This is a genomic window from Rhodococcus sp. JVH1, from assembly GCF_000280725.2.
GTDB lineage: Bacteria > Actinomycetota > Actinomycetes > Mycobacteriales > Mycobacteriaceae > Rhodococcus_F > Rhodococcus_F jostii_A.
Genome location: NZ_CP166290.1, coordinates 346,029 through 403,699, shown reverse-complemented (window position 1 = coordinate 403,699; position 57,671 = coordinate 346,029). Strand labels below are relative to the sequence as shown.

At 62.5% G+C, this 57,671-nt stretch carries 49 protein-coding genes and 2 pseudogenes (2 of these 51 cut by a window edge); 21 read left to right on the top strand and 30 right to left on the bottom strand.

The window, feature by feature from the left end; all coding sequences use genetic code 11:
• On the top strand, window positions 1-801 hold the 3' end of the coding sequence (locus tag JVH1_RS39435; RefSeq protein ID WP_043781422.1) for a LuxR C-terminal-related transcriptional regulator. Its footprint begins 1,518 nt before the window's first position; the window shows 801 of its 2,319 coding nt (coding positions 1,519-2,319); its start codon lies beyond the left edge, outside the window; its stop codon occupies window positions 799-801.
• A gap of 272 nt (window positions 802-1,073) precedes the next feature.
• Here JVH1_RS39435 and JVH1_RS39430 read toward each other — a convergent pair whose 3' ends face one another.
• The 5 genes from JVH1_RS39430 to JVH1_RS39410 all read right to left on the bottom strand — a co-directional run bounded on the left by JVH1_RS39430 (window position 1,074) and on the right by JVH1_RS39410 (window position 5,962).
• Window positions 1,074-1,886: a carbon-nitrogen hydrolase family protein gene (locus tag JVH1_RS39430; protein WP_009478585.1), complete on the bottom strand. Its 813-nt coding sequence runs from the start codon at window positions 1,884-1,886 to the stop codon at window positions 1,074-1,076.
• Window positions 1,883-3,046, bottom strand: a complete 1,164-nt coding sequence (locus JVH1_RS39425; protein WP_009478586.1) for a HisA/HisF-related TIM barrel protein — start codon at window positions 3,044-3,046, stop codon at window positions 1,883-1,885. Before JVH1_RS39425 ends, JVH1_RS39430 begins: the two co-directional genes overlap by 4 nt.
• A 55-nt stretch (window positions 3,047-3,101) precedes the next feature.
• Entirely contained in the window at window positions 3,102-3,794 is a 693-nt protein-coding gene (locus tag JVH1_RS39420) for a DUF2848 domain-containing protein (protein WP_009478587.1), read from the bottom strand.
• A gap of 143 nt (window positions 3,795-3,937) precedes the next feature.
• The gene (locus tag JVH1_RS39415; protein WP_009478588.1) at window positions 3,938-4,795 is read right to left on the bottom strand and encodes an IclR family transcriptional regulator; all 858 of its coding nucleotides are present in this window, start codon (window positions 4,793-4,795) and stop codon (window positions 3,938-3,940) included.
• A 351-nt stretch (window positions 4,796-5,146) separates the two neighbouring features.
• The gene (locus JVH1_RS39410; protein WP_009478589.1) at window positions 5,147-5,962 is read right to left on the bottom strand and encodes a 2-keto-4-pentenoate hydratase; all 816 of its coding nucleotides are present in this window, start codon (window positions 5,960-5,962) and stop codon (window positions 5,147-5,149) included.
• A gap of 218 nt (window positions 5,963-6,180) precedes the next feature.
• Between JVH1_RS39410 and JVH1_RS39405 the strand changes: the two genes are divergently transcribed.
• From JVH1_RS39405 to JVH1_RS39355, 11 genes are all read left to right on the top strand, one after another.
• Window positions 6,181-6,942 carry an alpha/beta fold hydrolase gene (locus JVH1_RS39405; RefSeq protein WP_009478590.1) on the top strand — a complete coding sequence of 254 codons (762 nt, stop codon included), beginning with the start codon at window positions 6,181-6,183 and terminating at the stop codon, window positions 6,940-6,942.
• Complete coding sequence (locus JVH1_RS39400) at window positions 6,939-7,589, top strand: peptidase C15 (protein ID WP_083849849.1); 651 nt, start codon at window positions 6,939-6,941, stop codon at window positions 7,587-7,589. The genes JVH1_RS39405 and JVH1_RS39400 overlap by 4 nt, the downstream gene beginning before the upstream one ends.
• A gap of 29 nt (window positions 7,590-7,618) precedes the next feature.
• Window positions 7,619-8,464 (top strand): alpha/beta fold hydrolase, encoded by an 846-nt coding sequence (locus JVH1_RS39395; protein WP_237735270.1) that lies wholly within the window; start codon window positions 7,619-7,621, stop codon window positions 8,462-8,464.
• 141 nt (window positions 8,465-8,605) lie between these two features.
• Window positions 8,606-9,472, top strand: coding sequence for a VOC family protein (locus JVH1_RS39390; protein ID WP_043781426.1), 867 nt, complete (start codon window positions 8,606-8,608; stop codon window positions 9,470-9,472).
• 88 nt (window positions 9,473-9,560) lie between these two features.
• Window positions 9,561-10,808 carry an NAD(P)/FAD-dependent oxidoreductase gene (locus tag JVH1_RS39385; protein WP_009478594.1) on the top strand — a complete coding sequence of 416 codons (1,248 nt, stop codon included), beginning with the start codon at window positions 9,561-9,563 and terminating at the stop codon, window positions 10,806-10,808.
• Between the two features lie 15 nt (window positions 10,809-10,823).
• Complete coding sequence (locus tag JVH1_RS39380; RefSeq protein WP_009478595.1) at window positions 10,824-11,156, top strand: non-heme iron oxygenase ferredoxin subunit; 333 nt, start codon at window positions 10,824-10,826, stop codon at window positions 11,154-11,156.
• Window positions 11,157-11,298: 142 nt separating this feature from the next.
• The gene (locus JVH1_RS39375; RefSeq protein ID WP_009478596.1) at window positions 11,299-12,630 is read left to right on the top strand and encodes an aromatic ring-hydroxylating dioxygenase subunit alpha; all 1,332 of its coding nucleotides are present in this window, start codon (window positions 11,299-11,301) and stop codon (window positions 12,628-12,630) included.
• The gene (locus JVH1_RS39370) at window positions 12,627-13,193 is read left to right on the top strand and encodes a 3-phenylpropionate/cinnamic acid dioxygenase subunit beta (protein ID WP_009478597.1); all 567 of its coding nucleotides are present in this window, start codon (window positions 12,627-12,629) and stop codon (window positions 13,191-13,193) included. The genes JVH1_RS39375 and JVH1_RS39370 overlap by 4 nt, the downstream gene beginning before the upstream one ends.
• A gap of 61 nt (window positions 13,194-13,254) precedes the next feature.
• A complete protein-coding gene (locus tag JVH1_RS39365) occupies window positions 13,255-14,430 on the top strand; it encodes an acyl-CoA dehydrogenase family protein (protein WP_009478598.1) in 1,176 nt (391 codons plus the stop codon).
• Window positions 14,431-14,500: 70 nt separating this feature from the next.
• The gene (locus JVH1_RS39360; protein WP_009478599.1) at window positions 14,501-15,391 is read left to right on the top strand and encodes a VOC family protein; all 891 of its coding nucleotides are present in this window, start codon (window positions 14,501-14,503) and stop codon (window positions 15,389-15,391) included.
• 7 nt (window positions 15,392-15,398) lie between these two features.
• The gene (locus JVH1_RS39355; RefSeq protein ID WP_063720707.1) at window positions 15,399-16,001 is read left to right on the top strand and encodes an NAD(P)H-dependent oxidoreductase; all 603 of its coding nucleotides are present in this window, start codon (window positions 15,399-15,401) and stop codon (window positions 15,999-16,001) included.
• Window positions 16,002-16,085: 84 nt separating this feature from the next.
• On the opposite strand, the gene JVH1_RS39350 is transcribed toward JVH1_RS39355, so the two are convergent.
• The gene (locus JVH1_RS39350) at window positions 16,086-16,856 is read right to left on the bottom strand and encodes an SDR family NAD(P)-dependent oxidoreductase (RefSeq protein WP_371113128.1); all 771 of its coding nucleotides are present in this window, start codon (window positions 16,854-16,856) and stop codon (window positions 16,086-16,088) included.
• A gap of 219 nt (window positions 16,857-17,075) precedes the next feature.
• Here JVH1_RS39350 and JVH1_RS39345 point away from each other — a divergent pair, with 219 nt between their 5' ends.
• From JVH1_RS39345 to JVH1_RS39330, 4 genes are all read left to right on the top strand, one after another.
• Window positions 17,076-18,278: an aromatic ring-hydroxylating dioxygenase subunit alpha gene (locus tag JVH1_RS39345; RefSeq protein WP_009478601.1), complete on the top strand. Its 1,203-nt coding sequence runs from the start codon at window positions 17,076-17,078 to the stop codon at window positions 18,276-18,278.
• Entirely contained in the window at window positions 18,268-18,750 is a 483-nt protein-coding gene (locus JVH1_RS39340; protein WP_009478602.1) for an aromatic-ring-hydroxylating dioxygenase subunit beta, read from the top strand. Before JVH1_RS39345 ends, JVH1_RS39340 begins: the two co-directional genes overlap by 11 nt.
• 500 nt (window positions 18,751-19,250) lie before the next feature.
• Entirely contained in the window at window positions 19,251-20,642 is a 1,392-nt protein-coding gene (locus JVH1_RS39335; protein ID WP_009478603.1) for an MFS transporter, read from the top strand.
• 1,403 nt (window positions 20,643-22,045) lie between these two features.
• Window positions 22,046-25,396, top strand: a complete 3,351-nt coding sequence (locus tag JVH1_RS39330; RefSeq protein ID WP_009478605.1) for a protein kinase — start codon at window positions 22,046-22,048, stop codon at window positions 25,394-25,396.
• A 191-nt stretch (window positions 25,397-25,587) separates the two neighbouring features.
• Here JVH1_RS39330 and JVH1_RS39325 read toward each other — a convergent pair whose 3' ends face one another.
• Together JVH1_RS39325 and JVH1_RS39320 are read right to left on the bottom strand one after the other, a co-directional pair.
• Entirely contained in the window at window positions 25,588-26,601 is a 1,014-nt protein-coding gene (locus JVH1_RS39325; RefSeq protein ID WP_202803501.1) for a sugar ABC transporter substrate-binding protein, read from the bottom strand.
• Between the two features lie 448 nt (window positions 26,602-27,049).
• Window positions 27,050-27,661: pseudogene (locus JVH1_RS39320) on the bottom strand (RNB domain-containing ribonuclease); the annotation flags it as partial.
• A 972-nt stretch (window positions 27,662-28,633) separates the two neighbouring features.
• On the opposite strand from JVH1_RS39320, the gene JVH1_RS39315 reads away from it, so the two are divergent.
• The gene (locus JVH1_RS39315) at window positions 28,634-28,834 is read left to right on the top strand and encodes a DDE-type integrase/transposase/recombinase (RefSeq protein WP_371113127.1); all 201 of its coding nucleotides are present in this window, start codon (window positions 28,634-28,636) and stop codon (window positions 28,832-28,834) included.
• A gap of 220 nt (window positions 28,835-29,054) precedes the next feature.
• Window positions 29,055-29,201 carry a hypothetical protein gene (locus tag JVH1_RS39310; protein ID WP_009478610.1) on the top strand — a complete coding sequence of 49 codons (147 nt, stop codon included), beginning with the start codon at window positions 29,055-29,057 and terminating at the stop codon, window positions 29,199-29,201.
• A gap of 103 nt (window positions 29,202-29,304) precedes the next feature.
• Here the strand turns inward: JVH1_RS39310 and JVH1_RS39305 are convergent, their stop codons facing one another.
• Window positions 29,305-29,541, bottom strand: a complete 237-nt coding sequence (locus tag JVH1_RS39305) for a hypothetical protein (RefSeq protein ID WP_009478611.1) — start codon at window positions 29,539-29,541, stop codon at window positions 29,305-29,307.
• On the opposite strand from JVH1_RS39305, the pseudogene JVH1_RS39300 reads away from it, so the two are divergent.
• Window positions 29,449-29,762: pseudogene (locus JVH1_RS39300) on the top strand (transposase); the annotation flags it as partial. The gene JVH1_RS39305 and the pseudogene JVH1_RS39300 sit on opposite strands and share 93 nt — an antisense overlap.
• A gap of 108 nt (window positions 29,763-29,870) precedes the next feature.
• On the opposite strand, the gene JVH1_RS39295 reads toward JVH1_RS39300, so the two are convergent.
• The 11 genes from JVH1_RS39295 to JVH1_RS39245 all read right to left on the bottom strand — a co-directional run bounded on the left by JVH1_RS39295 (window position 29,871) and on the right by JVH1_RS39245 (window position 43,067).
• On the bottom strand, window positions 29,871-30,665 hold the full coding sequence (locus JVH1_RS39295) for an SDR family NAD(P)-dependent oxidoreductase (protein ID WP_009478613.1): 795 nt from the start codon (window positions 30,663-30,665) through the stop codon (window positions 29,871-29,873).
• 848 nt (window positions 30,666-31,513) lie between these two features.
• Window positions 31,514-33,367: an NAD(P)/FAD-dependent oxidoreductase gene (locus JVH1_RS39290; protein ID WP_009478615.1), complete on the bottom strand. Its 1,854-nt coding sequence runs from the start codon at window positions 33,365-33,367 to the stop codon at window positions 31,514-31,516.
• A gap of 463 nt (window positions 33,368-33,830) precedes the next feature.
• On the bottom strand, window positions 33,831-34,985 hold the full coding sequence (locus JVH1_RS39285; protein WP_009478616.1) for an acetyl-CoA C-acyltransferase: 1,155 nt from the start codon (window positions 34,983-34,985) through the stop codon (window positions 33,831-33,833).
• Window positions 34,986-35,062: 77 nt separating this feature from the next.
• Window positions 35,063-36,862 (bottom strand): acyl-CoA dehydrogenase, encoded by a 1,800-nt coding sequence (locus JVH1_RS39280; RefSeq protein ID WP_009478617.1) that lies wholly within the window; start codon window positions 36,860-36,862, stop codon window positions 35,063-35,065.
• Between the two features lie 15 nt (window positions 36,863-36,877).
• On the bottom strand, window positions 36,878-37,609 hold the full coding sequence (locus JVH1_RS39275) for an SDR family oxidoreductase (protein ID WP_009478618.1): 732 nt from the start codon (window positions 37,607-37,609) through the stop codon (window positions 36,878-36,880).
• 55 nt (window positions 37,610-37,664) lie between these two features.
• On the bottom strand, window positions 37,665-38,585 hold the full coding sequence (locus tag JVH1_RS39270; protein WP_009478619.1) for a CoA ester lyase: 921 nt from the start codon (window positions 38,583-38,585) through the stop codon (window positions 37,665-37,667).
• Window positions 38,586-38,630: 45 nt separating this feature from the next.
• A complete protein-coding gene (locus JVH1_RS39265; protein WP_009478620.1) occupies window positions 38,631-39,134 on the bottom strand; it encodes a MaoC family dehydratase in 504 nt (167 codons plus the stop codon).
• A 64-nt stretch (window positions 39,135-39,198) separates the two neighbouring features.
• Window positions 39,199-39,699, bottom strand: a complete 501-nt coding sequence (locus JVH1_RS39260) for a MaoC family dehydratase (RefSeq protein ID WP_009478621.1) — start codon at window positions 39,697-39,699, stop codon at window positions 39,199-39,201.
• Between the two features lie 59 nt (window positions 39,700-39,758).
• Window positions 39,759-41,102, bottom strand: a complete 1,344-nt coding sequence (locus JVH1_RS39255; protein ID WP_009478622.1) for an MFS transporter — start codon at window positions 41,100-41,102, stop codon at window positions 39,759-39,761.
• Between the two features lie 865 nt (window positions 41,103-41,967).
• Window positions 41,968-42,420 (bottom strand): MaoC family dehydratase, encoded by a 453-nt coding sequence (locus tag JVH1_RS39250; protein ID WP_009478625.1) that lies wholly within the window; start codon window positions 42,418-42,420, stop codon window positions 41,968-41,970.
• 221 nt (window positions 42,421-42,641) lie between these two features.
• Complete coding sequence (locus JVH1_RS39245) at window positions 42,642-43,067, bottom strand: response regulator (RefSeq protein ID WP_083849852.1); 426 nt, start codon at window positions 43,065-43,067, stop codon at window positions 42,642-42,644.
• A gap of 235 nt (window positions 43,068-43,302) precedes the next feature.
• On the opposite strand from JVH1_RS39245, the gene JVH1_RS39240 reads away from it, so the two are divergent.
• Together JVH1_RS39240 and JVH1_RS39235 are read left to right on the top strand one after the other, a co-directional pair.
• The gene (locus JVH1_RS39240; protein WP_063720708.1) at window positions 43,303-44,247 is read left to right on the top strand and encodes a CoA ester lyase; all 945 of its coding nucleotides are present in this window, start codon (window positions 43,303-43,305) and stop codon (window positions 44,245-44,247) included.
• A gap of 32 nt (window positions 44,248-44,279) precedes the next feature.
• The gene (locus tag JVH1_RS39235) at window positions 44,280-45,617 is read left to right on the top strand and encodes an MmgE/PrpD family protein (RefSeq protein ID WP_157174066.1); all 1,338 of its coding nucleotides are present in this window, start codon (window positions 44,280-44,282) and stop codon (window positions 45,615-45,617) included.
• 315 nt (window positions 45,618-45,932) lie between these two features.
• Here JVH1_RS39235 and JVH1_RS39230 read toward each other — a convergent pair whose 3' ends face one another.
• From JVH1_RS39230 to JVH1_RS39185, 10 genes are all read right to left on the bottom strand, one after another.
• Window positions 45,933-47,132, bottom strand: coding sequence for an acyl-CoA dehydrogenase family protein (locus JVH1_RS39230; protein ID WP_009478629.1), 1,200 nt, complete (start codon window positions 47,130-47,132; stop codon window positions 45,933-45,935).
• Window positions 47,133-47,189: 57 nt separating this feature from the next.
• Window positions 47,190-48,158 (bottom strand): alpha/beta hydrolase, encoded by a 969-nt coding sequence (locus JVH1_RS39225; RefSeq protein ID WP_009478630.1) that lies wholly within the window; start codon window positions 48,156-48,158, stop codon window positions 47,190-47,192.
• The gene (locus JVH1_RS39220) at window positions 48,155-49,348 is read right to left on the bottom strand and encodes a CaiB/BaiF CoA-transferase family protein (protein WP_009478631.1); all 1,194 of its coding nucleotides are present in this window, start codon (window positions 49,346-49,348) and stop codon (window positions 48,155-48,157) included. The genes JVH1_RS39225 and JVH1_RS39220 overlap by 4 nt, the downstream gene beginning before the upstream one ends.
• Before the next feature lie 427 nt (window positions 49,349-49,775).
• Window positions 49,776-50,411, bottom strand: coding sequence for a TetR/AcrR family transcriptional regulator (locus JVH1_RS39215; RefSeq protein WP_009478632.1), 636 nt, complete (start codon window positions 50,409-50,411; stop codon window positions 49,776-49,778).
• Between the two features lie 198 nt (window positions 50,412-50,609).
• Window positions 50,610-51,254: a response regulator transcription factor gene (locus JVH1_RS39210; protein ID WP_009478633.1), complete on the bottom strand. Its 645-nt coding sequence runs from the start codon at window positions 51,252-51,254 to the stop codon at window positions 50,610-50,612.
• Window positions 51,247-52,797: a GAF domain-containing protein gene (locus tag JVH1_RS39205; RefSeq protein WP_009478634.1), complete on the bottom strand. Its 1,551-nt coding sequence runs from the start codon at window positions 52,795-52,797 to the stop codon at window positions 51,247-51,249. Before JVH1_RS39205 ends, JVH1_RS39210 begins: the two co-directional genes overlap by 8 nt.
• A complete protein-coding gene (locus JVH1_RS39200) occupies window positions 52,787-53,434 on the bottom strand; it encodes a TetR/AcrR family transcriptional regulator (RefSeq protein WP_009478635.1) in 648 nt (215 codons plus the stop codon). Before JVH1_RS39200 ends, JVH1_RS39205 begins: the two co-directional genes overlap by 11 nt.
• Window positions 53,435-53,521: 87 nt before the next feature.
• Complete coding sequence (locus JVH1_RS39195; RefSeq protein WP_043781430.1) at window positions 53,522-54,787, bottom strand: NAD(P)/FAD-dependent oxidoreductase; 1,266 nt, start codon at window positions 54,785-54,787, stop codon at window positions 53,522-53,524.
• Between the two features lie 3 nt (window positions 54,788-54,790).
• On the bottom strand, window positions 54,791-56,092 hold the full coding sequence (locus tag JVH1_RS39190; RefSeq protein ID WP_043781432.1) for a cytochrome P450: 1,302 nt from the start codon (window positions 56,090-56,092) through the stop codon (window positions 54,791-54,793).
• 98 nt (window positions 56,093-56,190) lie between these two features.
• Window positions 56,191-57,671 carry the 3' portion of a GMC family oxidoreductase gene (locus tag JVH1_RS39185; RefSeq protein ID WP_009478638.1) on the bottom strand. It continues 124 nt past the right edge of the window, so the window shows 1,481 of its 1,605 coding nt (coding positions 125-1,605); its start codon lies beyond the right edge, outside the window; its stop codon occupies window positions 56,191-56,193.

Sequence of the window (57,671 nt, the reverse complement as noted above, 5' to 3'; positions counted from 1 at the left end):
ACGACACTCGGGATGGCATTGATCGAAGAGGGGTCGGCAATGGAGGAGTTGGGCGGTCCCAGCATGCTCCAAGTCCTCGCCCTCGAACATGTCGGTTGGGCGTTCTGCCTTCGGCAACAACCAGAACGGGCGCTTGAGGTGCTCGAACGGTGTCGCCGCATATGCACCGAGCACGGCGAACGCTGGTTGCTATCGTGGATCCTCACATTCCTTGGTTTGGCGCTGTGGATGCGTAGCGACCTCGAACGGGCCGGCGAGCATTTGAGGGAGGCACTGGCCGTCAAGCGTCCCTTCCACGATGCGCTCGGTATCGCGGTGGTGATGGAGATCCTGTCCTGGGTCGCGGCTGCGGAGGGCGACGCGGAATGGTCGGCACGATTGATGGGCGCGGTCCGACGGGTGTGGGAGCCGCTGGGGGACTACCCCGGTGGATTCGAACTAAGGGGCTGGAGCGAGACGACCTCCCGTGAGATTCGAACACGACTGGGCGGGAACGCATTCGATTCCGCCTTTGCTGAGGGCCGCCTGCTTGGTACCGAGCAGGCGATCGCGTATGCGCTGGGAGAGGCGCCGCCGGCCAAGGACGAATCCTCGCCCGACGACGCGCTCATCAGCAGCCTCACCCCCCGCGAGGCGCAGGTCGCAGACATGCTGGCGGAGGGTATGACTAACAAACAGATCGCGCAGGCATTGGTCGTCGCGCCACGTACGGTTGAGACTCACATTGAGCACATCTTCACCAAACTGGGAGTGAACTCGCGGACCCAGGTCGCGGTTTTGATTGCAGCGCAGCGGAGCTGATCGATCACTGCTGCAAGGGCCCCGCGGGAACCGGAGATCACCGCGAGCCGCTCGACGCAATTCGCACGGCGGTGTCGACGATCGAGTCCGCTTCGACTATAAAACGCGCAACGCTTCGCAGCCGCGACGAGTGTGCTATGGAACCGTGTAGCAACCTTCATCCGAACCTTTGTCGATTCGAGCTAGGGAGAGTGTCGGTAGGGGTAGTCTTTTCAACTCACAATTTCAGTGGTCTTTCAAGCCTTGCTCCGACACCTTCGATGTCCCAGATCTCAAAGTGGCGCGGGCGCTCGGTTGGCCAGCACTCCCGTCCGTGCGCGCGAGCGGATCGCTGTGGCTGCGTCGACGTCGGCGATGAGCAGGTCCGGCCCGGTTCCCAATCGGTGGGTGACGGCGCCGAGTGGATCGGCAACCAAGGACCGGCCAATACCGGTCGGCGCGTCCGGATTTACCTGTGTACCTGTGACCTTCGGATCAGCCTGGTCGCATCCGAGTACCCACGACCCGGAATCCAGTGCGCGTGCGCGCACGAGCACCTCCCACTGCTCTGCCTTGCCTTCGCCGGCACCCCACGAAGTTGTGAGCAGCACCGCACTCGCTCCGGCGTCGGCGAGTCGCTGGAATAGCGCCGGGAACCGCACGTCGTAGCAGGTTGCGACACCGAGTACGAGATTGTCGACCGTCACGGTGACGCAGTCCGTTCCTGGCGCGACGGTGTCGGATTCGCGATACCCGAATGCGTCATAGAGGTGGATCTTGTGATAGCCGAGATGATGGCCCAGCCCGGTGAGTAACACGGTGTTGCGCACTCGGTCCCCATCTGGGGTGAACATACCTGCAGCGATCAGGACACCATGGTCGGCGGCGATCTGTTCGACCGCAGACGCCCATGCGCCGTCGATCGATTCGGCGACCGCGGCGAGCGGGACGCCGAAATGGGCCATGGTGGCTTCCGGGAAGACCACGACCCGTGCTCCGGCGTCGGCGGCGCGCTCCACCCAGCTGCGTATGAGCGACAGGTTGTGTCCGGGGTCGGAGGTGGAGGTCATCTGGCAGAGCCCGATTCGTACGCTTGTGCCCGTCATGGCTTAGCGTCCTGTCCCTCGCGCGGAATCCATCCAGGTCGGCTCAATAGATAGCGCACCATCCGTGGCGGGATGGTCAGGGTGGTCTCGATATCGGCTGCGTTCTCTGGTAGCTGGGTCCGGACCTGGGTGTGCGCACCGGTCATGAGTTTGTCGATCCACTCGGGGTCGATGAGGGCCGCACGGCCGACCGCCACCAGGTCCGCGCCCGCGCCCAGGGCATCGTGGGCATCGTCGAGTGTGCGGATGCCGCCACTTGCGACGACCGCGCTGCGCCCGGCGACCGCGGCGGCGATAGCCTCGATCGGATTGCGCGACTCCACGCGTTCCCGGATCTTGGTCCAGTCTCGGTCCTCCGGTTGAGGGGAGTTTCGGCGGAAGTTGTCCATCGAGATGTGTACGTAGTCGACTCCCTCGCTCGCCAGGCGATCGGCCAGGCGAGCGGAATCGTCGAGGGTGTAACCGCCGGCCTCGGACTCGAACGGTGTGATCCGAAAGCCGACGGAGATCTCCGGCCCCACCGCGTCGCGCACGGCCTGCGCGACCGCGAGCGGAAAGCGCATCCGTTCGGTGACGCTACCGCCCCACCGGTCGGTGCGCTGGTTGGCGCGTGGAGAGAAGAACTGATGGATCAGGTAATGGTTTGCGCCGTGGATCTCGATACCGTCGAAGCCTGCCTGCACACCGAGGGAAGCCGCCCGTCCGAATGAGGCGACGAGATCATGGATCTCTCGGTCGGTGAGTTCACGCGGGGTTTGCGCGTTGGGACGGGCCGACGGGATGGGAGAGGGGCCGCGGATACCGCCTGGCCCGACTAGATCTGGCAGTGCGATGCGGCCGCCGTCGTAGATCTGCAGCACGCCGAGACCACCGTCGCCACGCACGGCTTTGGCGACCGTCTGCAGGCTGCGCAAGTGGGCCTCATCGGTCGCACCGATTCCCTGCCAGGACCGGCCGTCTGGGTGCACGTAGGCGCAGGAGGTGATGGCTGCGCCGAACTCGGCTGAGCCTCGGCGAGCGAGGTAACTCAGTTCGGCTGCGGTGGCTGAACCGTCGGGATGTGAGGAGTCGGTCGTCATGGGTGCGAGAACGAACCGATTTCTCAGCGTTGCACCGGACTTGAGTCGAAGCGGAGACCAAGGGTCGGAAGGATCGTGCATAGCAGCTCCTGCGGGGAATGGAATCGTCGGCAAATCAGGCGAGGAGATTGGGGTATCAGTCAACAGGCGGCGGAGTCTGGCGCACCGTGTAGGACAGCGAGATCGACTGGCTTGTACGGGGGTCGCTCAGTTCGACGTTCCATCCGGTGCTGAATTGGTCAACTTCGGTGCGCATGGGGATGGTTCCGGACATGAGTATGGTGCCCGGGTTCAGCAGTTTGCGGGCACTCAGTTCCTCTGCCCAGTACATGGGGGTCAGCAGTTCGGCGAGTGTGCCGTGCTGGATTACTTGAGGTCCGGCCTCGGTCTGTACGCTTCCAGTAAGGGTGATTTCGTCGATGTGGTCTGCGACATCGGTCAGCCGCCAGGCCTGGCGCGCGAGCACGTCCGGTGCGGCCTGCTTACTCCATGCGACACCGTGCTGTTCGAGTCGTCGGTCGGTGTGGTCGCAGGCGGCGGTTAGCAGCAGCTCACTCGGATCGGTTCCGGCGACTACCAATGCCCACTCGGCCTCGCCGGAGGTGCGTTCGTGTTGGACGGGCACCTCGTCGATCTGCATGGCCAGGTATGGAGCGATCGGATAGATGCACGGGATCCTGGTCGGTGCCGGCACTCCGAGCTCGGCGAGCTCGGCGATGTGTGCGGCGACGTCGGCTTGGCTGCGACCGGCATATCCGGCGTTGAGCAGGGTATGAACCGTCACTGCTACTTGCTCGTGATCGGGTAGCTCGAAGGTCAGACGGGTCATGGTTGTCCTCACTACTGGCGTGGCAGTGCCACGGTTGAATGGTGCGCGTGGCTGCGCTAGTGGGCTGTTCGGCGGTTGTTGGGGATGGGGAGCAACAGCGTTGTCAGGGTGTGGCTGCTCCGCTGGGCTCGGGAAGTGAGCGATTAGCCGGAGGTGTGTCGCTGCCAGCTCGCCTCCTGAGCGAGTTTGGCGACGCCGGCGGCGACCGTGCGGATGGCGGGCACCGCATTTGCCGGACGGAAGCGATGAACCGGACCTGAGATCGAGACCGCGGCGATCACCGCCCCCGACCAGCTCCGCACGGGTGCCGCGATGCAGGTCAGGCCCGGCTTGGTTTCCTGCCGGTCGTAGGCGATGCCCGAGCGCTGGATGACGGCGACTTCGCGAGCGAGCTGGCGGGGGGTGGCGATACTCGACGACGTGGCTGGCCGTAGGTTTTCGGAGACTCGCGCGAGGACGTCGTTGCCGCTGAACGCGAGTAATGCCTTGCCGGCCGCGGTGTTGGCCGCTGGCAGCCGGGCGCCGACGCAAGCCGGCGAGTTGACGCTGTTGTGGCCGTGAATCTTGTCCACGTACAGGGCGTCCTCCCCAGCGAGGATGCAGAGGTTCACGGTTTCGTGGGTCATTTCGTATAGATCCAAGAGATGGGGCAGCGCGACCCTGCGCAACTCTTGGGCATCGGGTTGTGCAGTGAGCGCGGCCAACTCGTTCAGCCGGGCGCCCGGCGAGTATTCAGTGCCGCGCTTGGTGACCATTTCCCAGTCGACGAGGACGGCGAGCAGTCGGTGCGCCGTCGACTTTGGCATATGCGTCCGGCGAGCGATTTCGGAAACGCCCATCGTCGGATGGTGTGGGGTGAAGGCGCTGAGCAATGCCAGCGCCTTGGCCACGGAGGTGAGTGAATCGCGGTCGGGATCTCGGCCGGTGATCAACTGGATGCTCGTGCCGCCAAGGGTGGTGCTGGCGGGTTGGCTGGACGCGGCGGTGCCGGAAACGGTCATGGTTGCCTCTCGATCGCCAGGCCGACCGCGGGGTCGGTGGGCAGGGCTGTTACGGATGCGACGCGTCGGTCGCACTCAGGTCCAGGTCGCCGAGCGCGTCGAGACGTTCGTCGGAGTACCGTCCACCGTGCGCGTGTCGGCCGTGCACTCACCAGGGGCTTAACCGGGCTGACAGTCTCGGTGAGGTGGTGTGGTCACCTGGTCGACGCGCGCAGTGTGTTCGGTGTTCGACCTGCTCCTTGACGTTATCCGGACCGTGGGCGCCGTCACATCGGGAAAACTCCCGAGGGACTACCCATTCATGGTGTGGGTGGGTGGTGGCAGGCAGCCCTTCCGTAACCTCGCGGGCGCTCAGCTAGTCACGGCGATCGAGCCGAGATGAGTGAACTGGGCGCTGATGGTCGTTCCGCGGGGTGCAGCGATTGCGTCGGTCAGACCACCGGTCATCACGATCCATCCAGCCTCGATCGCGTGACCGCGCTCAGCCAGCGAGTTCGCGGCCATGGCCAACGCCTCGCCGGGGTGTCCCTGCACGTCTGCTCCGACTCCGGTAGCAGTGAGGCGTCCATCGACCTCGAGGAGACAAGCCTCAAGAGGAAGGTTGAGAACGGCTGGATCCGCGCCGACCGGTCCGGTCAGGTAGTAGGCGGAGGACGCATTATCTGCGATCACGTCTGGCAGCGTGAACCGAAAATCGAGGTAGCGGCTGTCGATGACTTCGAGGCTTGCGTACACCCGATCGACCGCAGCCAGCGCCGTTGCGGCTGTGACACCTGGCCCGGCTAGTCGCCGGCCCATGACGAAGGTGATCTCGGGCTCGACGCGGGGATGAATCAACTTTTCCTGGGGGAGTGGGGTGCGGGTGGGCAGCGTCATCGCGTCGGTGAGCCAGGCGGTCAGTGGTGCGGACACTCCCATTTGCAGTTGTTTGGCCGGCGAGGTCAGTCCGAGTTTGATGCCCACGATGTTCTCGCCGCGTTCGATTCGTTGACTCAGCGCCTCGTCCTGGATGCGATAGGCCAAGTCGATGTCCAAGTTTGGGTATGTGTCGGTGAGCGGTGCGCGCGCCGTGTGCTCTGCCTCCGCCCGCAACAGTTCGCTCGCCAACGACTCAACCGATCGCAGCGGCTCTACTGTCTGGACCATATCGCCGGATTCTTTCTCCATGCCTTGCTCCTCGCGTCGTGGTGTCTGGTGAAGGCTCACACTGACGCGCCCGACCAGAGGTGAGAATCTCCGCGGTCCGTCCCCCGGAACATGGCTCGGGAACTTGCGTGTCGGCGCCCGAGCTTGCCGTCCTGTGGAACGCGACGGTTGCCGGGCGTTGCAGCGGCCTCGATCCTGACTTCTCGACAATCCGAGTCGGAGCGAAAGGGAGTGCACTGATGGCCACATTGGCGGTTGACGGTGTCGAGGTCTACTACGAGGATCACGGGCGGGGGGAGCCGCTGTTGTTGGTGCACGGCGCAGCGGCGTCCGGGCAGTGGTTCGGTGATCTTGTTCCCCAGCTTGCCCGCGAGTACCGGGTGATTGTGCCGGACCTTCGGGGGCTCGGGCGAAGTCAGCGGGTGGCCCCGCTGACGCGCCCGCAGGTGTGGGTGGAGGACCTCTGGCGGCTGTTGGATGAGCTCGAACTCGACCGGGTCCACGTGGCGGGGGTGTCGCTCGGCTCGCGGATCGCGGGCCGGCTTGTGCTCGACAACGCTTCTCGGGTCCGCACTCTGACGGTCGACGCGCCGATCGTCGGCTTGACCAGCACAGGAAACGCGTCGCTCAATACGGTGTTCTCTGCAGTGGATTCCGGTAGCGCGCAGGCCCAGGAATGGCAGACCCTGCACGGCGACGACTGGCGGGACGCGATTGACTTCTACGCCAAGACTCGTAGTACCAACGAGTTTCAGGACTACTTCACACTGAGGCCCCATCTCGCTGATGTTGGCGTGCCTACCCTGGTGTGCCGCGGCGACCTCGACGATTCGATCCACCCGGTCGACGATGCGTTCATCTGGCACAAGCAGGCGCCGAACACGCAACTGTTCATCGCGCCGGGTCTGACCCAGTCATCGGTGATGCTCGAGCGGACTGAGCAGTTCGTCGCGGAGTTTGCTGCGTTCCAGGCGCGGTGCTCGCTGGCTGCTGTGTCATGAGTCGGGTCCTAGTCACGGGATTCGGGCCGTACGCCGAGGAAACCGATAACCCCAGTGGGGCGATCGCGCGTCGGGTCGACGGGCAACGGATCGAGGGGTGTGAGGTTGTCGGCTGGGTGTTGCCGGTGGACACCGAGACGGTGCGCGGTGTTCTGGCCGAGGCCATCGCACACTCGCGCCCGGATGTCATCGTCGTGACCGGGGTAGCGCCCGGACGCACGGCACCAGCACTGGAACGTGTCGCGATCAATGTTCGTGATTTCCCGATTCCAGATGTCGACGGGCACAGCCCAATCGATCAAACGGTTGAGCCGGAGGCGCCCGCCGCCTATCTGAGCACGCTGCCCGTCAAGGCGATAATGGATGGTTGGCGCCGCGCAGGTATTCCCGGCTACATCTCGAACACCGCCGGTACCTACTTGTGCAACCAGACATTCTATCTTGCAAGGCATCTCTCTCATGGGGTGTCACCGCGCGTCGGTATGGTGCACCTTCCGGTGGTCCCCTCGCGAGCAGTCGAGATTGGGGCTCCGCCTCCGCCATCGATGTCGCTAGAAGCGCTCGAGCATGCCGTGTCGCTTGCGGTTTCGATTGCGGTCCGGCACGAGGGGCCGGATCTGGGCATCAGTGGCGGAGCGCTCAGCTAATTCATCACTGTGTACGGAGGAGTGTTCGATTGATTGAGCTGTCGGAGCAATCTAGTAGTCGGACCTTGGAGGTCGACGGGAGTACGGTTCATTACCACGATGTCGGCTCGGGCGAGCCACTGATCATTCAACAGGCATTTGGGCCATTACCCGGAACAACGGCGTGGCTGACCTACCACCGGATCCTCGCGGACCTCGCTGCGGACCATCGTTGTATCATGGTGGACTACCCCAATTTCGGGCGCAGCAGTCCCCGCGAGTTTCATGAGCCCGTGCATGACCTGTATGTGCGGAACACCCTGGCCGTGCTAGATGAACTCGATCTCGACACCGTGACGGTGCTCGGGGTGTCGACCGGTGGCACGGTGGCGCTCGACATGGCGATGACCGCGCCCGAACGAGTCAGAAGACTCATCGTAGGCGGATGCAGCGCGTCGACCGGCGGTGACCCGTATCTGCTCACCCCCGCGCCAACTGAGGTAGGCCGGCTGTTCGACGAATGTCAATCGAGCCAGCCCGATCGCGAACGAATCGCGCGGCTGCTCCGCGGCATCGTGTACGACGCCGCGCTGATCGACGACGATCTTGTCGAGCAGATGTACTCGTGGCGGTTGCGTGAGCCCGAGCACTCCGAGGCGTGGTCGCATTCGACGATCGTCCCGCGGAGCAACCTGCAGGCGTTGTCGACGATCACTGTGCCGACATTGGTCGTGCACGGCCGGTTCGACCGCATGGTTCCCCTGGAGGGGGCATTGATGCTGTTGGGCTACCTACCGACTGCTGACCTCATGGTGCTGAATAACTGTGGGCATTGGCCACCCTTCGAGCGTCCACGCGACTTTGTCGCCGCGGTTCGTACGTTCCTCGCTGCCTGACGACCCGCAAGGGCGTCCTACCTGCGTTCCAGCAGGTGGATCGGGGTCGTTGCCGCGAACCGGATCCCTCACCCAAGCTCAATACCCAAGTGGAAACCACCATCGGATTCAACCGATCATTCAGGAAGGCAACACGCGATCATGACTGAAGTTGTCGGGCTCGGGTATGTGGGCCTGTATGCGACGGACCTTGAGGCCTGGCGCACGTATGGGACCGAAGTGCTAGGTCTGCAGGATGTTTCAGAAGCTGGGGACTCCGGACACCAGACCGTGCTGCTTCGAGCCGACGAACGTGGTTGGCGGTTCGCGATCCATCGTGGCGATGCTGGCGGTGCCGCCTACATCGGGTGGGAGGTCGCCAATCAGGGAGCTCTCGATGCGCTCGGGCGGCGACTCGCCGCGGCTGGTGTCGAAGTCGAGGAGGACCCCGAATGTGCTGCCGTGCGTGGGGTCGAGGGCTTGCTGTGGTGCACCGACGCCGACGGACACCGGCTCGAGTTCTTCTACGGCGCTCTCGTGCCGAAGCGGCCGTTCATATCGCCGCGCGGGGTCCGCTTCGTCACCGGTGAGCTCGGTCTAGGCCACGTCTTCTTCTTTGTCACCGATCTGGCGGCGGCCAAGGCGTTCTACCTCGATGTCGTCGGGTTCCGACTCAGCGACACCATCGAGTTCCACCAGCGCAAGGTGCACTTCTTGCACGTCAACCCGCGTCACCACAGCCTGGCGTTCGTGCAGAACGACAAGTTGGCGCCGGCACTGGGCCATTTCATGCTGGAGGTGAACGAAATCGACGACGTGGGCCGCACTCTCGACGAGGTGAATGCTCGAGGCGTCGAGCTCACCGAGACACTGGGCCGGCACACGAACGATCTGGCGATCTCGTTCTTCATGAAGAACCCGTCGGGTTCCGAGGTCGAGTACGGATACGACGGGCGACTCGTCGACGACGCCACCTGGCGGGTATCGAATTACGACGCAACCAGTCTGTGGGGTCACCATCGCGACTGAGCAGCCGGGTGCGCACGATCGTGCGGTGCCCTCGAATGAGACAGACCTCCGGTAGAGACAGAGACATCGAGATGACAGAGACACAGAGATGACTGAAACCTACGTCGTGGTCGGCGCGAGCCTTGCCGGCGCGCGTGCGGTCGAGACGCTTCGCACCGAGGGGTTCGACGGCCGCGTCGTCCTGGTCGGAGCCGAGAACCACTTGCCGTACGACCGTCCGCCGCTGTCGAAGGAGGTGATTCTCGGGCACAAACAGCCTGGCGAGACGTTGATACATCCCGCGGAGTTTTATTCCGACAACGACATCGAACTTCTACTGGGGGCCTGGGCGACACGCATCGATACCCATGGCGGCCGGGTCGAACTCGACCGCGGGCGGTCGATCGCGGCGGACAAGGTCCTGTTGTGCACCGGTACTACCCCACGGCGCCCGGACGTCCCTGGACTCGATCTCGACGGCGTGCACTTCTTGCGCACCATCGACGATTCGGCGGCCATCCGCGACAAACTACTCGCGGGCGGATCCGTCGTCATCATCGGCGGCGGGTTGATCGGAATCGAGCTCGCCGCCTCGGCGTTGGCGTTGGGGAACGACGTCACGGTGCTCGAACGTGATGCTGGACTGCTACGCCGCGTCCTGGGAGCACGGATTGGAGATCGCCTGTCGCGGCTACATTCCGAGAATGGAATACGCATCCGAACCAACGCCGAAGTGGCCAGGATAGAGGGCGATCACCACGTTCGGCGGGTGCACACAATGGACGGGTTCGTCGTCGAGGCCGACGTAGTGGTGGTGGGAATCGGCGTCCTACCGGCGATCGAGCTCGCCCGTGACTCCGGTATCGATCTCGACAATGGAATCGTCGTCGACGAGTTTTGTGAAACATCGGTCCCGAATATCTATGCCGCGGGCGATATCGCCAATCATCCCAACGAGGTCGCTGGAGAACGAATCAGGCTCGAACATTGGCAGAACGCGCAGAATCAGGGCATTGCGGCCGCACGCTCAATGGTGGGCCACCGAGAACCCTACCGAGACGTGCCGTGGTTCTGGTCTGACCAGGGCGAGACGAATATTCAGGTCGCCGGGCGCCCGCGTGCCACCGATGACCTGGTATGGCGGGGCGACCCGGAATCGATGGAGTTCAGCGTGTTCCATCTGCGTCATGGCGTGCTCGTCGGTGTCGTTGGGGTCAACCGAAGACGTGATGTTCGGATGGCGATGAGTTTGATCGACAAGCATGTTCGCCCGGAACAAGCGCTACTGGCCGACCCAGCAGTGGATTTACGCAAGATCGGCGACTCGCAGTCGGTGGTCCGCGGTCTGCCGCAGTAAGAGAAGGAGGAAGCAATGACAACTACGGAGAAGTCGGAGAATCTGATCCGGGTGTGCTCGGTCGACGAACTCACACCGGGAAACGTGACCAGGGTGAATACTCAGCCACCCATCGCGGTCTACAACATAGATGGCGAGTTCTATGCGACCGCAGACTGGTGCTCGCACGATAAATCGTCACTGGCGGACGAGGGATTCATCGAAGACGGCCAGATTGAATGCGGATGGCACTTCGCAAAATTCTGCATCAAGACCGGCGCAGTGACCGCACCTCCCGCGTCGGAGCCGCTGGCGAAGTACGCGGTTCAGGTGGACGACGGAGCCGTATACGTTGTGGTCGCAGGCTGAAGCTCCGTTCCGAAGCTCAGAACGGATGCATCGACTCCGTGACCGGGTGTTGGTTAGCTGTAAGGCAGAGACCAAATGATAACGCCGGAAGACGAATAATCTTTCCGCGCCGAGACCATGTGAAAAGTGAAGGGGGATAATCGTGGCCGTTGACGCCGATTATCTGCATTCGTTGGTGAAATGGGACCAGGGCATTATCGGGCCCGAGATTTTCGTGAGCGACGAAATCTATAAGTTGGAACAAGAACGCATCTTCGGTCGTTCCTGGTTGTTCCTGGCGCACGACAGCATGATCCCGAATCCGCACGACTTCTTCGCCACGTACATGGGGGGAGACCCCGTACTCGTGGTGCGTCAGCCCGACGGCAGCGTCAAGGCGTTCCTCAATGTCTGTCGGCACCGAGGTATGCGAGTCTGCCGTGCCGAGGAGGGCAACACCCGCTCGTTCATGTGCAGCTATCACGGCTGGACGTACGACACCGCGGGAAAGCTGGTCGGGGTCCCCAACCTCGACGACGCATACGACAACAAGCTGTCGCTCGAGGACAATGGCCTGGTCCAGGTCGCGCAGATCGATAGCTACCAGGGACTGATCTTCGGCAACTTCGACTCCACGGCGCCGCCGCTGCACGAGTACCTGGGAGAGCTGAAATACTATATCGACGGCTGGGTTGATCACGCCGAAGGTGGCATCGAGGTCTTGCCGGGTGTCATCAAGTGGACCATCAACGCCAACTGGAAACTGGCTGCCGAGCAGTTCGCCGGCGACACCTACCACGCCACCACCAGCCACCTTTCCTCATTGCTGTCGTTCGGCCCTGGATTCGATGCAAAAGACGGCGCGCACGTTTCGCTCCGCGAGGGACACGGCGAGAGCTTCCTCTTCGAACGGCATACCCGATTCGAGGACGACCCCCTCGGCCAGTACAACGAGAAAAAGCGGCAGATCGCACGTGAGCGTGTAGGCGAGCGCGCCGACATGGTGGCCAACTTCAACGCCTTTCCGAACTTCTCTGGACTGCCGGGATCAGCCAACTTCCGAGTCTGGCATCCCAAGGGGCCCAACAAGTTCGAGATCTGGTCATTCACTGTCGTGGAGAAGGACGCACCCGAGGAAGCCAAGCGTGCGCAACAGATCTCGGCGTCGTTCACCGAGGGCGCTGCAGGCGTCGTGGAGACCGACGACGGCGAGAACTGGGGCATGATCGGCGGCATCCTCGAGCAGGGCCACCAGGCGCGGAAGATGGCGTGGAACTACGAAATGGGTCTCGGAACCGAAGAGAAACACCCGGAGTTTCCAGGCGAGTACCACGATTCATTCTTTGGCGAGGCCGGCCAGAGGGGCTTCTACCGGCGGTGGCTCGAGTTCATGACCAGTGACACGTGGCCGGTGATCCCAGCGGAGGAGTGCGAGCCCACCGCCGACGCTAAGCACGGCGTCACGGTGGGAACCAACGCGGGAGCTTCGCGATGACCGTCCAACAGACTGACGCGCCGGCGAACGCGAATGTGTTGGAGCAGATGTTGCTCCAACACCGGGTAGAGAAGTTCCTTTACAGCGAGGCCCAGCTGCTTGACCACTGGCGGTGGAGTCAGTGGCTGGAGTTGTTCGCCGAGGATGTCCTCTACTGGATGCCAGTGCGTAAAAACAGGCTTCGTCGCCAAAGAGACCAGGATGAGGTTCCCCAGGGGATCGAGATGGCGCACTTCTATGACGACATCAAGTCGCTGCAGCTGCGGGTGAACCAGATGCACTCGGGGACGCACTGGGCCGAGGATCCTCCGTCCCGTTGCCGGCATCTGGTAACGAATGTGCGGGTCACGCCGCGTGAGGTCGAGACCTCGGCGTCCCCGGAATACGACGTGTGGTCGAACTTCCTGGTCTACCGCAACCGTCTCGAATCGGAGACGGACATCTGGGCCGGTGAACGACGGGACGTGCTTCGTGCGGTGGGGGAAAGTTTCGAAATCGCCAAGCGGACGATCCTGCTGGATCAGAACGTAGTGCAATCGAAGAACCTGAGCGTTCTGTTCTAGGTCGGCGCCCAGATCCGACCGACACTCGGCCGTCCCTGGCCGGAAATGGAGATGGATAACCATGGTAGTCACCGATATGGATAGTGCTGCCGACACAGCGACCCTGCATGCGGCGCTCGTCGAGCGGGCACGTGCTCTCACCCCACGGATACGGGAACGGGCCGCCCACACCGAGGCACTGCGTGCGGTTCCGCACGAGTCGATCGACGAGATTGTCGCTGCCGGGCTGGGAGGGCGAATCCTTGCCCCGCGTCGGTTTGGCGGAGACGAACTGTCGCTTGACACGATGTACGAGGTGTCGTTGGAGCTCGGTAGAGCATGTGCCTCCACTGCCTGGTGCGCGGCATTGCTTCCGCACGATGCGCACATGGTCGGATTCTTCCCTCAGACTGCACAAGAGGCGGTCTGGATGGACGGACCTGATGCCTGCATTGCTGCATCGCTCGCGCCCGCCGCAACCGTGCAGAAGGTCGACGGTGGATACCGCCTGACCGGCCGGCACGGCTTCGCCAGTGGCGTGGACCACGCGTCGTGGGTGATCGTGAGCGGGCTTATCAAGGACGGAGGTCGGCCGGCGAATCACCACTTCCTGGTGAAGCCGGGCGACTACACCGTTGACGACGACTGGTTCGCTGCCGGTATGCGCGGGACCGGCAGCAAGACGATCGTGATCGACGACGTCTTCGTGCCCGAAGGATTTGTGCTTGCGGCGGCGGCGCTGGTGGCCGGCGACGGTCCCGGCAGAGAGGTCAACCATGGCCCGCTCTATCGCCAACCGCTCGCACTACATGCCGGGCTGACGTTCCTGGGCCCCATGATGGGCACCGCACTGGACGCCTATGACTATTTCGTGGAGTGGGCGCGCGGGCGAGCGCAAACCGCCGGGTCGGAGATCGTCCAGGAGGCGGTCGCTAGAACCGCGGCCGACCTCGAGCTGGCTCAGCTGTCGGTGCGGAGAATCCTCGCCGCAGCCCGAACATCGGGAAGTCTCGAGCTGGCAGATCGCGCGGAGATCCTGCGCGATTACAACCGAGTGGCCGAACTACTCACCGAATCGGTGGATCGACTGTTTGGGTTGAGCGGAACCTCAGGGTTCAAGGAGACCAGCCCGATGCAGCAGAAGTGGCGTGACATCCACATGATGGCCAGTCACGTTTCGTTCACTCGTGCCAACTTCCAGCACTACGGCCGAATGGTGCTGGGCCTCGAGCGTGACCCGAAGCTCGTCGTGTTCTGAGACCCTCGACGTTTGCGCGCGTCCCTCAATCTGCATTGCTCCACTATCTCTCCGGGAAAGAAGCACATCCATGGCCGCTGTCAGCCAGCTCAGTTATGTTGTCGGGACGTCCAGCGACGTCTCGGGGTGGAAGAAGTACGCTACGGAAGTCCTCGGACTGGAGGTGTCGCGTGATAGTGACGACAGCCTGCTCTACGTCCGCGCCGATGACCGGCATCACCGGATTGGAATGCGGGCCGGCCACGATGACGACGTCGCCTACGTCGGTTGGGACGTGGCCTCGAAGGTGGCGCTCGAGCTTGCCGCGGCTCAGCTGGAGGCCGCCGGGATCGCAGTGACGGCGGGTACACCCGAGGAGGCGTCCGATCGTCGCGTCATGGAGTTTGTCCACTTCACGTGTCCGTACTCGGGCGTGCGGATGGAACTCGTACTCGGACACGAGAAGGTGTTCATGCCGCGGTTCCGCCCGTCGCGTGACTTGGCTGGGTTCAACATGGGCGAGATGGGCATGGGGCATGTCGTGCTGTATGCCGAAGACATCACGGGCGCGGCGGACTTCTACTCTCGCGTGCTGGGGTTCGGTGTCAGCGATTTCGCGCACATCCCGCAGGTCGGACCGTTCGCAGTGTTCTTGCACTGCAATACCCGGCACCATTCGCTGGCATTCATGAATATTCCGGGTGCGCAAAGACGTATTCAGCACGTGATGTTCGAGACGGTCAGCATCGACGACGTGGGTCATAGCTACGACCTGTGCCTGGACCGCGGCATCACAAGTACCTCGACGGGGCGTCACCAGAACGATCATGTCTTCTCGTTCTACTTCCGCAATCCGTCGGGTTGGCACTTCGAGTACGGCTGGGGACCGCGAATGGTCGATCCTGAGTCGTGGACGGCTGAAAACTATTCCTTGGGTTCAGGGTTCGCCTGGGGCCATGACGGTCTGATGAAGATGGTGTGACGGAACAGTGGACTTTACAGTGCAACCGTTCATTGTTGGTCTCGGCGGAACGTTGCGGGCGGACTCCTCGACGGAGTCTGCCCTCCGTATCGCGCTGGACGCAGCGGAGGCGCACGGTGCGCGCACCGAGCTGTTCGGTGGTAGCACGCTTGCACGGCTACCCATGTACGACCCGGACACCCCGAATGGTGAGGATGCGCAGCGGCTCATCGAATCGCTTCGGCTCGCCGATGGGGTGATCATCGCGTCCCCGGGATACCACGGTTCGGTCTCGGGCTTAGTCAAGAACGCCCTAGACTATGTAGAGGAACTGCGACAAGACGGCAATCCCTACCTCTCGGGCCGCGCGGTCGGGTGCGTTACCACGGCCTACGGATGGCAGGCGGCTGTCACAACGTTGCAGACGCTCCGAAGCATCGTGCACGCGCTGCGGGGGTGGCCGACTCCTCTTGGAGCGGCGATTAACTCGGGAGTCACTCGGATCGAATACGGGCAGCAGCCAGACGAGCGAGTCGACTTTCAATTGCGCACAGTCGGTCGCGAGGTCTGCGCGCTGAGCCGCGTTTCACGGTCGACAGCCGAAGGGCTCGCGGGCGCGCGATCTGAGTAGCTGTTGTCATCGAAACTTAAGGGCAATCGCCCCGGTGTTCTAGTCGAACACCGGGGCGATTCGCGTTGCGCGGTGCAGGGTTGGTTAGGCGTCCTCGAAGATGGCAAAGTGTTTTCCGGCCGTGAGCCCGCCGTCGACGGCAAGGACGGCGCCGGTGATATAGCTGGCCTCATCGGAGGCCAGGAAGACCGCCGGACGGGCGATCTCCTCCGGTTCGGCATAACGCTTCATCGGACACAGCTCGTCGAGCAGAGACTCGTGGCCGGGTAGACGGTCCAGGTAGTCCTGGATTCGTGGAGTCAAAGTGCTCCCCGGGCACACCGCATTCACACGAATGCCGTCTGCGGCGTAGTCCATCGCCATATTCTTGGTCAGCAGAAGCACTCCACCCTTGGCGGCACTATAGGCCGAGCAACGGTTCTCGGCGAGGATTCCAGCCGTGGACGATATGTTGACAATGCTTCCGCCGCCGGTGCGTCGAAGCTCGGGAATTACCTGTTTCGCGCAGCGGTACACCGAGGTGAGGTTAATGTCGATCATTCGATACCAATCGATATCGTCCATCTCGTCGACACGCTTGGGCAGGCTCGCACCTGCGACATTGAACAACGCGTTGATCTGGCCGTATCCGTCGAGTGCTGCGGCGACCGCACTTGGCATCGATTCGGGATCGGTCACATCGACTGCAGCCCAAATGGCGCTACCACCTTTGTGATTGATCTCCTCCGCGGTGGCGACGGCTGCGTCGGCACGTAGATCCGCGACGACGACCGAGCCGCCTCGCGAAGACCACTCGATCGCGATGGCTCGCCCGATGCCGGCCCCGGCCGCGGTGACAATTGCTGTACGGCCCAACAGGGGCAGTGGGGGATTAGATGACAACATGGCAAGTAGGCCTTTCCATCATGTGGCACAGTAGATTTGGGGATTCTCGTGCTTGACCCCGAGTGAATCAGATCATAGTATTTCGGCATCGGCGGTAGCTCGTTCTAATTGCCGGAACCATGAGGGCGCATCGTTTCTTGTTGCATCAACAACGAGCGCCCCAAAGAACTTGATCCGGAGGCCACTCCTATGGTGCATACCACCATATCCGAACTCGAAACCGCGACCGACTACGAGCAGGCTCGCGCGGCGATCGCCACGCGCTTCACCAACCCACTTGACCTGCCCAAGGAGATCTTCTCCGATCCGCTGGTGTACCGGGAAGAGCTGGAACGCATCTTCTACGGTCCCTACTGGCACCCGGTGGCTCACCGCGCTGAACTCGGGGAAATCAACAGCTTCAAGACGACGTGGCTCGGCGAGATCCCTATTCTAGTCAGCCGTGGCCAAGATGATCGCATCCGAGCGTTCGTGAATACCTGTACGCACCGCGGAACCCTGCTCGAGCAGCGTGAGGTCGGTGTCGCCCAGGAGTTCCAGTGTCCGTACCATCGGTGGCTCTTCAACAGCACCGGTGATTTCTGCGGGGCGCCGGGAGAGCGCGAGTTTCGAGCCGATTTCGATCGCAAGGACTACGCCTTGCCTGAGCTGCGAGTCTCGGAGATCGCTGGGCTGATCTTCATCACCCGACACCCGGACACTCCGCTGCTCGAGACCTTCCTTGGTGAATGCGCCGATCCAGTCCGGGACTGCCTGATCGATGACGGGGACTTGACACTACTCGGCTACCAAAAGGTGGTGTACAAGACGAACTGGAAAACCTACTTCGATAACGACTTCTACCATGCACCGCTGCTGCACACAGGGTTTCGCATCATGGGCTGGCAAGGCGGCAAAGGGGAGGTACGCATCACTGAGCCGGTTGGCCACTTCTCGGTCGGCTACCAGAGCACCCCGTACGTCGACAACGGATATCTTGGCGACCCAAGTGTCGTACAGTTCCGTGGAACCGACGATCGGGCCAGGGTCGTGGCCCTCCGTCCTGTCACCGTGATGACCAAGCACGTGGACACCATCAACGTACGGTTCGCGCGACCCCGCGGTGTCGACCGGACCGAGGTCAGTTACGCATTCTTCGGCCATGCCAGTGATTCCGCGGAATACCGCCACCACCGCGTGCGGCAGGCGTCGAACCTACTTGGCCCGAGCGGATTCATCACGATTGAGGATGCCGCAGTCTTCAACCGCCAACAAATGACAGCAGACGACGGGACACTTGCTCGTTTCGTCAAGGGAGTCGATGGACGTCCCGAGGATGCCACCCAAAACGACGAGATCGGCAACACCGTCGGCTGGGCCAACTACCGAAGGGTGATGGGCTTTGATCACTGACACTGCCAATGAGATCCGCGCCATCGATGATCTACTCGGACGCTACTCACGGGTACTCGACGACCAGGACTGGGAGCAGTGGCCCGACTTGTTCGCGCAGGAGTGCTCGTACACCGTTCACACGCTCGACAACATTCAGCGTGGCCTTCCGCTGGCATACATGTACGACGACAACCGGGCACGGGTGCTCGACCGAATCAAGTTCATCACCGAGGTATGGGTGGGGACGATCGAGCCATACCGGACCCGACACGTCACCCAACGCACTGAAGCGGCACCGCTGGACGGGGCCAGGTGGACCATCCGCTCGAACTTCCAGGTCAGCTTCACCGAGAACGATTCGTTGTCCGGGCTCCTGGCGACCGGATACTACGAGGACGTCGTGGAGTTGACCACCGATGGGGCACGGTTTACGAGTCGCGCAGTTCGACTCGACAGCATGCCTGCGCGGTACCTGGTGTACCCGCTGTAACGGCCGCGGGTGCGGATCCGGCTTCTCTGGGGCCGCACATCTCGGCATCACCGAACTTGGCGTGACCGACAACGACAACTCGCCATTCGTCAGAACACAGGTCATCCCGCCTACCTCATGAAGCAGCGGCGTTGGACCTGCTGTCTCTGGCCCGGGTGTCATGGAGGAACTGATCACGGCCCTGGCGATCCGGCACCGAGCTCATTGATGAATTCTTGGGGCGATCTTCCTAACCTGAGGTAGATGGACGAGATTCGCCCAATCCCTCTCGGATACACGGAGAGCGCTACAAAGGCAGCCATCTGTCTGCACCCTGCAGATGATCTCAACGGCTCGCCTCGACCAATGCTAGTTGGTTGGCGTGGCACCACGACACCAGGAGGACGATTCCGTTCCGACGGGACAGCGACCGTCTAGTCGGACTGATGGGCGGAACACGAATCCGCCCTCATTTGTCAGATCCACCCATCGCTATCGCACTCTCACGGAATGGAACCAAGATGGACATATCAACTGCGATCAAGAAGTCGCCGATGACCCGCTTCCAATATCTCGCGTTGACGGCTTGCTTGCTCGTCCTCACCATCGACGGATTCGATGTGTTCGTCATGGGATTCGTACTTCCTCACCTTCCAGACGGATTCTTCGGCAGCAGCGCGGAGAAGGGCTACCTACTCAGCGCCGGTCTGGTGGGCATGACGGCGGGATCATTGTTGCTATCCCCGCTCGGTGATCGATTCGGCCGGCGCAAGCTTGTTCTCTGGTGCCTGGTAGTCAACTTCATCGGCATGGCTGCGTCGGCGATGTCACCGAACGTTGAGTCCCTCACCCTGGCGCGCTTTGTCACTGGCCTGGGTATCGGCGGCATGACAGCCAGTCTGACTGTGCTGGTACAGGAGTACTCTTCCGAGAAGCGACGAAACGCTGTGATGGGCGTATACACGATTGGGTTCCCGCTCGGATCTCTCATAGGCGGGTTCATCGGCACGATGCTCGTCAGCGCGTTCGGCGGTGCGTGGCAGGCGATGTTTGTTTTCGGTGCCGCCATCACCGGCCTCGCATTCATTCTCGCGCTCACGGTGATCCCCGAGTCGATTGACTTTCTGGTCACGGCCAACACTGCAGAAGCCCGCGCCGAAATCGTCAGGGTCGCGGCAAAACTCGGCAACCCAGCGGTTGACCCCGACGCTCCGCCGGCAATGGCGGATAAGGCTGACTCAACGGGTTCAATCCGTGGCCTGCTCGCGAAGGGAATGTACTACCGCACCCTGCTGACGTGGGTAGCGTATTCCTGCGTCATGTCGATGTTCTACTTCGCCAGCTTCTGGACCCCAGAGCTGATCCGGTTGTCCAGCGGCAATGCCGATCTCGGCACGACCGCGGGACTGATCCTTAGCCTCGGTGGTGTCGTCGGAGCCCTAGTCTTCGGTGTTTGGACGTTGAAGATCTCCGCTCTCAAATTGGTCTGGATTGCGATGCTGATAACTGCGCTGGCTATCGTCGCCTTTGCCTCGTTTTTCTCCCAGCCTGGTATCGCCATCGCGCTGACCGTGGTCATTGGACTGTTTACCTTCATCTCGATCACGGGCCTCATGGCGGTGGTTCCGCCGCTGTATCCGGTACGGACACGTTCGACTGCTCTTGGTTGGATGCTTGGCATCGGTCGTATGTTCTCGATTTCCGCGCCAATCCTGGTGGGCTATGCCCTCATGGTCGCCGCACCACGGACACTGTACTTCTATGCAGCGGTGCCCATGCTTGTCGGTGCGGCCGTCATGTACGCATTGTGGCGGCACGTACGAGGCGAGGCAACCTCGATGTCTGCAATAGGTACTGCGACGCAACCGGTATCGCGTCCTGCACATGGCGAGGATGAGGTTGTCTCCCTCTGATTCGCGGCATCGTACTTTGCTGGAGAAGAGCAGCGGATGCGCGCCGGGACAGCGACTCGACGCGCATCGCTTCTACACAGGTCAGATGCGGAGCATCGAAGTCGCGCAGCCAGCGAGGCCCACAGCGGACTCCTGACTACTCAGGGTCTCCGACTACACGAACGAATAGCAGTCCATCCACCAGGAATAGTCATGAATGTTGAGCATTTGTTCCCGCAGGACGCGTCGTCCACGTCAGCCACGAACTTTGAGGGTGAGGTCCGACGGTATCGACAGAATCGGCGGCGGAAGGCTCGGGAAAGGGCCGTACACGAGAGGCACACTGCCTCGAGTGAGGCGGACCACATCGTCGGCTTCGCCCGAATCTGGGCGCCGTATGGTGGCGCGCCTGACGACGAAGTGTTTCAGCGATTCGGAGTGTCGCGCATCCGATTCATCGAGAAGGTGTGGGAGACCATTCAAGATGCGGGGTGCGATTCAAGGATCGTCGACCAACTCGCAACGGTGTACCCCCGAACGCAGGTTCCGCCGACCGAGGAAAGCGAGACATACGGGTAGTTCATGGACCACAACGGTCAGCGACTGTCGATTCCTGTCGCGACGCGCGGATTTTATGTCCTCTCCGCTCGGCCTAGAGCACTGTGGCTGCCCGCCCCACGTGGCTGGGTCCGATGTGGTGCTTCGGACAGTGGTGTTTCAGTGGGTACAGAATGTGAAGGACTCGTCTCTAGCCCAATGACGTGGCCGTCGGTACCGCCGGTCGAGGACAACGATGACCGGCGGGCCGCGCTCCCGGAGGCGCCTCAGTTGCCAACTGCGATGACACGGAGCGGCACGCGATCGGTGCGACTGTTCTCTGCCCAAGAGTATTCCTCATCCGAAGTTCGTTCAGGCGCTCTGCCCTCGGCGACCACCCCCCTTAGCGGACGCCCTCCGAGGGTGTCAACGTCGCCGGCCGCGGGCTTCGGCGGTCTAGTCCGTGACTGTGCAGCTCCCCGCGAGACGCTTGGCAAACACGGCCGCTTCTGCGTCGACGGTTGCTGAGGCACTCGGCCCATACGGCGCCAGCATCGCGCATCGCCGACCGCGAGGCCCACGCAGCCGGACCGGTCGGTTATCGAGATCTCCTGATCGACTGAAGCGAGAGGTTCGCTGTCATCGCTCTGAGTCGTGTGTTCTCGGGCCGTATGGCGGTTCAGCCGCGGACCGCTGTGCCTGCGCGACGTGATCCGTAAAGGGACCAGCTGGTCCGCAATGTGGCAGTGATCGCGCGTCGCCGTACAGGGCGGACAGCGAGCCCTTCAAGACGCGTGAATGTCGTCTTGAATGTATGGGCCGTTTCGCAGGGCAGCGAGAGGTACGCTGCGGACAGGGCACCGCACAGCTCAGGATTGAAGATTTCGATGGCCGAACTCAACTCCAGTGGTTCACGACATGACATAACGCTTGCAGCAGCGTCGGAACTAGCCGCGGCCGGATTCGAAGATCCGATCGAGATCGGGCACGGTGGATTTGGTGTCGTCTACCGCTGCCGACAGCCTGCCCTCCGCCGGACAGTAGCCGTTAAAGTCCTCACTTCCCTTCTCGATCCGGAGAACCTCGAGAGGTTCCTGCGGGAGCAGCAAGCGATGGGCAGGCTGTCGGAACATCCGAACATAGTGACCATATTGCAAGCCGGTGCAACCAGCAGCGGCCTGCCGTACATCGTGATGCCCTACCACCCCCAAGATTCGCTCGATGTGCGGATCCGCCAAGACGGACCACTAGGGTGGGACGACACGCTTCATTTAGGCGTGAAGGTGGCCGGCGCGCTGGAGACCGCTCACAGACGTGATGTTCTCCATCGCGATGTGAAACCTGCCAACATCCTGCTCACTGAGTATGACGAGCCGCAGTTGACCGACTTCGGGATCGCCCACATGGCCGGAGCCTTCGAGACGACGGCGGGAACAATCACTGGATCTCCGGCCTTCACCGCCCCAGAGGTCCTGGCAGGCCAGACACCAAGCCCAGCCTCCGACATCTACGGCCTCGGCGCGACGCTGTTCTGCGCGCTCACAGGGCACGCCCCGTTCGAGCGCCGAAGCGGTGAACGGGTGGTCGCCCAGTTTCTGCGGATTACGACCGAACCGATACCCAACCTACGAGAACAAGATGTTCCCGACGATGTCAGCGCGGCGATCGAGTCGGCTATGGCACGCGATCCGAACGATCGCCCACCCACCGCCGCGGACTTCGGCGATCAACTCCGTGCCGCTGAACGGCACCACGACCGCCGAGTCGACGATATGGCAGTGCCTGCGCGCAACAACACGGCGCAAACGGATCAGCCGACGATGGCGTCGCCCGCCGGTCCGACGGAACGCTCTCAAGTGCCCCGAACGTCCACCCTGAATGCCTCGACCACGCCTCCCGCTCGACGGGGGCCGTTCGCACCTAGCAAACGACGCAGAACGGGAAACCTCCCCCTTGAATTGACAAGTTTCGTCGGTCGGCGACACGAGCGCACCGAGGCGAAGAAGATGCTGTCTTCATACCGGCTGGTGACTATGACTGGGATCGGGGGCGTCGGCAAGACCCGGCTCGCGCTTCGCGTCGCCACCGACTCGAGGCGTGCGTTCCCGGAAGGCGTATGGCTAGTCGAGCTGGCCGAAGTCCGCGACACCATGCTGGTGACAAGCGCCGTCTTCGCGGCCCTCGGACTGCGAGAGCAATCGGCCGACCCTCCGCTGACCCTGCTGGCAGACTACCTCGCCGACCGGAGGCTGCTCCTGGTGCTCGACAATTGCGAGCACCTGGTCAAAGAGGTCGCGAGCGTGGTCGAATCGCTATTGCGGAGCTGCCCGGGGTTAAGGGTCCTCGCAACGAGTCGTGAACCTTTGGGCATCGGTGGAGAGGTGTCGATGAGGGTGCCGCCGTTGGCGGTTCCCGATGTTGACCGCTTGACATCAGTTGGCGGGCTTCCTCGATACGAGGCGGTGGCCCTGTTTGCCGAGCGAGCTGCGACCGCCGTCCCTGGGTTCGATCTCACCGAGGACAACCAGGGCGTGGTGGCCCAGATCTGTCAGCGACTGGACGGTCTGCCGCTGCCGATTGAACTGGCAGCGGTGCGATTACGGGCAATGTCCGCACAGCAGATCCTCAACCGTCTAACAGACCGCTACCGCCTCCTGAACGTGGGCAACCGCGGTGCGCCCTCGCGTCAGCAGACATTGCGTCTATGCATTGACTGGAGCCACGAGTTGTGCACACCGCGCGAGCAACAATTGTGGGCCCAATGTTCGGTATTTGCTGGCAGCTTCGAATTGGATGCAGCAGAAGTCATCTGCGCCAACGACTTCCCATCAGCCGACATGCTTGATGTGATGGCATCGCTCGTCGACAAGTCAATCCTGATCCGGGAGGAGCCAGGCGCCGTGGTTCGGTACCGGCTACTCGAAACCTTGCGCGACTACGGCAGGGAGAAACTGCAGACCAGCGGTGAGTACGCGGTGTTCCGACGGCGCCACCGGGATTGGTACGACCAGTTGGTGCAGCAGGCAGAGGCCGAATGGATTAGCCCTCACCAGTTGGAATGGATCGCTCGTCTCGAGCGAGAACAGCCGAATCTCCGTGACACTCTCCGCTTCTGTCTAGACGACCCGCGCGAGACCGATGTCGGCCTGCGAATTGCCGGAGCACTATTTCCATTCTGGCTCTCGCGTGGACTTCACAGCGAAGGCAGGCTCTGGCTCGACCGTCTTCTAGCCGTAGACGGCGGCCAATCTTCAGCGTACCGAGTCAAAGCTCTCTACGCGGACAGCGTGCTCGCCGGAACCCAAGGCGACGTTGCGGCCGGGAGAGCCCTACTGGCCGAGGGCGACGACTCTGCCGATCAACCGGGTACCTCGTTGCAGCCCGCGCTCTCTGGGTATGCCGCTGGGTGCATGGCTCTGTTCAGTGGCGATCCACCACGCGCCGTCGCCGACTACAAGCGCGCACTCACGGCGCCTCAAGAAGACGGCAACCCGCTTCGCCGGATCGCTAGCCTATTCGGTCTTGGACTGGCATACGGACTGCTGGGTGACACGACCGGAGCTATTTCGTGTCATGAGGAAATCCTCGCAGTCACAGAAAGAAGCGGAGAGACTGTGTACCGCGGGCGGTCGTCGCTGGCTGCCGGACTGGCACTGTGGGCGAAAGGCGAGGCGGATCGCGCGACAGTACTGCTCGAGCAGGGCGTCCGGCTGACACGTCCAGTGGACGATCCCGCGGGTGCCGCACGGTGCCTTCAGACCCTGGCATGGATCGAAGCCGACCAACACCACGAGGCGCGGGCTGCTGTCCTACTGGGCGCTGCCGAAGGCTGGTGGCGTTCCATGGGGGGACCGACGGTCAGCTTTCCCGACATGCTCGTGTATCAAGAAGAATGCGAGCGCCGTACTCGGCGAGCCCTCGGTGAACGAGAGTTCAAGAAGAATTTCAACCATGGCAATGCGCTGATTTACGAGGACGCCGTCGCGTATGCCCTCGGCAAGAAGCCTCGAGCGGCACAGGCGCAATCCAGCGATGCGGCGAATCTGACTCGACGCGAGCGGCAAGTCGCCGACTTGGTCGCGGAGGGACTTACCAACAAGGCAATTGCGGAAAGACTGGTCATCTCGGACCGCACAGCCCAGGGACACGTGGAGCACATACTGTCCAAGCTCGGCTTCACCTCACGAACCCAGGTCGCCGCATGGGTCGTCGAGCAGACTCAGAATCCGACGACCTAAAGCGATACGGTCGAATAGTGCAGAACCCGTGTGTCTGTAGGTAGTTTCCTCCGCCATAGACGTCATCAAGCACATCGATGGCTGTCCCGATGTGCTTGATGACCTTGCGTCAAACATGTGTCGCCCCAATGAATGTCATTCGTCAGGACTACTGGATTCCTCACTCACCCGCTGTCCTCAGTGAATGGAGGTCAAGGGGCTACGAGCGGGAGGTCATCGAGGTCGTAGGTCACCTTGTCGGAGTCGATGTAGTTGTCGATGTTGCTGGTATCCCAGAACGTCGACTTGATGATCAGATCGGCGGTATTGCCCTCCTGGATGTTCTGGACGGCTTTGATGATCGACATACCGCTAGCCACGTTGTTGGGATCCCAGGTCCCGGTCAGACGCCCCTCCCGAATGGCCTGAATAGCATCGGCGTCACCGTTGGTGCCGTGGATGATCACACCCGGGCTCTGGCCATCGGAAACCTTCAGGCCAGCGGCAGTCACTGCCGACGATGCGCCCAATGCGGTCAGGTCGTTGTACGCCCAGATGAAGTCGACATCGGGATATTTCGCCAGAAGGTCTGAGGTCAACGCCAATGCGTTGGCCGAGTCGTCCTTGACGTTGTCGGTCCGGTTGATGATCTCCAACCCGGCGTCCTCTGCAGCCTCGGTGAAACAGGATGCGTTCTTCTGCACCGAAGGAGCCGGTGGCCCACCCAATACGATCACCTTCGCGCCAGGACGCTCCTTGGCCACTGACTGCGCAGCCCGCTTGAACGGTGCATCAGGAGCCTCGCACATGAAGGACTCCCACCAGACGGTGGTCGTGATCCCTTCATCGTCTGAATTGACACCGATGATCGGTATGCCTTGTTCTTTGGCTTGCGCATAGACTCCCCCCATTGCGCCGGCATCGAGCGTCCACACTGTGATCGCGTCGGCCTGAGTCTGGATCATGGTTTGAATGTTCGAGACTTGGGTGTCCGGAGAGAGATTCGCATCATAGATCTTCGCGTCCCAGCCAACGCTGTGCGCCGCTGCCTCAAACGCGTTGTTCAGAACGTGCTGTGCCGGCTGAGAAGCCACAGGGTTGGAGTACTCGACAGTCTGCGAGCTTCCTCCCGAGGAATCAGAGAAGCCGCAGGCACTAATGGGCACCATTGCTGTCGCTGTCGCTGTCGCTGCAGCGGCAGTCAGGATCGTTCTTCGCAAGGTCATTGTTGAACCTTTCACTGGTCTAGCGCCACTCGGCGCGCTTATAGCGGATCCGCGTCGGCCTCTGATCCAAGCTTGTCGATCGGCGGACAAGGTGCGGCCGGCTGCATCCCGAGTTCCGGGGTGGTGGTGACCGCAGCATCGTGTCAACCCTCTCGCGACAGGGTGTACATCACCGATATGCCATTCGTCGGCGACCTTCTGCCTACTGAAGTGGGATCGCGGTCTGGCTCAAGTGTGGGGACAATGGGAACGAGGTAATGTTGTCGTTCCTCGTGGGTTCGGTTGGAGGGAAAGTGACTGCCTTGCGGTGCCCCGCATGGATGCCGACTTAGCCAAACGCCGCTGGTCGAAGCTTTGCGAACCAACCGTGCTGGCGGGCCACACCCAAGGTGACTGCTGCGATCAGTACCAGCCCGTTGACTGTTCCGCGCCAGAACGTTGAGACGTCGATCATCAGCTCTTGCACGATGACGTAGGCGACGGTCCGAAGTTCGGCGGAGATCGCCACGATCGCCCCGTCCTCGCTGCTCGCCCAGCCGCGGGTGAGGTCGTAGAACGCCAGCGCCCCGCCGTCGCGGCGGGCGCCGAGCAGAACTTGCGCGGCGGCATCCGCCGCGGCCAACCAGGCATGGAGCGGATGCTGCGGGTCGGTCAGGATGCCGGGCACCTGGGCGTGGTCGATGGCCGCGCATCTTCCGGATCGGATGTGCCCGCGGGCGACGGTGACGTCGACCAACCGACCGTCGGTGGTGAGGGTGCCGGTGACCCGCAGACTGGTCCGCGCGGCGTCGGTGGTCAAGGTGGCAGCCTGTTCGGCCGTCTCGCCGAGCATCGGGATGGTGCGGCCCGGCAGGTACCGCGTCTCGGCTCGCAGGAACGCCTGCTCGTCGGCGACCGACCCCAGGCCGACGACGTCGGCGACACCGGCGATGTGAACCTCGACCGCCCACCCGCGGCCGCCGGCGAGCGGGGTGACGGCGAAGGCGTCGTCTCGGTCCCGCGCAGATGCGGAGTCGATCATCAGCAGCGTCGCCATGTCGGTCGTGGTCGGTGATGCCATGGCGGGTACCCCCCTTGGTTCATTACAGGTCTTCGACGATAACCGGCTGCTGTCCCTGCGGGTCGCCGGCACACGCCGGGCCAACCCCCCAGGCGTGGGTGGCATCCTCGTGTGAGGTCCCATGGAATGGTGTGCGGTCAGCACTGCGGGGTGTCACAACGCGGCCGACGAAGTTGACGGTCCTCTCGCGGGGCGGATGCGGGTCACGGTGAGGACGCCGAGCCCCTTCATCTGGCCGGACGCGATGGTGCTCCGCAATTCAGGTGCCCCGGTCTCGTGGGATGTCCTGCTCGACGTTGACGTCCCCGAGCCCCTGGACGTGGTCGTCCGAGGTTGCGTCTGCACACGGTCACACCACCAGCCCGCGCGGGCCTGTGATCTCGTGGAGTGGTCCACGCTCTGCGTCGGCCCGCAGCCGGGGCCGAAGGGGATGCGGGCCCCATCAGGGGGCGTTCCAGGGCGGTGACACTGCCCGGGTGGCGTCGAGGACGACTGCGGTGTACAACGTCAGCAACAGAAAATGTGCAGCGGATCACATAACTGTGATGGTGGTGCACACACGGGTGGGTGCCGTCCGCGGACACGACGAAGGGTAGGGCCCATGACCACAGCCTCGATGACTCCGGCGTCTTCGATCACCACACGCCCGATGCGGCGCCCTGGTGCCATGAGTACCGCGGAGATCAAGTCGAGGATCGAGGCCATGTTCGCCGACGACCGTAGCCCCGCCCGCCCGGCGGCCACTGCTGACCGCCGACGGGGGATCGCCTCGTAAATGTGCTGCTCCTGCTGATGGTGCTGGCAGTGGCGTTCGCTGCCGTCCTGGCGATGCCGACCGGGGACCAGGCCCGCTCGCGCCACTGACCGGCCGGTCAGTGTGCGCTCCAGCCGATCCGCGCCGCACCCGCACGGAGTCGTATTCGCAGTCCCGCTCGCCATTTCGCGACACTGCCCCCTCAACTCGACCTCGGCGTGACGGGCTGGGGCAGCGGTAGTGCCTGCCGAACGGGCATCGTCAACTTGGCTATGCGGGTGACCGCGGGGAGGATCGGCGACCGTGACCTCGGTGAAATGTTCATCTCGATCAACGGCGAGCGGGTGTATTTGTGGCGCGCGGTCGACCAGGACGGCGTGGTGCTCAATATCCTTGTTCGGTCGCGTCGAAACACCTAGGCGGCGAATAACTTCCTCCGTAAGCTGCTCGAGGGGCTGCGGTACGTGCCGCGGGTGCTGGTGACCGATAAGCTTTGGCCAACTACGAGGTGGCGCACCGCGAGATCCTGGCGTCGGTCGAGCATTGCCGGTCGAAGTATCTGAACAGTCGGGTCGAGAACTCACATCAGCCGACGCGGCAACAGGAGCACCGGATGGAGCGTTCGCCTTACACGGATAGGTGCAACGGTTCCTGTCCGCGTTCTCCGGCATCACGGGACACTTCCAGCTGCGGCGGCACATGTTGTCGGCATCCGACTGGCGTCGCGAGATGACCGACCGCTTCGCCGTGTGGAGCGAAATCACCGCGGCCGCTACCGCTACCTGAACAACGACACCAGCCAACAATTTCCGGGCGGCGACGAGCCCAACCTGACTGCGCTGCTGCGACTATCACTGAAGTTGACGATGCCGGAATATGACACCTCTGTTTACGGGAGGAAGTTCAAGAATTCTTGGCTCCCCCCGGCACCGTCGGTACGAATCAACACTTCGTTGCCGGGTCTGGATCCGGTGGTGAACGGGAGCGGCGCCAGCGCTTTGCCGTTGATCTCGACATGATCGGACGCGGTATTCTGCGATTGATCTTTCAACTCCCAGCCGAGGAGGCCGCTATCGAACTCGACCGATTGATCGGCTGGGCCCGGCGGTCCCGGCGTTCGTCGCATTGCAGGCGAATATCCTCGCCGCCGAAACCCACGATCCTCGCCGCCATCGAACACGGGTTCTCGAGCGGCCAATTGAATCGGTCAATACCAAGATCCGCCTCATCGCCCGACGTAGTTTCGGGTCCCACACCCCCGATTCCGTCATCGCCCTCGTGATGCTCAGCATCGGAGGAGCTCGACCACAATTACCCGGCAGAACACACCCACGAATGAGTCAGTAGAGCCGTATTTTTCTGTGTGTTGACGGACCGTTCCGTCGCCAGCTCTGCCATGCTCGACAGGCGAGAGCGAGACAAGGTTCGATGAAATCCCTGCATATGAGGTCATACTCAGGCCAAGCGGGTCATACCGTCAACGGCAAGGATGTGCCCCGTGACGTAGGAAGAGTTCGGCGAAGCCAAGAAGGCGATTGTTCGCGCGACGTCTTCGGGCTCGCCCAGCCTCCCGAGGGCGCTGTGTGAAGCTTTGTCCGCGAAGCCCGTCGTGACCGAGTTCGCCCGCACTCGGTCCGTCATAATGTAGCCGGGCGATACTGCGTTGACCCGGATGCTGTACTGGCCCAGGTCTTCGGCGAGATATCGGGTGTAATGCGCGAGTGCCGCCTTGGCCAAGGCATACCCCGCGTACGAACCGCCTGGCAAGACGCCTTCGGCAGACAGTGACGTAATGTTGACGATCGACGGGCTCGCTGATGCTCTGAGGGTAGACACCGACGCCTGACACAGATAGATCGCGGACATGAGGTTCACGTCCAAAGCCTTGCGAATGTCGGCGGGGCTGGTAACGCTGGCACGACTGCCTTCATAGGATGTAATAGCGCCGCCTGCGACATTTACAAGTATGTCGAAGCCACCCCACTCTTCAAGCACCGCGGATATCACAGTCGTCGCGCTTGATTCTTCCGTGAGGTCCACTTCGAGGCCCATAGTCCTGGACCCAAGGCCCGCGACCGCCTCCGTCGTCGAATCACTCTTCTCGACAGAAGTTCCGTTCCCCGAGCGAAGATCGATATCGACGACTGCGACGTCTGCCCCCTGCTCAGCGAGAGCGATCGCGGTGGCACGGCCGATGCCTCGGCCTGCACCTGTTACGACGGCTCGAAGGCCTGCTAAAGCCGCGTTCATATCGTCTCCTGGAATTTAGGTCTCAAACCGGCAAGCAGAAGCGCCTGACCGGGGATGTGCTGCGGCTCGTCCACCAACAGGCGAGCAATCTTCGCGCGAAGCGATCGCACGAACGTGGTTCTCGGTCTTCGTCGCATGGATCACCCACCCGACGACCGGGGTCGAGTCGTCTACCCTTGTGCGCCAAACTCCGTCGATGCCGACAATGCAATCGCTCTGATAGGCAAGTCGCAAGAGACATTTGTCGCACTCGCACCGAGGTAAACCTCGGTTGTGTACGACCTCGGTCTTCGTCGGTGGCCATCAATGTCCTCCGACCCAAGCGTCAGCCGGGAGGCGCCTGCCTATACCGTGTTTCCAGGTGCCCGCCCGCTGTCGCACAGGGCTTATGACGTCATTCGGGGGAGTCGCCGAGCAGGAACCCCCCAACGGGTCGCTCCCGCTCCGATCGACGAGGCGGTCACTGCGGTCTTGCCCTCCTGAGCCGCGACGATTGGGGCTTGTTCGGGGTCTGGCTTGGTGTCAATGTACTTCCGTTTACGGTGGTAGCAGGGTATCGCCTTGGCCGCACTGCTCGGGCTCGCGTCCTGGTGGCATACGGTCTTTCGCTCCGACAGCATATTTCGGCAGAGCCGATCGTGGGCCTTGCACATCTCAGCGATCAGAACCGTCATCTGTATCCATATGAGTGAACCGCATCTGGGACCAATGCTCTTCTCGCCACGGCGAACATGTTCAGCGCATAAGTATTGACGATTGAAGTTGGTGCATTCGGAGAATACGTATGGCCGGGCGAACTCCGGTGAGGGACGGTGTTCGCCCGGCCGCGGTCGAATTGCTCTCGAACTTCACTCTTGCTTGAGCGCGTACCCCTGTAGTTGCCCGTCAGCCGCCCAGTTGTGCAGGACGTCGTAGTAGGCCAGTGGTCCGTCTCCGTAGCGCCCACCGATGAACAGGTCGGCGCTACTCTCGGCCTTGCCTTCGGCGTTGTAGTAACCAGGTGTGCATTGCGCGAAGAACCGGAACATCGCGTGATTCTTGGGCGATTCGGCGATGATCCTTACCCACTGTTCGACGTGTTCGGGTTCTGCCTCGACAGCGCGTGCATTCTTGGCATCGGTCTGCGCGATTATGTGTGCGACGTACTGGGACTGCTCGTCCAGCAGGTGCACGGCATTGACCGCCGACGCAGTCTGGGTGTTTCCGCCGATAAAGAACATGTTCGGGAACTTGTCGGTCGACATGCCGTGCAGTGTCCGGACGCCGTTCGACCAGTGCTGCGAGAGTGTTTTCTCCCGCCCGACGATGTCGAAACCAGTCAACTCGGTGTACGAGATCGCCGATTCGAATCCCGTCGCCATGATCAGGCAGTCGAGCCGATGCTCGACACCGTCCACCACGACACCGTTGGGTGTGAATCGCTCCACACCCTGACCGTGAGTATCGATCAACGTGACGTTCGTCCGATTGAACGCAGCGAGATAGTCGTCATGCCACCCGGGCCGCTTGCACCACCAGCGATACCACGGCTTGAGAGCCTCGGCGGTGGTCGGATCTTCGACCACGTCGTCGACCCGGCCTCGGATCTGGTTCATCAGCCTGTAGTCGTTGATCTCAGAGAGCTCGGCGAGCTCTTCCTCCGTCGGGCGCCGTCCCAATCGTGTGATCACCGAGTCTTCCGGCTCAGCGAGAACCTCGAACGCTGCAGTCCATCCATCGCCGACCATGTCGACGTCAGGCCGCACGTAACCAACTTGCGTGCCGAATTGAACATGGGCTTGGAAGTTTTCGCGGCGTTCGCGCTGCCAGCCGGGTTTGGACATATCGACCCAGTCGGGTCCGGTTTCGCATTGTCCGCGGACCCCGACCGTCGAGGGCGTCCGCTGGAACACCAGGAGCTCGCCGGCATCTTTGGCGACTTCGGGCACGATTTGCAGAGCCGTCGCGCCTGTTCCGACGACTCCGACTCGCTTGTCCTTCAGCCCGGTGAGCCCGCCCTCGCTGCTACCGCCGGTGTAGCTGTAGTCCCATCGGCTCGAATGGAAGATGTGGCCTTCGAACTGATCGATTCCGGGCAAGTTGGGGAGTTTCGGCAGACTTTGACGGCCGCAGGCGAGAATGAAGTAGTCGGCGGTCAGCTTGTCGTTTCGGTCTGTCTCAATGTGCCAACGGTTCTGGTCCTCGGACCACTGCGCGCCCGTGATCGCGGTGTGGAAGCAGGCTTTGTCGTAGAGTCCGTATTCTTTACCGATTCGCTGGCTGATTTCGAGCATTTCTGCTGCATAGGCGTAGCGATGCTTGGGGGCGTAGTTCAGCTCTTCGAGCAGGGGAAGATAGATGTGTGCTTCGATGTCGCACATGGCTCCGGGGTACCTGTTCCAGTACCACGTTCCACCGAAGTCACCGCCCGTCTCGATCACCCGGATATCGGTCACCCCGGCATCGCGCAGGCGAGCGCCCAGCAACAGTCCGCCGAAGCCGCCGCCCGCGATGATCACGGATGTGTGCTCGGTCAAAGCCTCTCGGGGAACATCGGCGTCGCTCCATGGGTCACGGCTGTACTGCTCGAATCGCCCGCCGGACGTTCCGACGTACTGCTTCTTGCCGTCCGGGCGGATGCGGCGATCACGTTCGTAGTCGTACCGTTCCTTCAAAGCTGTTGGATCGAAATCCAGATCACCAATGAGTTTGTCGTTCGACACTGGTTCCTCACCCTCGTCTGGCGGCGTCTGTTCGAGTGACGCCTGCAGGTCTGCTGATGTGCAGTCCTAGCGGTGTTGAAGCGAATCCCGGGGCATACTGCTGGGCAGTAGTAGCCTCTTCGGGTTGCTGGCATTGCTACCTTCGCGATGTATTCAGTTAATCAGTGATCGCCATCACCTTGAAGCGACATCGGTCGCGACGGACCGAGACAATTGTTGCGAAAAACGGGGTGGTGCTTCCCGAAAGCGGTGTGGTGCCCACGCAGACTCACACCCTCAGACGGGACGACACATAATTGACTCCAGCCTGCGTTGGACAGACGAAAGCCGCCACGGTCGAAGTCGACCGTGGCGGCACGCCACGACGCTGGCAAGGTTTCGTAGTGGCAACCGAGAACCCGCTTCACGAGCGCAGGCCGGCGGCCTGGCACGCACCGTGGGTCGTGACCCCGGCAGAAGCGTGTTAGAGGAGGCGGAGGAGGGTGGCGTTGGCCTGTCCGCCGCCCTCGCACATGGTTTGTAGGCCGAACTCGATGTCATTCTCGCGCATGTGGTGAACCATCGTCGTCATCAGCCTGGCGCCGCTCCCACCGAGGGGATGCCCGAGTGCGATTGCGCCACCGTTGGGATTCAACCGTTCTTCGTTGGCCCCGACTTCCTTCAGCCACGCCAAGGCAACCGAGGCGAAAGCTTCATTGACCTCGTACGTTCCGATATCGTCGATCGTGAGGCCGCGTCGAGCGAGCAGTTTCTCGGTTGCGGGCATGGGCCCGGTGAGCATCGGCATCGGCGGCGATCCGATGACGACGGCTGTATCGATGGCTGCGATCGGCGTGAAACCGAGCTCGGCGGCGGTGTCGGATCCCATGATCAGCAGTGCGGCGGAGCCATCGCTGATCTGCGAGGAATTGGCTGCGGTGATCTTTCCGTCCGGGGTGAAGGCAGGCTTGAGCTTGGCGAGCGATTCGAGGGTGCCTCCCCGCCGAACCCCCTCGTCGACCGCTATTTTCTCTCCATCGACCGGGATGGATGCGATCTGGGATTCGAATCGTCCCGCGTCGATTGCCGCGGCCGCCTTGGCGTGGGAGCCCAGAGCGAACTCGTCGAGCTGTGTTCGCGACAGTCCCCAGTCGTCGGCGATCTGTTCCGCACCGATTCCTTGATTGGGGAACTCGGATCCAAACCGCTGGGAGTAGAGCTCACCGAGCGGGGAATTGCCCGCCGCGGTCGACGACCCGATGGGGATGCGGGACATGGATTCGACGCCACCTGCGACGACGATGTCGTAGTGCCCGGCAACTACGCTCGCTGCGGCGAAGCTGACGGCCTGTTGCGATGACCCGCACTGCCGATCGATGGTGGTGCCGGGAACGTGAATGGGCCATCCTGCGGACAGTGCCGCGGTCCGCGCGATGTCGAAGCTTTGTTCACCGACCTGACTGACGCATCCCCAGATGACATCCTCGACCAACGCGGGATCGAGGCCGGTTCGTTCGATGAGAGCGCGCAACACGTACGCCGACAGATCGGCAGGATGAACGGAAGACAGCCCCCCGTTTCTTCTACCAACTGGCGAGCGGACGGCATCGACGATGACTGCTTCACGAGACATGAACATGCTTTCTGATCGAGCGGAACCTGGTATGCGGGTATTGCGGTGGCGCCGGCCTCATCGGTGCGCGGCGACCGGCCATCTCAGAACCAGTCGGCGGACATGTCGAGTGTGGTCCGATCGAGACTGGCGAGAAGATCGAACTGTGCTCTCGTGGCCGGGAGCTCGTAGCGGAAAAAGTAGCGCGCTGCCTGACGCTTTCCGTCGTAGAAGTCTCCCTGCGAATCTCCGACTGCAAGGAACTGTTCGAGCCAGATCCAGGCTACGACGACGTGGCCGACCGCTTCGAGGTAGATCGACGAGTTGGCCAGCGACTGCGCCTTGTCGGGTTCGTCGCGAAGAGCCGTCGTCACCGCTCGGGTGCGGTCGAGTGCAGCGTCGAGATCAGTTGCCAATTCGGCTGCTTCGCCGCCCGCGTGCTGAGCACGCTCAATGGTGGAACCGATGGTGGCCACGAGCAGGTCCAGACCCGCACCGTTTTGCATGACCATCTTTCGGCCGAGCAGGTCGAGACCCTGGATGCCGTGAGTGCCCTCGTGAATCTGGTTGAGCCGATTGTCGCGGTAGAACTGTTCGACGTCGTAGTCCCGGGTGTAGCCGTAACCGCCGTGCACTTGAATGGCGAGGTCGTTGGCGCGGAGGCACCACTGGGATGGCCAACTCTTCGCGATCGGAGTCAACACATCGAGCAACAGGGTCTTTTCGCTCTTCAGCTGCGTGTCGTCGAGGGTGTCCTGCTCATCGACGAGGTTGGAGCAGAAGAGGCCCAGGGCGAGAGCGCCTTCGACGTACGCCTTCTGTGCGAGCAGCATTCTCTTGACGTCGGCGTGTTCAACGATAGGGACCGGCTTGGATGCTGGGTCGCGGTCGGTCTGGCTTCGTCCTTGGGTGCGCGTGAGGGCGTAGCTGACCGATTGACGGTAGCCGGCGTAGCCGAGAGCTGTGGCGAGGAATCCGACCCCGATTCTCGCCTCGTTCATCATGTGGAACATGTAGTTCAACCCACGGTTCGGTGACCCGACGAGGTATCCGATCGCCCCACTGGTCCCCTTCGGGGTGTGGCTGCCGTCCCCGAAGTTCAGCAGGGTGTTCGTGGTGCCACGGTTCCCCATCTTGTGGTTCAGCCCGACGAGCGCGACATCGTTGCGTTCTCCGGGGTTGCCGTCGGCGTCGAGTACGTATTTGGGAACGATGAACAGTGAGATGCCCTTGACGCCGGGTGCGCTGCCGGGAATTTTCGCAAGCACGAGATGGACGATGTTCTCGCTCAGCTCGTGGTCGCCTCCCGAGATCCACATCTTGGTGCCGGTCAGCCGGTAGCTGCCGTCCGGCTGTTCGACCGCTTTGGTCGTGATGTCGGCCAGGGAGGATCCGGCCTGAGGCTCGGACAGACACATCGTTCCGAAGAATCGGCCTTCGAGCATCGGCCGGACGTAGGCGTCGATCTGCTCCTCGGTTGCGTGGGCGACGAGCAGATTCGCGTTCGCCACCGTGAGGAAGGGATAGCCGGTGGTGGATGCGTTGGATGCCTGAAACCACGCCACCGATGCCCGCATCACCGACATCGGCAGTTGCATCCCGCCGAGTGACTCGTCGAACGATCCGGCGAAGAGCCCCGCCTGGGCAAAGACCTCCAGGGCCTTCTTGGCCTCGGGTGTAGTGATGACTTTTCCGTCGTCACCTATCGTCGGTTCCTGAGCGTCCGCGAGCTTGTTGTGGGGCGCGAAGAACTTCGCGGCCATGTCCGCGCTGAGGTCGAGAACAGCGTCGAAGGTGTCCCGGGAGTGTTCCGCGAACCGCGGGCGTTCGGTGAGTGACTCGACATCGAGCCATTCGTAGAGCAAAAATTCGATGTCGCGGCGCGAGAGCGGTGGCGTGGTCATGACATTCCTTCTGTTCTAGATCGACGCGCCGCCGTCGACCGGCAACACGACACCGGTGATGTACCCGGCCTCTTCGGAAGCCAAGAACGCGACGGCTGTGGCCATTTCTGAGGGGTCCGCGAACCGGGCGATCGGGCCGGTGACTTCCGGGATCTTCTCTTCCGGAATGGAGGCCGTCATTCGTGTGGCGGCGTTGGGGGAAATCGCATTGACGGTGACACCGAACAGTGCGAGTTCCTTGGCGGTGGTCTTGGTGAAACCGATGATGCCGGCCTTGGCGGCCGCGTAGTTCGCCTGACCTCGGTTACCGCGAAGACCGGTGTAGGAGGTCACGTTGACGATGCGTCCGTAGTTCTGGGTCCGGAAATGAGGCACAACGGCGCGGGTGAAGCGGAAGGTGCCGCCGGCGTGGACATCAAGCACCTGCGACCAGTCGTCGTCGGTGAGCTTCCACACGACACGATCGCGCAGGATCCCCGCGTTGTTGACCACGACGTCGATACGGCCGGTGCGCTCGACCGTATCGCTCACCACTCTCTCGACATCCTCGGTGTTGCTGACGTCGGCCTGAGCAGCAGCAGCACCGATATCGTCGGCCGCACGTGCCAGCTCGTCACCGTCGAAATCCACCATGACTACTTCGGCGCCGGAAGTCTTGAAATGCCGGGCCAGCTCGAGGCCGATCCCTCTGGCGGCGCCGGTGACGAGAACTGTTCGTCCGGTGAAGTCGAAGTTGATGTTGCCCATTGATAGTCCTGTTCGTAAGTAGGTCGCGCCGGGTAGCGGTCGAGTCCGGTGTCGGTCAGTGCTGCTCGACGACGGAGGCGCGTTGCAACACGGTCTCGAAGATCCGGGCCGTGGCTGCGTCGACCATGACACCGTCGATGGCGACGGCGCCGTCACCGGCGGCTTCGGCCTCGCGCATCGCGGTGACGACCTTGCGTGCCTGTGCTACCTCTTCCTCGGAGGGCGAGTAGACGTCGTTGGCCAGCGTCACCTGGTTCGGATGGATCGCCCACTTGCCGACCGCGCCGAGTTCTGCGGCCCAATTCGCCTGTTGGAGGTAGGCGTCGTTGTTCTTGAAGTCACCGAACGGACCATCGATTGCATCGAGGCCGTTGCTGCGGGCAGCGACGATCAACTTCGTTCGAGCCGAGTGCCAGATGTCACCCGGGTAGCCGGAACTGGTGCCGATGTGTGCAGATCTCATTCCATGACTGGCCGCGAGGTCACCGACGCCCAGGATCAGCGCCTCCAACCGCGGGCTGCTCGCGGCGATCGCGTCGACGGCCGCCAGAGCTTCCACTTCTTCGATCAGTACCTCCAAGCCGATACCGCCGATCTTCAGGCCGTGCTTGTGTTCGAGCTGCGTCAGCAGAGTGTCGATGAACCAGACATCGCGCGCGGATTTGACCTTGGGAATGATCAACACGTCCAAGTTGGCACCTGCGCCGGCAACCACTTCGGTGATGTCGTCGAGGCACCAGGTCGTCTGGACGCCGTTGATGCGCACCGCGCGGGTCTTCCGCCCCCAATCGAGTTCGCGCAAGGCCGTGACGGCCTGCTTGCGTGCCACGTCCTTGGCGTTGGGCGCGACCGCATCCTCGAGATCGAGAAAAACGAGATCGGCGTCGCCGGCAGCGGCTTTGGCCATCATCTTTTCGCTGGTAGCGGGGGTGGACAGCTCGGATCGGCGTGGCCGCACCGGCCTCGGGTTCGTCATCGGTACTCCTTCGAGATGAATGTGTGAGAAGAATGCTGGTCAGCGTCAGGGGCGCCAGTGGCTGCGTCGCTTGATCAACACACGACGCGTGCACTCGAACACGACACGCATGTCGGATGTGGCTCCCCAGTGTTGGAACTGCACGACACCGGCGTCGTCGCGGTCCGCCGGTTCGACGGACAGCACCTGGGTGTACGCATAGATCGTGTCTCCGTGAAAGACACCGGCTTTGAAACGAATACCGTCCAGACCCAGCTCGGCGAGTGCATTCTCGGCAGTGTCCTGACTGGTGAGCCCCAGAGTGAGCGAACCGGTGATGAGCCCGAACACCAACCGACTCTTTCCCCACGGCGAGTCCTTCATCGCCGCTTCGTTCCAGTGCTCCTGCGCGGTGTTCATGACCATCTTGGTGATCAACTGATTCTCGACCTCGTCGATGGTCGCACCGCGTGCATGCTTCCACCGCTGGCCGACCTCGAACGATTCGAACCATCCCGAGTCTTCGGTAACCCATTCCTGGGAAGCGGAGTGTGGTTGTGTCTGAGTCATTTCCGGTGGCTCCCGTCGATCGATTCGTGTGCCGACGCTTCAGCTGCAGTTCGGCCCGTGCAGCTCACAGTGACCCCTTGCCGGCCAACAGGTTCTTGCGCACGAAACGCAGGACCACCTCGTCGTGCTGGTCGAATGCCATGGTTTTCCACGTCACGATGCCGTATCCAGGCCGGCTGGCGGAGGGCCGCGAATCCAGGACGACCGACTCGGTGCGCACGGTGTCACCGGGGTAGATCGGCTGCTCGAACACGCACTCTTCGATGCCCAGAAAGGGACCACCGGATTCGCTGAGATCCTCGACCGACAACCCCACGACCGTGCACAGCACGAGGAACGGGTTCAACGGCGCATCCTTGTGCCCGTGGGCGCGAGCGTACTCGGCGTTGAGGTACATCGGAGACCAATGGGCGAGTGCGGTACTGAACAACACGTTGTCCGCGGTGGTGATCGTGCGGCCCCAGTGGTGAGTGAAAACCTGCCCGGTTTCGAACTTCTCGAAGTAGGCGCCGCGTTGACGAACGGGGAACCCGGCGAGATCGGGGGTGGTTGCGGTGTCGGTCATGGACTTCTCCTGACAGTGGGCGTCCCACCCACCATACAATGTTAGTAGTTGACTACCAACTAACTGGACGGGGTCAATACGTCTGCTCCGGCATTCCGAAGGTCGATGTTGTCGGTCCGGGGCAGGCGGTAGATGCAGAAGCCTGCGATCAGGCAGAAGATGGCGAGCATGGCGAACACCGAGCCGAGTCCCAGTCCGTTCGCGACGAGCAACGACGCTGCCACCGGGCCGAGGCCGCCGCCGATGAGTGAGGAGATCTGGTAGCTCATTCCCACACCCGTGTAGCGCACGGCGGTGGGGAACAACTCCGAGTACAGCGCACCGATCGGTGCGATACACAGCGAGTGGAAGGTGAAGACCAGCGCATACCCAACTATCACTCCCACCGTGGTGGCGCCGGTGAACAGTGGCCACAGGAGCAGGAGATTCAAAGTTGCGAGCGTGACGCCGACGGCCAGCACGCGGCGACGGCCGAACCTGTCCGCGAGAAGGCCGCCGATAGGAATGCCGATGAACGAGAACGCGACTCCGATGACGGACGCATTGAGCAGGAACGATCGCGCCATGCCCAATTCGGTGACTCCGTAGGAGGTGAAGAAGGTTCCCAAGCAGGACTGAATCATGAACGGTCCGGCGAAGACTCCGGCGGCGAGCGCGACGGGCTTCGCGTACTGCGTGAATACGATCGTGATCGGCAATTTGGTTGCACGAGCGTTCTTCTCGGCAGCCTCGACCATCACCGGGCTCTCGGTGATCCGTAGGCGCATGTACATCGCCAAGCCGAACAGCACGACGGTTGCCAAGAATGGCAGTCTCCAACCCCAGGTGAGGAAGTTGTCACCGGTCAGCGAAACGACTATCGAGAATGCCGCGAACCCCAGAAGCACTCCCAATGCCGACCCCATGGCGGTGGCGCTTCCCATGAAGGACCGGCGCTTCGTCGATGAATGCTCGGTCGTCATGACCACTGCCCCGCCCCATTCGCCACCGACGGACAGACCCTGTATGACTCGGAGGGTGACCAGCAATACGGGCGCGAGCGCTCCCACTGCCTCGTATGTCGGCAGGATGCCGATGAGGGTAGTGGCCAGGCCCATGAGAACGACGGTCGTGATGAGGGTGGTCTTGCGGCCGATCTTGTCACCGAAATGGCCGAAGACAATCGCCCCGACAGGGCGGGCGATGTAGCCCGCTGCCAGGGTGAGGAATGACAGGACCACTCCGACGGATGCTTGTGCCGGGCTGAAGAACAGCGGACCGAATACCAACGCTGCCGCGGTGGCGTAGATGCTGAAGTCGTAGAACTCGATGGCCGCGCCGATGAAGCTGGAGAACCAGACGCGCTTCGGTTGCCTTGCTGGTGGCGATGACAGTTTGACCGTGTCGCTCTCGATCTCGGACATGAGGGCCTCTTTCGGTGGGGGACTAGTACGGCGTGGGATAGGTGATATGACGGTCGAGTTGTCGAACGAGCCACGAGAAGATCGGGTCACGCCCGATGGAGTGCACTTTCGAGGACCTCGATCGAGCGCTGAAAACGCGGACAACCATTAAATGTGTTTGGGGGAGATGCCGCCTTCCCGAGGTTTGGCCAACTAGAACCTCGCAGCGCCGCGTGGCCCTCGGTTGCACTTGGTGATACGCAAGGCGAATGCAGCTGCATAACTTTCCGTAGCGGGCGCTTCGATCTGCTCCCGAGAAGGCGTGAGGTCGCGAAAATCATGGCACCTAGTCCGTTTCCGCGACTCTTCCTGCTGGACCTTGCTTCCCGTAGTCTTCGCCAGCTCTGGGGAGCTGTCGGACCGCCCCGTCCGCCAGTTCGACGGCTCGGCGGTGGCGCGGGAATGCGTTCGAGAATTTGCGTATCTCGTCTTGGGTACAGGTCGATTCAGGGATGAGCTGCCACAATCGTTCGATGAACCGGCGCGTTGTCATTCCGAAGTGCACCAGGATCTCCTCCTCGGGAGCACCCCCGAATGGTGCCCACCTGCTGGCGAAGTCGATGAGGCACGTCGCCTCGGAATTGCGATGAGTGGGTCTGCGGTCGGCGTCGATCCGAGCGGAGCGACGCCGTTGACGCCACGGGCGGTACTCACGAGATTTCATGGGAATTCACACATCTAATCGGGGTAGCGGAAGCCTCGAACGATTGGGGACCTTGCCGGCGATGGCACATCGGAGTTCCGATGCACTCGTTCTCGTCAAACTATTTGTGTCATGCCGTCCGGGTGATGTCGGAGCGCTGGGACTGTGCGTTTGTCGGCAAGTTCAGAAGGTGTAGCGGATGATTGATTCGGCGATGCACGCCGGTTTCGGGGACTCATTCGGGTAGATGGCGACTTCCACGATCGCGTCGACTGCGCCTGGACGATCGACCACGTCGAGGATCCGGCCCTCGGCATGCAGCATGGAATTGGACGGAACCGCGACGGGAAAGCGGACGCGATTGAGTCCGTAGTTGATCGAGCTCGTCGCACCCTGTACCTCGATCAGGTCCGTCAGAAACGGCGCGAGCAAGGACAGCGTGAGAAAACCGTGGGCGATCGTGGTGCCAAAGGGCCCGTTCGCTGCCCTGTCTGCGTCGACGTGAATCCACTGATGGTCTTCGGTGACCGCGGCGAACTCGTCGATACGTGCCTGTGATACCTCGATTTTTCTCGAGATTCCCAGGTCGGCGCCCTTCGACTGCCGAAGATGATCAATGGAGGAGAAGGTGGACACCGGCGAAGACTCCGATCTGTTGAGGCTGACCGCCCCTTGTAGGCGTCAGCAGTGTTCCTGGAAAAAGCGGTGATGCGCAGGCGTGAAGCGAGGGTGAAACTCCTTCTTGCTGCGCCCGGCGCCGCGTCGAGCCCTCGTGCCGACACGTAGCGCCGCGGGGCGCCGGTGCCGGCTGCTCTGGTGCGAAAGCCGAATCTGAAATTGTGTGGTGGCGGCGGTGACTACACCGACGGTTCAGCAGCCGACGCGGACACAACCGATGTTGCCCGCACCGCCTGAAGAATCAGGTCCGACGAGTTCGTCTTCCAGACGAAATCGCGTGCACCCGCCGCCCTGGCACACCGTGCGTCGTCCTGCCTCACGCTCAGCGCCACGACATGCTGATCGTGGCCAATCTTCCGGATCAGTTCGCAGCTGCTCGCAGGGTCGGGTAGCTGCATGTCGACCAGGATGAGATCAAACGGTGCCGACTGCGCTTCGGACAGTGCCGTTGCAGCATCGGCGATTTCGATGACCAGTGCATTCGTGTGGGTTGCCTCCATCAGCCGTTTGAGCGCCGAACGTGCTCTCCTGTCCGAGTCGACGACCATGATCGAAGGCCCGGCACCCGGATCGCGTGGGACGGATGCAGCTGGCAGCATGTCCATGAAATCCCCTGTCTCGGTGTGCTCACTCCATACAATCAGCTGTGACGCCAATCACGTAGAGTCCAGCGACGCGGAATGGCCGAGTCAAATGTCTCGTCCTGGCTCGATGCCCTCAAAGTCTCTATTCGTAAACCCGGTTTCTGGGTACGCTTCCGGCTTGAGCGACTGCGCTCGTAACTCTTTCGACTGTGTATGCAACCGGTCGTCGTTGATCCGAATCGAAGGTGAGTTCTTGATGACCCGTACTTTCCGTCCACGCCGATCCTGCTTGGCAGTGCCGGGTAGCAATCCCAAGATGCTGACCAAAGCGCAGGGCCTCGCGGTCGACGAGGTCTTCCTCGACCTCGAGGATTCCGTGGCGCCATCGGCCAAGGTCGCCGCGCGCGCCAACATCCTCACAGCTCTCCACGAAGGAGACTGGCGCGGAAAGGTCGTCGTCGTTCGGGTCAACGACGCCGAAACTCAGTGGGCATACGACGATGTCATCGAGATCGTCAGGGGGGCCGGCACCATTATCGACTGCATCATGCTTCCCAAAGTGGAGAAGCTCGCGCACATTCATTGGCTCGATGTCCTGCTCGGTCAGCTCGAACGGGACCTGGGGCTCCCGGAGGGCAAGATCGGCATCGAAGTACAGATCGAGGGCCCGTCAGGTTTGAGCATCGTCGATGACATTGCAGCGTCGACTCCGCGAGTGGAGACTCTCATTTTCGGTCCGGGAGACTTCATGGCGGCAATGCAGATTCCGACCCTGGTGATCGGCGAAAACAGCTACGGCGGCCACAACCCCATCGATCCTGTCTTCATGACGCTCGCGGTGACGGCACGCAAGTACGGCTTGCAGGTCATCGACGGCCCCTACGCTGTCATCGGGGACACCGAAGGATTCCACCGGGCGGCAGTGCACGCTGCTGCGTTCGGCTTCGACGGCAAGTGGGTGCTCCATCCCACCCAGGTGGAGGCCGCGAACTCGGTGTTCTCGCCCGCGCAGGACGCCTACGACAAGGCCGAAGCCATTCTGGAGGCATACGACTACCACCGCTCCGCCGACGGCGGAGGACGGGGCGCTGCCATGCTCAACGGTGAAATGATCGATGAGGCCAGCCGCAAACTCGCACTCGTCACAGCAGAAAAAGGACGACGAGCGGGTCTGACGCGGACAGCTGAACTCGCTCGGTGAGTATCGGAGACGGCGGCGGTCCGCTCAGGCAGTTGGTCGTCGCCGCCGCCGAACTCCGCTTCGAAGACCTTCCGGGCGACGTCGTTGCCGCAGCCAGCCGCAACATTCTCGACACCATCGGTGTCGCACTGGCGGGCGCGGACGAACCCGTCACCGAGATCGTGCGCAAAGCCCTGACCGTCGAGGACACCGGGTGCGGTCCGGCCCGCATCTGGGGCACGACCTCACGGAGCTCGGCGATCGATGCGGCAACGATCAACGGCACGGCCGCCCACGCCCTGGACTTCGACGATTGGGCGCCGGGCTCGGGTATCCACCCCTCGGCTCCCATTCTGCCGGCAGTAATGGCGGTAGCCGACGAGATCGGTAGTAGCGGCGCAGACGTCATCACCGCGTACATCGCCGGCTATGAAGTCCAGGAACGACTCGGATTAGCTGTCGGCTCGAGCCACTACGACCTCGGGTTTCATACCACGGGGACGATCGGAACATTCGGCGCCGCGACAGCGGTAGCGCAGATGCTCGGAGCCGGCCCCCATCAGATGTCGACCGCTCTGCGGGTGGCCGCGACCCAGGCTGCGGGACTGAAAGCCATGTTCGGCTCGATGGGCAAGCCTCTGCACGCGGGACGCGCCGCTGCGGCCGGCATTCTGGCAGCACGCCTGGCCATGAGCGGATTCGTCGCATCGAGCGATTCGGTCCTCGGGGAACAGGGATTTGTCCCCACCCATGCAACCGGTCTCGACGACGCCTGGCTGCATGCGCGGTTCGATGAGTTGTGGCTCGTTCGGGATACTCGAATTAAGCGCTACGCAGCCTGTTTCGGCACCCACGCCGCCATCGACGCTGCGCTGACCTTGCGTGCCGATCCGCAGTTCGACCCCGCAACGATTGAACGCATCGAGCTCGACATCCCTCGAATCTGCGTCGGAGTGTGCACCATCGCCACACCGACCACGGCGCTCGAAGCCAAATTCAGCATCGCCTTCGTGATCGCAGCGGCCCTCATCCATGGCACCGCGGGCGTCGAGCAGTTCACTGCAGCCTCCCTCACCGACCCTGCGGTACAGCGGCTCGCGCAAGTGGTGCGTCTGCGTCCCAATGACTGGATGGACAAAACCAGGACCGATGCCCGAGTGTTCTTCACCGGTGGCCGGCTCGCATCGGCATCGGCCGATGCGAACCGAAGCTGGACACATCTTTCCGACAGCGAGCGCGTCGCGCAGGTAAGAGGCAAGTTCACCACCCTGGCCGCGCCGATCATCAGCTACGAGCGCGCTGACAGACTCGCCGATCGGATCACGAACCTAGTGCACTGCCCCGACATGAGCACCATTGCCGACGATTTGGTGCCGCAACACAAGCAGTAGGGCATCCACCGTTCGCGTGAGCACAGACTGCGTAGCCCGCCGACGTGCTCGCCGACCATCGCCGCAAGATCGAGATAACAAACCACGGTCAGTGGGAGCCCCGGTGGGTGGTTCGCAGGTGCGGTCGCCACCCACCAGGGAGTTTGTGGAGTACGGACTGGCGTCTGTTCGTCATTCCGTCACAGGGTGCAGCCGAACCTGCGAGTTGTGCCCAGGTCTTCTGCTGGAAGCACCACTCTGGTCTGTCGGCACCACGGGGCGGCGTTCTTTACTGGCCGGCCTGTTGGCCGGCGACGAAGGGATTGTGGAGTCCGGTCAGCGCGGGGGCCGCGGCAGAATGCGGTCACTGATGATTTTTTGCTGGATTTGACTCGTGCCCTCGAAGATGGTGGTCAGCCGCGCATCTCGCCAATACCGCTCGATGGAGTGCTCGCGGGTGTAACCGTTGCCGCCGTGCAACTGTAGCGCCTGCCCGGTGACCTCGACCGCCATTTCCGTCGCCAGCAGCTTCGTCATCGCGGCTTCTTGTTCGCAGGCCACGCCGTTGTCCATCAGGTTCGCGACGTACTGGTAGAACGTGCGGGCTTGAGCCACCTTTGCGGCCATGTCCGCCACGGTGAATCGAAGGGCTTGAAAGTCGCCCAGTGGGGATCCGAACTGAACACGCGTCTGCAGGTACGCGACGGTGTCTTCGAGAGCTGCCCGGGCAAGGCCGACGGCACGTGCAGCTGTTTGTACTCGGGCTACGTTCAGCCCGTTGACGACCGCCTTGAATCCCTGGCCTTCGGCCCCGGAGAAGCCGAACGGTTCGACCATGTCGTCAGCGGCTGCCTGTACCTCGTCGAAGGTGAGATTCCAGCTGACAATGCCGTGGTAGCCGATTTTGTCGATCGGTTCGCCCGTGACGCCTGCAGGGAAGCTGTTGCGGTCCTTCGGCAAGGCGAATGTCCGGATGGGACCCGGGTCCGGGCCGTCCTCGATCCGACACATGACCAGGATGAAATCGCCCTCGTAAGCGTTTCCACACCATCGTTTGTGACCGCTGATGATGTATCGATCGCCGACCCGGCGAGCGACAGTCTGAATCGAGCCCAGGTCCGATCCGGCGTCGGGCTCGGAAAACGCTGCTGCCCCGATCCACTCACCTCGTGCACTGCGTCTGGTCAACTCGTCTCGGCGGTCTGGATCGTCGAAACGTGTTCCCAGTCCCTGAGCGCGCGCGATGATCGAGGCCACGCTCATCCACGACCGGGACAGTTCTTCCGAGATCATGGCGTATTCGAAGACCCCCAGACCGAGACCGCCGTATTCGGCGGGCACCGTGATCCCGAAGTAGCCCAACTCGGCGAGTCGGTCCATGAGGTGGGCCGGAATCGCTTTTTCGGTCCGGTCATGGAGGTTCGCGGCGGGAAGGACCTCGGTACTGCTGAAGGCGCGGACAGTAGTCAACAGTTCAGCGCGTTCGGCGGTCACCCAGGGCGGTTGCAGCTGCGGCGGTTGGACCGCCACCAGCACGTCTTGACTTTGGTTTCGATTCTCTGTCAGCAATTTTGACTCGCTTTCGGCATAACTTCAGGATTTCAACGACGCCGCCGCGGCGACCGAAGCGTTCGCGTGTGACGGATTCTTCTCACGGCCGAATGCCTGTGCGACGAACGCGGTCAGGTATCTCAGCGCTCGCTGCGACTCCGGGACCTTGGATGCAAAGAAGGGGAAGATGTGGATCATCTCCGGCCACACATCGAGATCGACACTGCCACCCGCGTCCCGGATCCTGCGCGCCAAGCGGAGTGAATCGTCGAGTAGTACCTCGGCTGTTCCGCACTGGATCAGCACCGGTGGCAACGAGTGCAGGTCGGCGTACAACGGGGAGGCCAGGGGATCGGTCGGATCGCCCTGTTCGCCCAGGTAGCGAACGGCGTAGGAGTGACTTCCTTCCGGGGTGACGATCGGATCGGCGTAGGCCTTCTCGAGTACCGATGCCCCGGTGTGGGCCAGGTCGGTCAATGGAGAGATGCACACGGCGGCGGCAGGTAGCGCGATTGCGGCATCACGCAGTGCCACCATCATCGACACGGTCAATCCGCCGCCGGCAGAATCACCGGCCACGACTATTCGATCAGCGTGTACGCCCGAATCGATGAGCCAGCGGTACGCGGTGACCGCATCATCGAGGGCAGCGGGGAACCGGTGTTCGGGGGCCAACCGGTAGCCGACCGACAGCACAGCCGAACCGGAGCCTTCCGAGATGCGTGCGCAGAAGTCGCGATATCCCTCGATCGATCCGATGGAATAGCCGCCGCCGTGCAGGTAGAGCACGACCTGCGAGCGATCACAGCCGGGTACTCGAGTCCACTCGACGTCGACGCCGTTCGCATTGTCGCGTACGAATTCGGCCGCCGGGGGATTGTAGAAGGAGGCCGCGAACTTTTCGAAGTTGGCTCGTAGCTTGGGCACGGTCGTGGTGTCGGCGCGAAACGGGGATTGCCGCAGACGCTCAACCAGATCGGTGAATTCCGGGCTCACCTCATAGGCAGTCACCTCGCGACTCCGTGGACGGTTGCGGCGCGGGTCTCGGCACGCAGGGCGTCCCCGTGCTCGTCGAGCTGGGGTGCTCGGGCGCCGACAGTTGCCTGAGTTCGACTGAACTTGATGGGTTGGCCGGCAACGATCGCCCGCTGGGTGGATCCGGGGTTCTCGATCTCGACGAGCATCTTTCGAGCCCATGCGTGGGGGTCGTCGAAGATGTCCCGGATGTCGTTGACAGGCCCGAACGGAACCTTTCCACCCAATTTTTCGCGGAGCTCCGCCCGCGTGAGGTCGCGCGACCAGGTGTCGAGGATGTGCCGAATCTCGGAGCGGTGCTCGACACGGCAACCCTCGTCCCGGAACCGGGGGTCAGTGATGAGTTCCGGCATTTCCATGATGCGGCACAGCGCCTCCCACCTCAGCTGGGTGGTAGCGGCGATGGCAATCCACCCGTCCTTGACTTCGAGCACGTCGAAAGGGGTGAGAATGGGGTGCGTGTTGCCGATCGGCTTGGGTACCTGTCCGGTGTAGGAGTACTGGTAGACCATGCGTTCGCAGAGGGAGAGCATGGCATCGAACATCGACACGTCGATCTGTTGCCCCTCCCCGGTCTGTTGAACTTCCCACAGTGCGGCCAGAACGCCGATCGTCAACATCGTCCCGGGAAAGATGTCCCCGATGCCGGGGCCGATTTTGACAGGTTTTCCGTCTTCGGTTCCCGTGATACTCAGGGCCCCCGCCATGGCTTGGATGGTGATATCCATTGCAGGCCAATCAATGTAGGGACTTTCACCCGACCACGCAGCCCCGAAACCGGTCAACGATCCGTACACCAGACGCGGATTGACGCGGCGCAGTTCGTCGTAGGAGATATTGAGTCGCTCGACCACCCCCGGGCCGAAGTTCTCGACCACGACGTCGGCAGTGCGGACCAGGTCCAGTAACTCCGCGTGCCCCTGCGGGGTCTTGAGATCGAGAACGATGCTGCGCTTTCCGCGGTTGATGCTCTGGAAGTACCCACCGAGTGTTTGCTGACCGTCCGTGCTGGTCGGGTACGGCCCCACTCTGCGCGTGACCTCTCCGCCCGGTGGCTCGACTTTGATGATGTCGGCTCCCAGGTCGGCAAGAATCATGGTGCCGTACGGTCCGGCAAGTGCAGCGGTCAAGTCGATGACGCGCACACCCGAAAGTGGGCCGGTCATAGCGTTCTCCTTCGTTGAGCTGACACTGCGCGGCAAGAAGGTCCAACTCGAGTCGCGTCAGTTCCAAAGCAGCTCCGTGTTCAAGCGGCGGGGTCGAGATGTTGCGGGTACACGTACGCCTCATACGGGCGAGCCATTTCCCTCAATCAAGTCAAGACCTATGGTGCACGTCACAACAGGGTCGGTGGACGCGTCTTGATCGAGACATTCGTCGCAATGCCACCTCGCACCCCGCAATTGGCGAGCATTCAGACCACGACCAAAGGTCATCGGCGACAAAAATAGAGTGCTGCACCTGTGTGTTCGGGTGTGTCACGGCGGAGAATCGAACACTCGGCGGGGGTCCGCCGTCAGAGACCGCGCCTTGTCGTCCACGACGGCCAGCACTGCCGCCCTCTTGCCGTCGACGGCGCAGCTGGCGGCCGGGTCAATCGCGCTCGTCGGGGGCGCCCAGCAGGGCGAGTTGGCGGGCGAGGCTGGTCAACCCGCCGGCAAAGTCGACTCGATCCTCGTCGAGCATCCATCGGTACGCGAGGCCCCGCAGGGCATTGACCGCCAGTTCGGTGATCTCCGCCGGATCGACGCCATCTCGGAGGCGGCCGGTTTGCCGCCCGCGGGCGACCTGTTGCGTGAGGCTTTCGATGTAGTCGGCATGCAGATCGGCGACAAAGCCGTGAAGTTCGGGGATGGGTTTGAGGCCTTCGAAGAGCAACGCGTAGAAGCCTCGAATTGACTGGGTCGAGTTCGAGGCGTCCTTTCCTATCTCCTCGATAACGGCCAACAGGGCGTCGATACCCGTGCTGTGGGCAAGGGTCTGGGGCAGTTGTCGGTGACCGAAGCGTTCGCTGAGCCGTGTGATGAGGGCCTCGACCAGAGCCGACTTGCTGCCGAACCGTCGACTGACCATGCCGTGGCTGTATCCGGCGCGCTTGCCGATCTCGGCCAGTGTCGTACGGTCGTATCCCACTTCCGCGATGAGCTCGGCGGTAGCTTGCAACAGGCGTCGGGTAGATAGATTTGAGCGTTCCGACTGCTTGTTCCCAGTGCGATCGACACCGGTCACCCGACACCCTCCGTCTGAGTTGGTAGTTACCTATCAACTTTAGCGTGTCGCTGCCGATGTGTCGCTGCCCGTCGATCTCGCCCGGCCGTCAGGGGATGGACCGTAGCTGATCCGGGCGACGTCGCGCCGGGACCGATTGGCACGAACCTCACGCGGTTGCCGGAGACGATCGTGGGCACGATCGGCGCATCGACCCGCTCAGAATGTGGCGATACCCTCTCGGATCGCCCAGAGCGCCGCTTGGATTCGCGACGACAAGCCGAGTTTGGAGATGATGTGACTGACATGCGTGCGAGCGGTTCGTTCGCTGAGGAAGAGCGCATCCGCGATTTCTTGATTCGAGTAGCCCCGGGCCACCAACGCCAGCACTTCGCGTTCCCGGGCAGATAGGGCGGCCCCGTGACCGGTTCTCATGGACCGCGCGAGTACCTGTGCGACAGCCGGGTCGAGGTGTACCTGATCGCGTTGCGCCGATCTGATGGCGGTGATGATCTCGCCGGGGTCGGAGCTCTTCAGCAGGTAACCGGTGGCACCAGCCTGCAACGCGGCGTGCACCCGTTCGGTCTCCGAAAAGCTTGATAGTGCAATTATTTTCAGGTCCGGATGCGTGGCGCGCAGGGCAGTGATTGCGCCCACACCGTCGAGTTCGGGCATGACGAGGTCCATCAGGATTACATCGGGTAGTTGGCCCGCTGCGGCATGCGCCCGGAGCTTGTCGATCGCCTGTTTCCCGTTTTCGGCCTCACCGATGACGGTGACATCCTTTTGCGTGGCGAGAAATGCCCTCAGCCCGTGGCGAACCAACGTATGGTCGTCGACCAGAAATACCGATATCTCATCCATCGTGTGCAACCTCATCTCCCGCGCCCGGATCATCACCGAGGGGACTCAAACTGGGAATTTCCACACGTACAGTGGTGCCGTGTGCTGGGTCGCTCCCGGGGCGGGAGCGTACGGTCAGCTTTCCGCCGTGTGCTTTCACCCGCTCCGACATCGAAACCAGGCCGAAAGAGTACTGGTCATCGCTGGGGCCGGAGAAACCTACTCCGTCGTCGACGATCGTCACCGTCAAGACCGATGCGTCCGCGAACGACCGCCGGATCCGCACGACCGCACTCGTCGCTTGCGCATGCTTGACGACGTTATGGATCGCCTCGCCGACAACCATGAACAGGTCTTCTTCGACGGTCTCATCGAGCTCGTAGAACTCGTCGTCGGATTCGACCGTCAGGGATAGGCCCTCACGCGCGGCAACCGCGGCGACGTGTTTGCGGATTGAGGGGACCAATCCTTCCTCGCCGAGGGCGGCGGGGCGGCGGTGCATGATCAGGGCCCGCATCTCCGTTTGCGCCCCACAGACGAGTTCGTGGATCTGCCGGACTTGTTCGACCAGGTCGATGTCCTCACCGGTGTCGACGCTGACTTCGAGAGCTTTGGTCCGCAACGACAGTGAGAACAATGCCTGAGTGACCGAATCGTGCATGTCCCGGGCAAGTTTGCGGCGTTCTTCCCGTGCTGCTTGCAGCTCGAGGCGCTTGAACATCTGCGCGTTCGACACCGCGATCGCCGCCTGGTCGGCCATCGCGGCGATGAATCGGATGTCTTCTCGGTCGGGCGCTCGTCCCTCGGTCAAGAAGCCGGCGAGCGCACCGATGACCTTGTCTCGGACGACCAACGGAACAGCGACGTAGGTGTCCCAGTCCATAGTGCGAAGGAGGTCGTGGACGGGGTGCCATCGAGGGTCTGCGAGGGCAGCGTCTCGAAACTTCTCCGAGATCACGATGCGTGCCTCGTCGATCGCTTTCGTGGTGGCCAAGGGTGCGCCTTGGCGGCGGCACAACTCGATTCGCTCGCCGTAGTCGACTGGAAGGCCCGACTTGCCGACATGGTGGAGTGCGCCGGTGGCCTCGTCGACGAGGATGACGGCGCAGGTCGCCATTCCCACGGTGTCGCGCACCTCGGCTGCGAGCCTGTCGAGAACGACGTCGAGCTGGTTCTCGCATGCGATGGCGGCCGCAGTCCGGGTGAAGGCGGCGAGCGCACGCCGGTCACGCACAGCGGGGTCGGTGGGGCAGAACCGTACGACTCGGCACCCTTCACCGGTGTCGAGCTGGGCCGGGCGGATGTGATACTCGACTTCGGCCGTGCCGATCCACACCGTTCCGTCGATGCAGTGATTTCCCGACTCCGGCCAGTTCCGGTCGCCGAGGAACACCGCTCGTCGGCCGATCAGGTCGGCATCGCCGGAGCCGAGGATGCGCTGGCCCGCGGGGTTGACGGTCAGGTAGCACCCGGATGCGTCGAGGACCGCCAACCCCTCGTTGCTCAGGTCGATCAGCGCCTCGTGCGGGGTCCTGCGATCGCTGCTGGTCTGGTCAGCGGCCATCTCGGCGGTCCTCGGGTGGGGCGGCGAGATGGACGAGCTGACGCGCGAGCGAATCGAGGCCACAGTTGAAGTCCACCCGATCCTCGTCGAGCAACCACCGGTATGCCAGGCCCCGGAGAGCATTGACCGTGAGTTCGGTGATCTCGGCGGGGTCGACCCCTTGGCGAAGTCGACCCGTCTGACGGCCGGCTGCCACTTGTCGGGTAAGGCCGGCAACATACCTGGCGTGGAGGTCTGCGACGAAAGTGTGCAATTCCGGGATCGGTTTGAGACCTTCGAAGAGCAGGGCGTAAAAGCCGCGGAGCGATTCCGGCGAGTTCGCAGAGTCCTTCTGGATCTCGTCGAGGACTGCCAACAGTGCGTCGACTCCCGTTGCATGGAGCAGAGTGCCCGGAAGCTGCTCGTGCCCGAAACGTTCACTCAACTTCTCGATCAGGGTTTCGACGAGCGCGGATTTGCTACCGAATCGCCGACTGACCAGACCGTGGCTGTAGCCTGCACGTTTGCCGATCTCGGTCAGGGTCGTCCGGTCGTACCCCACCTCGGCAATCAACTGTGCCGTGGACTTCAGTAGTCGCCGGGTCGACAGACCCGAGCGTTCTTCCTGCCGGTTTCCCGAACGAACCGAGTCGGTCACACGACACCTTCCAAATTAGTTTGTTGCTCACCATCTACCATAGCGAGTGTCGTGTGACCTCCCCTCCGGACGCGGGTATCCGGCGGATCAGGAACGGACGGGCGCCCCGGACGGCACTTCACGCAGGGCGATGGACTGGTCCTCGATGCGTCGCCGGTCGATCCGAACGCCCTCGGCGATCCAGCGCTTGCCGGCCATGAACTCGGGCGCAGAATTGACCGTCTCGACGGCGCGCACGGTGTCGTCGTCGGCGAGATGAAACACCGCGAAGCGGTCGTCGGCGGGATTGCCGCGAACCACCGCGGTCGTCGCGTCCACCAAGAGGCCGGCGATCTTGATCTTGGCATCGAACTGGTCCGACCAAAACCACGGCACCTCCGGTTTGGGCGCATCGAGCCCGAGGATGGCGGCGACCGCCTGGCCGGCCTGCTCCGTCGCGCTGGGAATGCTCTCCAGCCGGAACCGGCCAGGATAGGGAGGGACCGGCCGACTCGTGACATCGCCGATCGCATACACCGACGGCGCGGACGTACGGGCGTCGGCGTCGACTACCACACCCGTGCTGTCACAGTGGATGCCGGCGGCGCGGGCCAACCCGTCACAGGGGAGAACCCCGACCCCCACAAGCGCACCGTCGCAGTCGATTACCGTGCCGTCGGCCAGACGCAGAGCACGGACCGCCCCTTCCTCTCCGGGAAGGAACTCCTGCAGGTCTGCGCTGGTCAACAGTCGGGTGCCGCGGTCGCGGTGGTATCCCGACAACCACGTCGACAGGTCCGGGCTTGCTACTCGACCCAACGCACGCTCGGCGCGTTCGACGACGGTGATGTCCACCCCGTGCTTGAGGCCCGCGGCGGCCACCTCGAGACCGACGTACCCGGCGCCGACGATAGCGACTTTGGTACCGGGGCCGGCGCCAAGCAAATCTCGCAGTGCCAGGGAGTCTTCATAGTTGTGCAGGCTGGTCACACCGCGGAGGGAGGAGCCGGCAATGGTCAGATCTCGTGGACGTGCCCCGGTGGCCAGGATCAGCGACGAGTATTCGAGGGTCGTTCCGTCATCGAGCCGCACCACCTTGCGGTCAGGATCGATCATCGAAACCTGCTGTCCGCGAATGAGGTCGATTCCCTCGCTGCGGTAGAACTCGGACGGTCTCAGCGGATCCAGTGCGCCGTCAGGGCCGGACAGATAGGACTTCGACAACGGGGGGCGGTGGTAGGGCAGGTGTTCACTGTCCCCGACGATGGTGACCGGGGCGTCGAATCCGCGTTGGCGAAGCAGTGCTGCGGCGGTGATGCCGGCGTGGCCGGCGCCGATGATGACGGCGCCGACCACGGAGGTTTCCGTACTCATCGGTTAGGCCTTCGTGATGCTGACCGGAAGGGACTTCAGGCCGGACAGGAAGTTGGCTGCCACATACTTGGGTTCTCCGACAACCTCGACCTTGCGGATGCGAGGAAGCAGTTCCTCGAACAGGATCCGCATCTCCAGCTTGGCCACGTGCTGGCCGATGCACATGTGCGGACCGTGACCGAAGGCGATGTGCTTGTTCGGGCGCCGAGTGATGTCGAACTGATCCGGGTTGTCGAAGACTTCCTCGTCCCGGTTCGCCGACGGGTACAGCAACATGACGTGGTCGCCGCGGTGGAGCTGGCGGCCACGGAACTCGTGGTCCTGGGTGACGACACGCTGGAAGTGTTTGACCGGAGAGATGTACCGGACGGCTTCCTCCACCAGCGAGGGAATCAGTGACAGATCACCTCGGACCTTCTCGAGCTGATCGGGGTTGTCGGCGAGTGCCTTGATGGCACCGGACACGGTCGACGAGGTGGTGTCGTGACCGGCCGTGGCGATCGCCACGTAGTAACCGTTGATGAACGAGGGCGAGAGGTACTCCCCGTCGACCTTGGCGTTGGCGATGATCGACGCGAGGTCATCGGTAGGGTTCTTTCGGCGTTCGGCGGCCAGATCGTTGAAGTACGTGGAGAAGTCGTCGATGGCGGCCTTCCACATACGGGCCATCGCGTCCGGTTCCGGAACCATCTCGGCCCGCTGGGTCTCCGGGTCGGCAGGTCCGAACATTTCCTGTGTCAGGGTGAGCATCCGGGGCTCGTCCTCCGGCGGCACTCCGAACAGGCTCATGATGACCCGCAGTGGGTAGTAGATGGCGAAGTCCTTCACGAAATCGCACTCGCCGTCGAACGAGAGCAGCCGGTCGACCGCATCCTTGGCCAACGTGCGGATTTCGTCTTCGCGCTTGCGCACACTCGCGGGCATGAACCAGGCACTCGTGACGTTCTTGATCTTGGTGTGCTCGGGTGCGTCCATGTAGGCCAGCGTGTCCAGGGTGCGGCTCCCACCGCTGTTGACCATTTTCAGGAAGCCCGCACTGGCACTGTCGTTGATGTTCGGCTCGTCCATGCCGCTGGCGAATACCGCGGGATTCTTCTCGATCTCCAGGATGTCGGCGTGCTTGGTGGCAAGCCAGATCGGGTCGTATCCCTCGACGTGCGCGACCCCGAACGGGTTGTTCGCACGAAGCCAAGCAAACGCCGGGTACGTGACGGCCTGCTCGTCGGTGTAGGACTCCGGCAGGATAGCGGCCTTCGCGATGTTTTCGGGAACGCGGTAGTCCTGCTCGGTCAGGTGTGCAGTCATGGTGTTCAATACCTCCTCCGGTCGATGTGTTCGACCGGATCGATGTGCAGAAAGAGCTGAACTGGAGTGAGTCGAGGTTGTTTCGTGACGGTTTCGGGTTAGACGGCGACAGCGTCGGCAGTGGCCACGTCGATGGACTTGCCGAGAATCAGATCCGCCCCACGCTCACCGATCATGATCGCCGGGGCGTTGGTGTTGCCCGAGACGATTCTCGGCATGATCGATGCGTCTACGACGCGCAAACCCTCGATGCCGTGGACCTTCAGGTCCGGATCGACGACACCCTCTCCCGGAACACCGATCCGGCAGGTGCTGGTGGGGTGGTACATGTGCTGGGTGTCGGCGCGGACCCATGCGGCGAGTTCGGCCTTGCCGACACTCCGGCCGGGATTGACCCGTTCGCCGAACGTCGTAGACAGTTCCGGTCGACCCGCGATTTCCTCGGCCAGGCCGATGGCGCGGATGACCGCGTCCACCTCGGACTGCTGCGAGAGCAGATTGCTGACGATGCGCGGTGGGGCTGCCGGATCGGACGAGCGCAACCGCACCGAACCCGACGAGGACGGGCCGTTGTAGGACAGCCCGATCGTGACACCGCCGACCGTCGGTCGGCGGAAACCGTGGTCCCAGAAGAAGCCGGGAACGAACACCATCTGGAAGTCCGCGGCGGGCAGGGACGAGTCGGATCGCCACAGCACCGCGGCCTCGGCGGCGTTCGACGTCAGCTTGCCCGTACCCTCCGCGAGCCACTGATCCATGTACGCGGGCTGGGCGAGGTCACTGATCGTGTCGGTGCTGTCGGTGTCCCAGTGCAACAACGTCAGCGGATGATCCTGCAAGTTACCGCCCACGTGCGGAGAGTCGAGAACGGTGTCGATGCCGATCTCCCGCAGATGCTCGGCCGGGCCGATTCCCGAGAGCATGAGAATCTTCGGGGAGTTGTAGGCGCCTGCACTGAGAATGACCTCACGATCGGCGACCGCCGTGTGCAGAAAACCGTCCTCGATGTACTCCACGCCCACCGCCCGGTTCCCGTCGAGAACGATCCGTCGCACGAGAGCTCCGGTGACGACCTCGACATTGGGCCGCTCCATCGCCGGCCGCAGGAATGCATCCGCCGCTGAGCAGCGCCGACCTTGGTGTGCGGTGACCTGGAACAGTCCGGTGCCGTCCTGTTGTGCGCCGTTGAAGTCGTCATTTCGGGCGATGCCGCTGGAAGCGGCAGCATCGATAAATGACTCGGCATGGGGAGAAAGCCAGCGATCGCGCGTCACATGCAGGCCGCCGTCGTGCCCGTGGAATTCGTCGCGGATGTCGGCATTGTTCTCGGACCGCTTGAAGTACGGCAACACCTCGTCGTATGACCAACCGGTGGCGCCGAAGTCGTCGACCCAGCGGTCATAGTCGGTGCGAGCACCGCGCATGTAAATGAGGGCGTTCATCGACGAGCAGCCGCCGAGCATCTTCCCGCGTGGCAAGAACAGGCGCCGACCATACAGTCCCGGCTCGGGCTCAGAGTTGTAATTCCAGTCGTTGGGACCCTGGAACATTCCGGCGAACAGGGCAGGAATCTTGACCA

Excerpts from the sequence above, each read along its gene's own strand:
- JVH1_RS39430 (WP_009478585.1), bottom strand. The coding sequence starts at position 1,886 with ATGACGGGCACAAGCGTACGAATCGGGCTCTGCCAGATGACCTCCACC.
- JVH1_RS39425 (WP_009478586.1), bottom strand. The coding sequence starts at position 3,046 with ATGCACGATCCTTCCGACCCTTGGTCTCCGCTTCGACTCAAGTCCGGT.
- JVH1_RS39420 (WP_009478587.1), bottom strand. The coding sequence starts at position 3,794 with ATGACCCGTCTGACCTTCGAGCTACCCGATCACGAGCAAGTAGCAGTG.
- JVH1_RS39415 (WP_009478588.1), bottom strand. The coding sequence starts at position 4,795 with ATGACCGTTTCCGGCACCGCCGCGTCCAGCCAACCCGCCAGCACCACC.
- JVH1_RS39410 (WP_009478589.1), bottom strand. The coding sequence starts at position 5,962 with ATGGAGAAAGAATCCGGCGATATGGTCCAGACAGTAGAGCCGCTGCGA.
- JVH1_RS39405 (WP_009478590.1), top strand. The coding sequence starts at position 6,181 with ATGGCCACATTGGCGGTTGACGGTGTCGAGGTCTACTACGAGGATCAC.
- JVH1_RS39400 (WP_083849849.1), top strand. The coding sequence starts at position 6,939 with ATGAGTCGGGTCCTAGTCACGGGATTCGGGCCGTACGCCGAGGAAACC.
- JVH1_RS39390 (WP_043781426.1), top strand. The coding sequence starts at position 8,606 with ATGACTGAAGTTGTCGGGCTCGGGTATGTGGGCCTGTATGCGACGGAC.
- JVH1_RS39385 (WP_009478594.1), top strand. The coding sequence starts at position 9,561 with ATGACTGAAACCTACGTCGTGGTCGGCGCGAGCCTTGCCGGCGCGCGT.
- JVH1_RS39380 (WP_009478595.1), top strand. The coding sequence starts at position 10,824 with ATGACAACTACGGAGAAGTCGGAGAATCTGATCCGGGTGTGCTCGGTC.
- JVH1_RS39370 (WP_009478597.1), top strand. The coding sequence starts at position 12,627 with ATGACCGTCCAACAGACTGACGCGCCGGCGAACGCGAATGTGTTGGAG.
- JVH1_RS39365 (WP_009478598.1), top strand. The coding sequence starts at position 13,255 with ATGGTAGTCACCGATATGGATAGTGCTGCCGACACAGCGACCCTGCAT.
- JVH1_RS39360 (WP_009478599.1), top strand. The coding sequence starts at position 14,501 with ATGGCCGCTGTCAGCCAGCTCAGTTATGTTGTCGGGACGTCCAGCGAC.
- JVH1_RS39345 (WP_009478601.1), top strand. The coding sequence starts at position 17,076 with ATGGTGCATACCACCATATCCGAACTCGAAACCGCGACCGACTACGAG.
- JVH1_RS39335 (WP_009478603.1), top strand. The coding sequence starts at position 19,251 with ATGGACATATCAACTGCGATCAAGAAGTCGCCGATGACCCGCTTCCAA.
- JVH1_RS39330 (WP_009478605.1), top strand. The coding sequence starts at position 22,046 with ATGGCCGAACTCAACTCCAGTGGTTCACGACATGACATAACGCTTGCA.
- JVH1_RS39325 (WP_202803501.1), bottom strand. The coding sequence starts at position 26,601 with ATGACCTTGCGAAGAACGATCCTGACTGCCGCTGCAGCGACAGCGACA.
- JVH1_RS39305 (WP_009478611.1), bottom strand. The coding sequence starts at position 29,541 with ATGCGACGAACGCCGGGACCGCCGGGCCCAGCCGATCAATCGGTCGAG.
- JVH1_RS39295 (WP_009478613.1), bottom strand. The coding sequence starts at position 30,665 with ATGAACGCGGCTTTAGCAGGCCTTCGAGCCGTCGTAACAGGTGCAGGC.
- JVH1_RS39285 (WP_009478616.1), bottom strand. The coding sequence starts at position 34,985 with ATGTTCATGTCTCGTGAAGCAGTCATCGTCGATGCCGTCCGCTCGCCA.
- JVH1_RS39280 (WP_009478617.1), bottom strand. The coding sequence starts at position 36,862 with ATGACCACGCCACCGCTCTCGCGCCGCGACATCGAATTTTTGCTCTAC.
- JVH1_RS39275 (WP_009478618.1), bottom strand. The coding sequence starts at position 37,609 with ATGGGCAACATCAACTTCGACTTCACCGGACGAACAGTTCTCGTCACC.
- JVH1_RS39270 (WP_009478619.1), bottom strand. The coding sequence starts at position 38,585 with ATGACGAACCCGAGGCCGGTGCGGCCACGCCGATCCGAGCTGTCCACC.
- JVH1_RS39265 (WP_009478620.1), bottom strand. The coding sequence starts at position 39,134 with ATGACTCAGACACAACCACACTCCGCTTCCCAGGAATGGGTTACCGAA.
- JVH1_RS39260 (WP_009478621.1), bottom strand. The coding sequence starts at position 39,699 with ATGACCGACACCGCAACCACCCCCGATCTCGCCGGGTTCCCCGTTCGT.
- JVH1_RS39255 (WP_009478622.1), bottom strand. The coding sequence starts at position 41,102 with ATGTCCGAGATCGAGAGCGACACGGTCAAACTGTCATCGCCACCAGCA.
- JVH1_RS39245 (WP_083849852.1), bottom strand. The coding sequence starts at position 43,067 with ATGGACATGCTGCCAGCTGCATCCGTCCCACGCGATCCGGGTGCCGGG.
- JVH1_RS39240 (WP_063720708.1), top strand. The coding sequence starts at position 43,303 with ATGACCCGTACTTTCCGTCCACGCCGATCCTGCTTGGCAGTGCCGGGT.
- JVH1_RS39220 (WP_009478631.1), bottom strand. The coding sequence starts at position 49,348 with ATGACCGGCCCACTTTCGGGTGTGCGCGTCATCGACTTGACCGCTGCA.
- JVH1_RS39210 (WP_009478633.1), bottom strand. The coding sequence starts at position 51,254 with ATGGATGAGATATCGGTATTTCTGGTCGACGACCATACGTTGGTTCGC.
- JVH1_RS39205 (WP_009478634.1), bottom strand. The coding sequence starts at position 52,797 with ATGGCCGCTGACCAGACCAGCAGCGATCGCAGGACCCCGCACGAGGCG.
- JVH1_RS39195 (WP_043781430.1), bottom strand. The coding sequence starts at position 54,787 with ATGAGTACGGAAACCTCCGTGGTCGGCGCCGTCATCATCGGCGCCGGC.
- JVH1_RS39190 (WP_043781432.1), bottom strand. The coding sequence starts at position 56,092 with ATGACTGCACACCTGACCGAGCAGGACTACCGCGTTCCCGAAAACATC.